The organism is Micromonospora sp. WMMD712, assembly GCF_029581295.1.
Lineage (GTDB): Bacteria > Actinomycetota > Actinomycetes > Mycobacteriales > Micromonosporaceae > Micromonospora > Micromonospora carbonacea.
In genome coordinates this window covers 996015-1053290 of sequence record NZ_CP120743.1, presented here as the reverse complement: position 1 = coordinate 1053290, position 57276 = coordinate 996015, and the positions used below count along the sequence as shown (strand labels likewise).

The window sequence follows — 57276 nt, the reverse complement described above, 5'->3', positions numbered from 1 at the left end:
CACGGCCACGTGCTCGCCAAGGGGGCCGACCCGGCCCGCATGCTCGCCGAGCTGCTGGGCCGCGAGACCGGGCTCAACCGGGGCCGGGGCGGCTCCATGCACGCCGCCGACCTGGCCGTCGGGGTGCTCGGCGCGAACGCCATCGTCGGCGCCGCCGGCGCGATCCTCACCGGAGCGGTGTGGGCGCGTCGGCGGCGCGGCGACGACCTCGTCGGGGCCACGTTCTTCGGCGACGGCGCGGTCAACGAGGGCATGCTGCTGGAGGCGTTCAACCTGGCCGCGCTGTGGCGGGTGCCGGTGCTGTTCGTCTGCGAGAACAACGGCTACGCCACCACCATGCCCGTCGAGGGCGCGGTGGCCGGCACGATCCCCGGCCGGGCCGAGGCGTTCGGCATGCCGGCGGCCGTCGTCGACGGCCAGGACCCCGAGGCGGTACGCGACGCCACCGCCGCCGCCGTCGCCCGGATGCGCGCCGGGGGCGGGCCGGAGCTGATCGAGGCCCGCACCTACCGGTTCGACGCCCACCACACCTTCGAGCACGCGGTACGCCTCGACTACCGCGCGCCGCAGGAGGTGGCCGCCGGCCGGTCCCGCGACCCGGTCGACATCCAGGGCGCCCGGCTGTCCGGGGCGGACCGGGCCGCCGTCGACGCCGAGGTCGAGGCGACCCTCGACGCGGCCCTGGAGTTCGCCCTGGCCAGCCCCGAGCCCGATCCGGCCGGCGCGCTGGAGCACCTGTACGCCAGCGGGCTGGTCGCCCGGACGGGAGGTGGCTGATGCCACGGCTGTCGTACCGCAAGGCCCTCACCCGGGCCCTGGCCGACGAGATGGGCCGCGACGAGTCGGTGTTCCTGCTCGGCGAGGACATCCGGGTGGCCGCCTCCAACGTCACCGCCGGGCTGCTGAAGCGGTTCGGGCCGGACCGGGTGCGGGACACCCCGCTGTCGGAGCAGGCGTTCACCAGCTTCGCCACCGGCGCGGCCCTGGCCGGGCTGCGCCCGGTGGTGGAGTTCCAGATCCCGTCCCTGCTGTTCCTGGTCTTCGAGCAGATCGTCAACCACGCGCACAAGTTCCCGCTGATGACGGGCGGGCAGGCCGAGGTGCCGGTCACCTACCTGGTGCCGGGCTCCGGCTCGCGCACCGGGTGGGCGGGGCAGCACTCCGACCACCCGTACAGCCTCTTCGCCCACGTCGGGGTGACCACCGTGGTCCCGGCCACCCCGGCCGACGCGTACGGGCTGCTGGTCTCGGCGATCCGGCACGTCGACCCGGTGGTGGTGTTCGCGCCGGCCGGGGCGATGGACGTGCGCGCCGACGTGGACTTCGCCGCCCTGGCCCCGGTGCCGATCGGGCGGGGACGGGTGCACCGGGCCGGCGACGACGTGACGGTGGTCGCCGTCGGGCACCTGGTGCACGACGCGCTCGCCGTCGCCGAGGCGCTGGCCGACCAGGTGTCGGTGGAGGTCTTCGACCCGCGCACGCTCCACCCGTTCGACTGGGACGGGCTGACCGCGTCGGTGGCCCGCACCGGGCGGCTGGTCGTGGTCGACGACTCCAACCGGTCCTGCGGGATCGCCGGGGAGATCATCGCGACCGTGGTGGAACGGGTGCGGCTGCTCGCGCCGCCCCGGCGGGTCACCCGCCCCGACGGCGCGGTGCTGCCGTTCGCCCCGGCGCTGGACCGGGCCGTGCAGCCCGGCCGCGAGCAGCTCACCGCCGCCATCCAACTCACCATGAAGGACGAGTGATGATCGACCCGAACTACCCCTGGCCGCCGCTGGACCAGGCGTGGAAGGACCTGCCGGAGTCGACCCGGGCGGAGATGGTGGCCGCCGGGGCGGGCGCGTGGAAGGAGATCTTCTACGGCTGCGCGACGTACAACCAGACGTGGCGGCTGGCCCGGCCCCCGGTGATGCCGGCGGACGCGTTCCGCGAGCTGAACGAGGTCTGCGACCGGATCGCCCAGCTCATCCTGGAGGCGTGCCAGCGGCGGGCCCGCACCGCCGGGGAGCTGACCCGGCTGCTCGGGGTGCCGGCGGAGGAGACGAAGCTGCTCGACACCGACGAGGTGCTGTCGGAGGCGCTGCTGGCCGCGTACCGGCCGGACGTGCTGATCTCCGGCGGGGTGCCGAAGTTCGTCGAGTACAACATCGACAGCAGCCTCGGCGGCGGCTTCGACGCCGACACGGTCGTCTACCGGTACGCGAAGCTCTACGCCGAGCGGGGCATCCTCGACGGGCTGCCGGTGCGGCCCGCCCCGTCCCTGCTCGACCAGCGGTTCGTGGCGATCCGTGACGAGCTGGGCCTGGCCGACGGGGCCCGGGTGGCGCTGCTGCTGGACTTCGACGCCGACTACCCGGGCCTGGAGACGCCGGACTTCTTCCTCAAGATCCTGTCCCCGCTGGCGGACCGGGCCCGTGACTTCGGCATCGACCTGGTCATCGCCCAGCTCAAGCTGGCGACCCTGGACGAGCAGAAGCGGCTCGTCGTCGACGGCGCCCCGGTCGACGCGCTGTTCCGGCTCTTCGTGCCCAACCGGGTGCACGCCAGCGCGGGGCTGGACGCGGTCGCCGGCGCCCTCGCCGCCGGGACCCTGCCGATGTTCGTCAGCACGGCGGCCTGGCTGCTCGGCAACAAGATCAACTTTGCCTGGCTGTGGGAGGACCTCGACACCCTGCCCGAGGCCGACCAGGCGCTCGTGCGCCGGTACGTCCCGCGTACCACCGCCCTCACCGCCGCCGAGCTGCCCCGGGCGCTGGCCGACCAGCACGACCTGGTCGCCAAGCCCGCCGACGGCTCGGCCGGCATCGGCGTGCTGCTGGGCCGCGAGACCGACCCGCAGAAGTGGGAGGAGGGGCTGCGCGCCGCCATCGACGAGGGCGGCTACATCCTCCAGGAGTACATGCCCGCCGACCGGGTGGCGATGGACTTCGTGCGGATGGAGACGGGGGAGACCGTCACCGCCGACGTCCCCTACAGCCTCGCGCCCTACCTGTTCGGCCGCACCGGCTCGGGCGGCCTGGCCCGGGTGGGCTTCCCCGGCTGCGACAGCGTGCTCAACCTCGCGCGCGGGGTCCTGCTCACCGGCATCCTGCTCACCGACTGACCGCGTCCCCGGCGGCGGTCTCCCCGAGGGCCGCCGCCGGGTGAGGTCACCGGCGCGCGGCGAGGTGCGCGCCGAGGCGGCGGACCGTCTCGGCGGCGGCGATGGCGTCGCTGCGGGCGCTGCCGTGCCGGCCGTCGCCGCTGTACAGCGTCGGGTCGGCCACCGCCGGGTGGTCGGTCAGGTGCACGTGCAGGGTGCCGAGCCGCTCGCCCAGCGCCCGGGTGTGCGCCGCCAGCCGGCGCATCCGCCCGCCCAGGCCCTCCCGCAGCCGCGCCGGCACCGCCGGGCTGTGCGACACGTCGAACATGCCCACCGTCACCACGTCCGCCCCCGCCCCCTGCAACCCGGTGACCATGGCGGCCAGCTCCGCGTCGACGGCGTCCGCGTCGTAGGCGGAGCGGAACGCGTCGTTACCGCCGCACACCACCAGCGCCAGGTCCGGGCCGAACGCCACCGCCGGGGCGAGCTGGGCGGCGCGCACCTCGTGCGCGCGCAGCCCCCGCAACCCCAGGTTGAGGTACGCCAGCCCGGGGCGGGCCGCGTCCAGCTCGGCGGCGATCCGGTCGGCCCACTGCACGTCCGGGTAGCCGTCGACGGGCTCGCACAGCCCCTCGGCGACGCTGTCGCCGAGCACCACGAACCGTCGCCACGGGTGCCCGGCGAGCAGCCGCGCGCTCTCGCCCGCGCGCAGGCAGTACGGGTCGGTGGCTTCGGTGCGGCTCGCCGGCATGACCGGCACGCTAGCCGACCCGCCCGCCGCGTCGACACCCCTACCCGTCGAGCGTCACCTCGGCCAGGTACACGCACGTCCGCTCCTCGTGGGAGGAGTAGTAGCTGACCCGCAGCACCCCGTCGTGCCAGTCCAGCCCGGGGTAGCCGCAGTCGCCGCCGGAGGGCAGCGCCAGCAGCTCGGTCAGGGTGCCCCGGTGCGGGTCGACGGCGCAGACGGCGGTGCGCGGGCCGCCGTCGAGCAGGCGTACCCCGGCGACGAGGCGGCCGTCGGGCAGCCCGAGCAGGGCCGGCCCGCCCACCCGCCCCCCGAGGTCGGTCCACGTCCAGTGCCGGTACGGCGGGCGGGCCCGCCCGAGCTGGGCGGTGGCCGCCTCCCGGTCGCGGCGCAACAGGCAGGTGGCGGTGCCGTCGGGGCCGAGGACCAGCCCGGACTCGTTGGGGTAGCCGCCGAGGAAGAGGGTGTCGACGACCGGCTGCAGGTCGAGCCCGTCGCCGCTGCGGTAGAGCCGGACGAACCGGGGCTCCCGGGTGGCGTACCCGACGCCGTACATCGCGCCGCCGTGCCAGGCCGCCTGCCACACCCAGATGTCGCGCTCGCCGACCGGCGTCGGCTCGCCCCAGCGCTGCCCGTCGGCCGACAGCCAGGTCAACGTGCGGAACGCCTTCGGGTCTGCCCCGGGCCCGTCGGCGTGGCCGGTGACCGCCGCGGCGAGCAGTTGCAGCCGGCCGTCAGGCCGGGTCACGAACCGGGGGTCGCGCAGGTCGGTGGCCACCCGCTCCAGCCGGGCGACGGGGGACCAGTCCCGGCCGTCGGCGGAGGCGAGCACCCGGATCGCCCCGTCGGCGGAGAGGTGTCCGGCGCCCTCCCGGTACGCGCACAGCCACCGGCCCCGGTGCCGGACCAGGTCGGTGAAGGCGTTGTGACCGGCGGCGTCGCCGATCCGGCGCACTTCGCCGAGCCGGGCGGTGGCCACCGGGCTGTCGGTCGATGACGGCATGGTTCTCCTCGCGGGTCGCCGGTCCGGTCGCGCCCGGGGAGGGAGTCGGTGCGACCCGACCGGCCACGGTAGGCGCACCAGCCGACGCGACGCGGGCCCGTCGGCGAACGCGGGGCGAACATGCGAGGAAGCCATGTCGGGCGGGTGGGGGTATCCCGGAGGTCGGATACCGCCACCCGCCCGGCACGGCGAGCAGGTTCCTACCCTGCGGCCGGCGGGGCCGGGGCCGGGCGGGACCGGCCCGCGCGCAGCGGCCCGGCGAGCAGCGGCCCCACGGTCAGCACCGCGCACAGCACCGCCATCACCAGCAGCGCCGGCTTGAGGCCCAGCACGGCGACCGACCAGCCGCCCAGCAGCGCGCCGACGGGCAGGCCGACGAACGCCAGGGAGCCGGCGATGCCGAGCACCCGGGTCTGCAACGCGTCGGGCACCCGCTCGTAGAGGGTGGCCCCCAGCAGCGGGTTGACGGCGGCGATGCCGATGCCGGACAGGAACGTCACCACCAGCACCACGACGAGGTGGTCGGTGACCGCCATGGTCAGCAGCCGGGGCGCGCCGCTCATCGCCGCGCCGACGGCGAAGACGAGCGTGCGGGGCAGCCTCGGGCCGACCATCGTGAACACCACGTTGCCCAGCAGCGCCCCCGCGCCGAACACCCCCAGCACCAGGCCGAAGCCGGCCGGGTCGCCGAGCACGTCGCGCACCCAGACGGGGATCCACACGGCGGTGTTGGCGGCGGCCATCATGTTCAGCGCGGAGACCACCAGCAGCATGGCCAGCAGCACCCGGTCGGTGCGCAGGTAGGCGAACCCGGTGCGCAGGGCCCGGAAGTAGCTCTCCCGGGGCGCGGCCGGCGCGTCGGCGGCCGGCGGGCGCACCAGCAGCCCGACCAGCAGCGCGCAGAGCGCGAAGGTGCCCGCGTCGATCCAGATGGCCCGGGTCACCCCGACCCAGTCGATGAGCAGGCCCCCGATCACCGCGCCGAACAGGGTGACGCCCCGGGCCAGGCCGTCGTAGGCGGAGGTGAGCCGGATCAGCTGCACCCCGGCGCGCTGCGCCGCCGGCCGGAACATGACGTGCTTGACCCGGTCGCCGATGCCGCGCAGCCCGCCGGCCACCGCGACGAGGGCGACCAGCGCCCCGAAGCCGAGCCACGGGGTCATCGCCACCACCGCCACGACCGCCGCGCTCGCCGCGTCCACCACGATGGACGTGCGGCGCACCCCGAACCGGTCCGCCCACGGCGTCGCCAGGGAACTGGACAGCATGTACGGCAGGAACTCCGCCGCCGCGACGATGCCCATCTTCGCGGGGCTGCCCGTGGTGGTCAGCACCAGCCACGGGATCGCGATGACGGAGATGCGGCTGCCCAGGTTGGAGATCAGGTCGGCGGCGACGAGGGTGACCAGTTCCCGCCGCGCGGCGGCCCGCTCCCGGTCCACGCCGCCTCCCTTCGCCCCGACCGCCGGGCCGGCCGCGGAACCGGCCCCGGCGCCGGTCTGCGGGCCGGCATCCGTTCCGGCCGGGGCGCCGGCGTCTGCTCCGGCGGGGGCACCGGCGTCTGTCGCCGCCCCGGGGACGGCCTCGGTCGTCACGCGGGGCTGCCGACGTGGTCGGCGGGGCGGCCGGCGGCGTACCGGGCCCGCAGCGCCAGCTTGTCGACCTTGGCCGACCGGTTCAGCGGCAGCGCGTCGACGAACTCCACCGCGCCCGGCGCCCACGTCTCGCTCAGCTCGGCGGTGACCAGGGCGATCAGCTCCGCCCCCGTCACCGTCGCCCCCGGCGTCGCCACCACGTACGCGTACGGCAGCTCGCCGGCCACCTCGTCGGGCACCCCGATCACGGCGGCGGCCCGCACCTGCGGGTGCCCGGCGAGCACGTCCTCGATGGGCCGGGAGTAGATCGGCCAGCTCCGCTGCCGGGTGAGGATCCGGTCGGCGAGCCGGTCGACGAGGTAGAGGTAGCCGTCGGCGTCGAGGTGGCCGACGTCGCGGGTGCGTACCCAGCCGTCGACCAGGGTCTCGGCGGTCAGCTCGGGCTGGCCGTGGTAGCCGGCGAAGCTCAGTTTCGTGCGTACCCACACCTCCCCGTCGACGCCGGCCGGCAGCACCGCCCCGTCGGCGTCGCGGATCTGCACCGCCACGTCCCCGTACGGCTTCCCGCAGGAGCGCAGCCGTTCCGGGTGTTCCGGGTCCTCGGTCAGCCCCGGCTGGGCGGTGATCACGACGGCCTCGCTGAGCCCGTACACGATGCGCAGGACCGGGCCGAAGCGGGCGATCGCCTGGCGCAGGCGGGCGGGCGCGGCGGGCCCGGCGCCCACGTTGAACATGAACATGGCGGAGAAGTCCGCGCCGGGCAGGTCGGGGTGGTCGAGCACCTCGTAGAGCATCGGCGGGGTGACGAACGTCGAGTTGATCTGCTCCCGCCCGACGGTGGCGATGAACGCCGCCGGGTCCCACCGCTCGCGCAGGAACAGCACGCCGCCGCTGAACAGGTTGACCAGGGTGGTGATCTGGCCGCTGGCCAGCCACATCGGCGAGTGGGACAGGTGCCGCAGCAGCGGGATCCCGCCGGAGCGGAAGCCCTCGGCGAGGGCGAGGACCTGGCGGTAGAAGCTCTCCCGGTGGTGCACCAGCTTCGGGGTGCCGGTGGTGCCGCTGGTCTGGAGGAACGACTCCGGCTCCGGCACGCCGCCAGGCAGCCCGGCGGCGGTGGTGCCGGAGTCGCTCAGGTCGGCGGCGGTGAGGTCGGGGCCCGCGCCGCCGGGGCCGAGGCAGAACACGGGCACGCCGGCCAGGTCGGCGGCGATCCGCGGGCCGAGCCCGTCGCCGTCGCGGGCGTCGTAGACGAACGCCTCCGGCCGGGACAGCCGGACGAAGTCGTCGACCTCGCGGCGGGAGGTGACCGGGGCGACCCACATCGTCCGGCAGCCCAGCAGGTGCAGGGCGAGTTGGAGCAGCGGTCCCTCGACCGCGTTGCCGAGCATCACCAGCACGGCGTCGCCCGGGCGGACCCCGCCGCGGGTCAGCGCGGCGGCCATGCCGCGCACCTGCGCGGCCACGTCCAGATAGGTCAGTCGGCGTCCGCCGCCCACCAGGGCCTCCCGGTCGCCGAAGCCCTCGAACAGCTCCAGCGCCTCGTGCACGTAGGTGGTCGGTCGGTCGGCACCGTCGGTCATCGCCAGCCCCCATCAGCTTCCGGCGGCGGTCGGCGGCGGCCCGGCGGGGCGCCCGCGACGACCGGCCGCGAGCGGCGTCCCGGCAGCTCAGGGGCCGGGACGCGGCGACGGCGGCGCGCTTCGGCGACCGCACCGCCGCCTGCTTCGAGCGTAGGCCGCCCGGCCGCGCCGGGCACCGGGCCGATCGGTGCGCCGCCGCAGCTCGACGTCATTTGATCTTGTCGATCAGGTTGATTGACGCCTGTCAGGGGCGCGGCTAGGTTTCTGGACCATCGTCCAGGAGGCTGTCGTCAGTGGACGACCCTGGGCTGCCAACATGGAGGTTCAATGTCGACTCCGAACAAGTGGCGCTTGATAACGGCCCCGAAGAGATGGCAGGTGATCGCCGCTGCGGCCACGGCGCTGGTCGTGGGAGCGCCGGCCGTGGTGGCCACCGCCGGCCCGGACACCGGGAAGCGCCCCGGCGCACCCGTGTGGGCGGGCAGCTGGGCCGCCGCGGTGACCCGGGGCAACACGGTCGGGCTGACCAACACCGGCCTCAACAACCAGAGCATCCGGATGATCGTGCACACCACCGTGGGCGGTCCCCGGCTGCGCGTGCGGCTGAGCAACGTCTACGGCGAGCAGGCCGTGAAGGTCGGCCGGGCCACCATCGCCCGGCCGGACACGTCCACCCCGACGGACCTGTCGGACGTGGCCGCGCCGACCGTCAAGGAGCTGACCTTCAACGGCTCCGCGTCGGTCACCATGAACAAGGGCGGGGAGCTGCTCAGCGACCCGGTCGACCTCCCGGTCGGTGACCAGGAGGACCTGGTCGTCACGCTGTACTTCCCCGAGCTGACCGGGCCGGTGACCTTCCACGGCCAGTCCCGGCAGACCACGTTCATCGGCGCCACCGACCTCACCGGTGCCGCCGGCGGGACGGGCTTCACCATCCGCCCCGACTGCTGCTGGATGTTCCTGTCCGGCGTGGACGTGCAGCGCAAGCTCAGCCCCGGCTCGGTCGTCGTCCTCGGCGACTCCATCGCCGACGGCAACGGCAGCACGGTCAACACCAACCGGCGCTGGCCGGACCTGCTCGCCGACCGGCTGATCGACGCCCGCCCCGACGTGCGTACCCCGGGTGTGCTCAACCTCAGCCTGGCCGGCAACCGGCTCAACCACGAGGGCACCGAGCCCGGCGCGGGCGGCTTCCCCGGCTACTACGAGCTGGGCCCGAACGCGCTGGCCCGGCTCAACGAGGACGTCTTCCCGCAGACCGGCGTGCGGACCGTCGTGACCCACCTGGGCATCAACGACATCTGGATGTCGGACGACTCCGCGGAGAAGATCATCGCCTCGCTGCGGCAGGTCAACCAGCAGGTCAAGGCCCGCGGCCTGACCAGCCTGGTGGCGACGCTGACCCCGTACGAGGGGCACGGCAACCCGGGCGTGTGGACGCCGGAGAAGGAGGCCACCCGCCAGGCGGTCAACGCGTACCTGCGGGGCAGCCACGAGTTCGACGGGCTGCTCGACTTCGACAAGGTGCTGCGCGACCCGGCCCAGCCGAGCCGGCTGCTGCCGGCGTACGACTCGGGTGACCACATCCACCCGAACGACCTGGGCAACCAGGCGATGGCCGACGCGGTGCCGCTGCGCCTGCTCGGTCTGTGACACCGGCGGGGCGGCGGGGGTGAACCCCCGTCGCCCCGTCGCCAACTTCCTGGGGAGGAAGCACCACCGTGGACGTCAGAGAGCTGCTCTCCGGCCTGTACAGCGACCAGGGCCGGCAGAACCCGTACCCCTTCTACGCGGCCCTGCACGAGCTGGGCCCGATCCGCGAGATCCCGAACCGCCCCGAGCACAGCACCGTCAGCGCCGTCGCCGGCGGGTACGACGTCGTCGACCAGGTGCTGCGCGACCCGGAGTGGCTCAAGCAGTCCCCGCCCGGCTGGGAACAGCACGAGATCCTGCGCACCTTCGAGTCGTCGATGATGTTCATCAACCCGCCCGACCACACCCGGATGCGGGCGGTGTTCGCCAAGACGTTCACCCCGCGCCGGCTGGGCGCGCTGGAGCCGGTGATCACCCGGGTCACCGACACGCTGCTGGACCGGATGGCCGAGGCGGGCGCCGGCGGGGCCGAGGTCGACTTCGTGGCCGACTTCGCGTACCCGATCCCGGCGCTGGTGATGGCCGAGTTCATCGGCCTGCCCGAGGCCGACCTGCCCTGGTACCGCGAGCGGGTCGACTGGATCGACGACTTCCTCGACGTGGCCGGGGCGACCCCGGAGCGGCTGGCCAAGGCCAACACCGCCGCCGCCGAGCTGCGCGGCTACTACCGGGAGCGGATCGCCGAGCGCCGCCGCGCCCCCGGCGAGGACCTGATCAGCGGCCTCGTCGAGGCGCTCGACTCCGGTGGCGTCGACCTCACCGAGGACGAGCTGATCAGCAACCTCATCGTCCTGTTCAACGCCAGCTTCGTCACCACCGTCTACATGTTCAGCAACGGCCTGCCGCTGCTGCTGGAGCACCCCGACGTGACCGCCGCCCTGCCCGGCGACGACGAGCTGACCCGGGGCTGCGTCGACGAGGTGCTGCGCATGCAGAGCCCGGTGCACTTCCTGGCCCGGGCCGCGCCCCGCGACACCGTCCTGCACGGCGTGCAGGTCGCCGAGGGCGAGAACGTGATGCTGCTGATCGCCGCCGCCAACCGCGACCCGGCCCGCTTCCCCGACCCCGACCGGTTCGACCCGCGCCGCGCCGGCCCGCCGTCGCTGGCCTTCGGCGTCGGCCTGCACTTCTGCCTCGGCTCGGCGGTGTCCCGGCTGGAGGGCCAGCTCGCCCTGCCCCGGCTGTTCGCCCGCTTCCCCGGGCTGCGCATCACCCAGCAGCCCGTCTACAGCGGCAGCCTGTTCCTGCGCGGCATCGACAAGCTGTTCGTCACCACCGGCGAGTAGAGGAGAGACCCACCCATGCCCCTGGACCCGCAGGTGGTCGCGTACCGGGCCGCGCGCGCGGCGGCCGGCGTCGCGCCGCTCTACACGCAGACCCTCGCCGAGGCGCGCGCGGCCGACCTGGCGGCCATCCGGGCCGGGGGCGGCGACGTCGAACCGGTGCACGCGGTACGCGACACGGTCGTCCCCGGCCCGGCCGGTGACCTGCCGGTACGCGTGCACCGGCCGGCCGGGGACGGCCCGCTGCCGACCCTGGTCTACTTCTTCGGCGGCGGCTGGACCCTCGGCAGCGTCGACACCGCCGACGGGATCTGCCGCCGGCTGGCCAACGCCACGGGCTGCCAGGTCGTCACGGTCGGCTACCGGCTCGCCCCCGAGCACCCGTTCCCGGCGGCGGTGCACGACTGCCACGCCGCCGTGGACTGGCTCGCCGCGCACGCCGACGAGTTCGGGGCCGACCCGGCCCGGCTGGCCGTCGGCGGGGACAGCGCGGGCGGCAACCTCGCCGCCGCCGTGACCCTGCTGGCCCGCGACGGCGGCGGGCCGGCGCTGGCCGCCCAGCTGCTGGTCTACCCCAACACCGACCAGCGCGAGCGCGCCGGGCCGGCGGGGTCCGCCGATCCCGCCGGGCCCGGCGGGGAGCAGGACCCGCTGCTGTTCAACCGGCACTCGGTGGCCTGGTACCGGGGGCACTACCTGCCCGAGCCGGCCGACGCGGCGAACCCGCTCGCGTCGCCGCTGCTCGCCGAGGACCTGACCGGCCTGCCGCCGGCCCTGGTGATCACCGCCGAGTACGACCCGCTGCGCGAGGAGGGGGAGCGCTACGCCGACCGGCTGCGCGCGGCGGGGGTGCCGGTGGAGCTGGCCCGCTACCCCGGGATGATCCACGGATTCTTCGCCATGCCGGGGGCGTTCGACGCCGGCCGGCACGCCCAGGACCGGGCCGCCGCGTTCCTGCGCGACCGGCTCGGCGTCGCCCCGGCGGTGCCGGCCGACGCGGGCGCGGTCGATGGCTGAACCACTCGCCCCGGCCGCGCCCGCCCCGCCCGCCGCCGCGCCTGCGGCCGGTCCCGCCGGTGCGACGCCGTTCGCGGCGAGCCTTGCCGACTTCGCCGCGCTGGCCCGCGCGGCGCTGCCGCCCGAGGTGTACGACTTCGTGGCGGGCGGCAGCGGCGCCGAGACCGCCCTCGCCGCGAACCGGGCCGCCCTGGACCGGGTCGCCGTGCTGCCCCGGATGCTGCGCGGGATCGACCGGCCCCGCACCGACGCCCCGCTGCTCGGCCGGCCGCAGGCCCTGCCGGCGGCGGTCGCGCCGATGGCGTACCAGCGGCTCGTGCACCCCGACGGCGAGCCCGCGCTCGCGGCGGCCGCCGGCGCGGCCGGGGTGCCCTACGTGGCGAGCACCCTGAGCAGCGCCACCATCGAGCAGATCGCGGCGGCCGGCGGGCCGGTGTGGTTCCAGCTCTACTGGCTGCGGGACCGGGGGATGGTCCGCGAGCTGGTGGACCGGGCGCAGCGGGCCGGGTGCACCGCGCTCATGCTCACCGTCGACGTGCCGATCCTGGGCCCCCGGCTGCGCGACGTGCGCAACGGGTTCGCGCTGCCGCCGCACGTGGCCGCCGCGAACCTGCCCGGCAGCCGCGACGACCTGGCGCACGCCGGCACGCCCGGCACCTCGGCCGTGGCCCGGCACACCAGCGCCGCGTTCGCCTCGGCCCTCACCTGGTCCGACGTCGCCTGGCTGCGGGGGCGCACGGACCTGCCGCTGGTGGTCAAGGGCGTCCTGGACCCCCGCGACGCGGTGCTGGCCGCCGACGCGGGCGCGGACGCGGTGGTGGTGTCCAACCACGGCGGGCGGCAGCTCGACGCCGCTCCCGCCGGGCTGACCATGCTGCCGCAGGTGCGCACCGCCGTCGGCGACCGGTGCGAGGTGCTGGTCGACGGCGGCATCAGCGGCGGCGTCGACGTGCTGCGCGCCCTGGCGCTGGGCGCGTCGGGGGTGCTGGTGGGGCGGCCGCTGCTGTGGGCGCTGGCCGTCGGCGGGCGGGCCGGCGCCGACGCCGCGTTCGCGCTGCTCGCGGCGGAGCTGCGCGACGCCCTCACCCTCGCCGGGTGCGCCGACCCGGCGGAGGCCCGCGACCTGCGTACGATCACGGAAGGCTGAACGTGGACGGTGGACGACCGGTGGACCTGAGCGCGCACACCGACCTGGACGTGGCCGACCTGCACCCGGCGGTCGGCGACCCCGCGCTGAACTCGATGAACTTCCTCAACGAGGTCGCCCAGCGCTATCCCGACGCGGTGTCGCTGGCCGCCGGCCGCCCGTACGAGGAGTTCTTCGACGTCGCCGACCTGCACCGGCACCTGGAGACCTTCCGCGCGCACCTGGCCGACGACCTCGGCTACGGCCCGGCGCAGGTGCACCGCGCCCTGTTCCAGTACGGCCGCACCAAGGGCATCATCCACGACCTCGTCGCCCGCAACCTCGCCGTCGACGAGGAGATCACCGTCGACCCGGAGTCGATCGTGGTGACGGTCGGCTGCCAGGAGGCGATGTTGCTGGTGCTGCGGGCGCTGCGCGCCGGCCCCGCCGACGTGCTGCTCGCCGTCGCCCCCACCTACGTCGGGCTGACCGGCGCGGCCCGGCTCGTGGACCTGCCGGTGCGCCCGGTGGCCGGCGGCCCGGCCGGGATCGACCTGGCGGACCTGCGCGCGCAGGTGCGCCGGGCCCGCGCCGAAGGGCTGCGCCCGCGCGCCTGCTACGTGATGCCGGACTTCGCCAACCCGTCCGGGGCGAGCATCGGCCTGGCCGACCGGCGGCGGCTGCTGGACCTCGCCGCCGCCGAGGACCTGCTGCTGATCGAGGACAACCCGTACGGGCTGTTCCACGCCGACGGCGCGGGGCGGGTGCCCACGCTCAAGGCCCTCGACACCGGGCGGCGGGTGGTCTACCTCGGCTCGTTCGCCAAGACCGTGCTGCCTGGGGCGCGGGTCGGCTACCTGGTCGCCGACCAGCGGGTGCGCGACGCCGACGGGACCGTCGGGCCGCTCGCCGACCAGCTCGCCAAGATCAAGAGCATGGTCACGGTGAACACCTCCGCCATCGCCCAGGCCGTCGTCGGCGGGGCGCTGCTCGCCCACGGGTGCAGCCTCGTCGCCGCCAACACCCGCGAGCGCGCCGCGTACGCCCGCAACCTGCGCCACCTCGTCGACGGCCTGGCCCGGCGGTTCCCCGACCCGTCGCCGGTGCGGTGGAACGTTCCGGCGGGCGGCTTCTTCGCCGTGCTGAGCGTCCCGTTCCCCGTCGACGACGTGCTGCTGCGCCGCTCCGCCGAGGACTACGGCGTGCTGTGGACGCCGATGGCCCACTTCTACGACGACACCGCGCCGGTGGCCGCGCTGCGGCTGTCGATCAGCGCCGTGACGCCCGGGCAGATCGACGCCGGCCTCGACCGGCTCGCCGCGCTGATCGCCGACGAGCTGGCCCGGTCGCCCGTCCCGGCGGCCCGGGGCTGACCCCGCACTGTCGTCGTTCCGCCACCCCCCGTGCGCCACCGGGCCGGGTGGACCGGCCATAATGGACGGCATGGTCGCATGGGAGTACGCACTGTTGGTCCGCCGCTACCAGGGGCAGGGGCGCAATTTCCACGTCTCGTTCGTGTGGTACGGCCCGGACGGGTCCCGCACCGACATCACCGCGTACGGCGACACCGCGATCGCGCACCTCAACCGGGCCGGCCGGGAGGGCTGGGAGCTGGTCTCCGCCGCCGAGGACGTGAACAACGTCCAGGGCAGCACCGAGGTCCACCGCTACCACCTCAAGCGCCCCATGGCCTGACCCCCGCCCGCCCGCTCTCCGGGGCCGGCCCGGCGTCCCGCCGGCCCGGCCCCGCGTCGTTGATCAAGAGGTGGGTCGGCGGTCAGGTCAGGGTGACCGAGGGGTAGAGGGGGTGGGTCGACAGGAGGTCGGTGGCCTGGCGGCTGACCTTGTCGGCCAGGGCCGGGTCCAGGACGTACTTGGCCTTCGACGGCGTGCCGTCGGCGTTCGACCCCGCCGTGGTCTGGCTGAGCACGGTGTGGATCAGCTCGGCCGTCGCGTCCATCTCGGCGGCGCCCAGGCCCCGGGTGGTCAGGGCGGGCGTGCCGATCCGGATGCCCGAGGTGTACCACGCGCCGTTCGGGTCCTGCGGGACCGCGTTGCGGTTGGTGACGATGCCCGAGTCCAGCAGCGCCTGCTCCGCCTGCCGGCCGGTCAGCCCGTAGCCGGAGACGTCGATGAGCACCAGGTGGTTGTCCGTGCCGCCGGTGACCAGCTTCGCGCCCCGGCCCAGCAGCCCTTCGGCGAGGGCCTGGGCGTTGTCGACGATGCGCTGCGCGTAGTCGGCGAAGTCGGGGCGGCGCGCCTCCGCCAGGGCGACCGCCTTGGCGGCCATCACGTGCGGCAGCGGGCCACCGAGCACCATCGGGCAGCCCCGGTCGACCTGGTCGGCCAGCTCCGGGCCGCACAGCACCATGCCGCCGCGCGGGCCGCGCAGCGACTTGTGGGTGGTGGTCGTGACGATGTGCGCGTGCGGCACCGGGTCGAAGTCGCCGGTGAACACCTTGCCGGCCACCAGGCCGGCGAAGTGCGCCATGTCGACCATGAACGTCGCGCCCACCGAGTCGGCGATCTCCCGCATGATCCGGAAGTTGACCTTCCTCGGGTACGCCGAGTAGCCGGCGACCAGGATCAGCGGCCGGAACTCGCGGGCCGCCTCGGCGACCCGGTCGTAGTCGATCAGCCCGGTCGCCGGGTCGGTGCCGTAGCTGCGCTGGTCGAACATCTTGCCGGAGATGTTGGGCCGGAAGCCGTGGGTGAGGTGGCCGCCCGCGTCCAGCGACATGCCGAGCATCCGCTGGTCGCCCAGCTCGCGGCGCAGCGCGAACCAGTCCTCCTCGGTCAGGTCGTTGACCTGGCGCACCTGGGCCCGCTTCAGGGCCGGGGACTCCACCCGGTCGGCCAGGATCGCCCAGAACGCCACCAGGTTGGCGTCGATGCCCGAGTGCGGCTGCACGTAGGCGTGCGACGCGCCGAACAGCTCCCGGGCGTGCTCGGCGGCGAGCGCCTCGACGGTGTCGACGTTCTGGCAGCCGGCGTAGAAGCGGCGGCCGACCGTGCCCTCGGCGTACTTGTCGCTGAACCAGTTGCCCATCGCCAGCAGCGTGGCGGGGGAGGCGTAGTTCTCGCTCGCGATCAACTTCAGCGACTCGCGCTGGTCGGCCAGCTCCGCCCCGATCGCGTCGGCGACCCGGGGCTCGACGGCGCGGATCACCTCGAGGGCGCTGCGGAAGGCGGTGGACTCGGCGTTCGGCGACGACATGCGACCTCCTGGTGACGTGCGGAAGGCCCAGGCGCTCGGCAGACGTCCTGATGACGGGACCGCTTCCCGATGGTTGTCCATCCCCACGCGCCAGTCACGGCCCGGGCCGATCCTACCCGGTCGGCCCGGGGGCCGGCCGGGCCGGACCACTTTCGCCGGTCCCCACGCCCGCGGCGGCTCCCGTAGGATCGAGCGGTGGTGGGGGAGGCCGACGGGGCGCTGCTCGCGATCAGCGACCTGCATGTGACATACGCGGAGAACCGGGCGATCGTCGAGGGCCTGCGCCCCCGTTCACCGGGCGACTGGCTGCTGGTCGCGGGTGACGTCGCCGACACCGTGGCCGACATCGAATGGGCGCTGGGCCTGCTCAGCCGGCGCTTCGCCAAGGTGGTGTGGGCCCCGGGCAACCACGACCTGTGGACCCCGTCGAGCGACTCCGTCACCCTGCGCGGGGTGGCCCGCTACCGGCACCTGGTCGACGTCTGCCGCGCCCTGGGGGTGGTCACCCCGGAGGACCCCTACCCGGTGTGGCGGGGCCCCGGCGGGCCGGCGCTGGTCGCGCCGCTGTTCCTGCTCTACGACTACACCTGGCGGCCCGAGGGCATCGACACCCGCGAGGCGGCCCTGGCCGAGGCGTACGCCACCGGCATCGTCTGCACCGACGAGTACCTGCTGCACCCGGACCCGTACCCGACCCGGCAGGACTGGTGCGCGGCCCGGCTCGCCGAGACGGCCGCGCGGCTCGACACCCGCGACCCGGCGCTGCCGACGGTGCTGGTCAGCCACTGGCCGCTGGTGCGCGAGCCGACCCGGATCCTGCGCTACCCGATCTTCGCCCAGTGGTGCGGCACCGACGCCACCGCCGACTGGCACGTGCGCTACGGGGCCGCCGCAGCCGTCTACGGCCACCTGCACATCCCCCGCACGACCTGGCACGACGGGGTGCGCTTCGAGGAGGTGTCGGTGGGCTACCCCCGGGAGTGGCGACGCCGGTCCGTCCCACCCGGCCAGCTCCGCCAGATCCTCCCGCCCCCGGACTGATCTGCCCCCCGACCTGATCGGCCCGGACCTGCTCCCGCCCCGCCGGCCTCGCGGCCGGACCCCCGGACCGTGGACGGTTGCCGTCCGCTGGTGACGCCAACCGTCCACGGTCCGGGTGCGGGACGGGCGGTGTCAGGCGGTGACCGCGTCCAGCGCCTTCTTGATCGCCTTCGGGGCGGTCGGGCTGCGCGGGGCGTCGGGGCGCAACGCGATCATCCGCTCGCCGATCTCCTGCAACTGCTTGCGGCCGAGCGCCTCCCGCACCTTCGGGAACCACTCCTGCTCCTCCTCCTCGACGTGGTGCTCCACGTTCTCGATCAGCACCGTGGTCTTGGCGTTGAAGTGGTCGTCGTCGGCGTCCATGGCGGCCAGCTCCGCGCAGAGCAGATCGGCGACGTGGTGCTCCTCGTACGATTCGAGGATGTCGTCCTCCAGGTCCGGCAGCAGCTTGCGGACCTCCGGGTACATCACCTCGTTCTCCAGGTAGGTGTGCACCGTGAGGGCTTCCAGGATCTGCCCCACCAGCTTCTGCCGCTGGCTCGCCGGGCCGTCCTGGGCATCCTGGAAGGCCCGGAACAGGCGGCGCATCTCCTTGTGGTCCTCTTTGAGCACGACGATGGCATCGGTCGACACCGGTGACCTCCTAGGTTCGGCTGATGATCGTCCGGTACCCCGAGGTCACCAGCGGAAACAGGCGTCACCCGATCGGTGGACGGTCCCGTCGCCCGCCCCCGGCCGGTGCGGCCCGGCCAGCGGCGCGCCGGTGCCCGGAACACGCTGGTGGGGCCCGGCGGCCGGGCCCCACCAGTTTCCCGTCAGGCGGTCACTTGACCGCGTTGTAGGCGTTGACGGTGCCCGCGCCGTAGAACCCGTTGCGGGCCCCGCCGGAGCAGGTCGCGTCGTACGCGTGCGGCCCCGTCGGGATCAGCGGGACCGGGTTGTAGACGCCCGCCGGGCAGGAGCGGGCGACGGCGGTGCGCTCCAGGAACGACGCGAGCTGCCCCGGCGTCATCCCCGGGTGGGCCGACAGGGCCAGGGCGGCGACGCCGGTCGCGTGCGGACCGGACATCGAGGTGCCCTGCTTGTAGCCCCACCCGTTGGTGCGGGTGGCGGTGTTGAAGGTGGTGGACAGGATCGCGTCGGTGCTGGTCGACCGGGCGCCCTGGGTGCGGAACCGGGTGTCCCCGCCCGGGGCCGTCACGTCGACGACGCCCTGCCCGTACGAGGAGTAGTAGCTCTTGTCCCCGGTCGGGCCGACCGCCGACACGGTCACCACGCCCGGCGCCTCGGCCGGCAGGTCGAGGCAGGCGTTGGTGAGGTTCTCGCGGGTCTCGGGCGTCCCGTTGTTCGGGCTGCCCTCGTCGGTGATCTTGTGCGCGAGGTCGTAGTTGGAGTTGCCCGCGGACGCCACGTTGAGCACGCCCTTGCTCTGCGAGTAGCGGATGGCCCGCTGCACGGCCTGCCACACCGGGCGCTGGCGCGCGTCGTTGCGGCAGTTCAGCTCCCACGGGTCGATGTAGTAGCTGTTGTTGGTCAGCTGCATGCCGTGCTCGGCGGCCCACACGAACCCGCAGACCGCGGCCTCCGGGAAGATGTAGCCGTCGTCGTTGACCACCTTGACGGCGGCCACCCGGACGCCCGGGGCGACGCCGGTCACCCCGACGCCGTTGATGGCGGCGGCGATGGTGCCGGCCACGTGGGTGCCGTGGTCGGAGGTGGTCGGGTTCCAGGCGGCCTCGGCGGTGTCGGTGACACCGCCGACGCAGGACGCGCTCTTGTCCCTGGCGATCTGGCCGGCCAGGTCCGGGTGGCTGGAGGAGATGCCGCTGTCCAGCACGCCGACGACCACGTCCGGGCTGCCGGTCGTGATCGCGTGGGCCTGCGGGACGCCGATCATCGGCATGTCCCACTGCTGCCCGTACAGCGGCTCGGTGGTCGGTTCGCCGCTGGCCGCGGCGGCGTCGGCCGCCGGGACCTCCACGGTCTCGCCCTCGTCGAGGGCGCTGCCGAGGCCGGTGGTGGCGGCCACCGACTCGACGCCGGCGCCCTTCACCGCCGAGGCGAAGTCGGGGTTGGCCGACCGGACGACGAGCACACCGATCTGCCGGTAGCTGGCCACCACCGTGCCGTCCGCGGCGGCGACCCGGGCCGCCGCGGCGTCGGTCGTCGCGCCCTGCGGGGCGAGGACCAGGAAGGTGGTGTCGGGGCCGACGGCCGCCGCCGGGGCCGGTCCGCCGGTGAGGGCGAGACCGACGCCGAGCGTCACGGCGGACGCGGCGGCCAGGGTCTTGCGACGCAGGTTCTTCACACAGACTCCCAGGGGCTGTTCCAGCCGGCTGCGCGCCCCTGGTGGGGGACGCGGCCGGCGGAAGGCGGACGGACGCCCGCCTCCGCTGGATGAGCGCCGGGCCGCCGCGCGGCGTTACGCCGCACCGGAGTGGGTGGTCAGATCGTGGCGAGGGTGTGCGGGATCTCGTCGAGCAGCTCGCGGGCGAGGAAGCCGATCCGGCCGAACCGGGGCACCAGACGCTGCCCGCTGACCGCGTGCGCGAACGCCGCCCAGCAGGCCGCCTGCGCCGGCTCCGTGCCCCGCGACAGCAGGCCCGCCAGCAGCCCGGCCCGCACGTCGCCGCTGCCGGAGGTGCCCAGCCCCGCGTCGCCGCTCTCCTCCCGCCAGCACCGCCCGTCGGGCGCGGCGACGTGGCCGTAGAGGGAGACCACCGCGTCGTACCGGCGGGCCAGCTCAGCCGCCTCGGCGTCCAGGTCGTCGCCTGGGTCGCGGCCCAGCAGGTGCGCCGCCTCGGTCAGGTTGGGGGTCAGCACCGCCGGGCGGCCCGAGCCGACCAGCAGGTCCGGTGCGTGGCTGAGCGCGCCGAGGGCGTACGCGTCGAGCACCAGCGCGGTCTGCTTCGGCGCGGCGTCGAGCACCCCGCGCAGCAGCTCCCCGGTCGCGTCGATGTCCGTGAGCCCGGGGCCGACGGCCACCACGTCGGCGTCGGCCACCAGGGCGTCCAGCGGGTCGCCGGGGCGGCCCGCCACGGCCCCGTCGGCGGTCTCGGGCAGCCCCACGACCAGCGCCTCCGGCACCTGGATGCTCAGCGCGGCGGCGGTGGACTCGGCGGCGGCCAGTTGCAGCACCCCCGCGCCGGCCCGCAGGGCGGCCACCCCGGCCAGCAGCACCGCGCCGGGGGTGAACCGGGAGCCGCCGACGACCAGCACGGTGCCCCGGGCCTCCTTGCCGCCGGTCGGCACGGGCAGCGCCCAGTTCCGCAGCAGGGCCGGGGTGATCACCTCAGACCGGTTCGGCATGGACCTCGTCCTCCCTGGTGGGGCGGGCACCCTGCTCGTGCAGGTGGGTGACGTCGTTGAACGCGTCGGGGACGAGCCGGCCGTCGGCGTCGGCGGTCCAGCCGGTGACCGAGCAGTTGGCGATCACGTGCCGGCGGGTCAGCGTCATCAGCTCCGGCTCCGTCAGCCCCTCCACGAGGTAGCGCAGCAGGAACACCAGCGCGTCGTGGCCGAAGAGGAGCACCCGCCGGTCGGCGTGGTCCCGGCGCAGGTCGCCGAGCAGGCCGCGCAGCCGCAGCGCCACGTCCGTCCACGACTCGCCGCCGGGCGGCCGGTAGTAGAACTTGCCCAGCCGGGCCCGGCGCTGCGCCTCGTCGGGGAACCGGCGGGCGACGCCGTGCCCGGTCAGCCCGTCGAGGACGCCCAGCTCCCGGTCCCGCAGCCGCTCGTCGCGGCTCACCGGGATGCCGGTGCCCGCGAGGGCCAGCTCGGCGGTGCGCACCGCCCGCAGGTAGGGCGACACCACCGCCACGTCCGGCCGCCGCCGCTGCGGCAGCCCGGCCAGCCAGCGCCCGGTCGCCCGGGCCTGCTGCTCGCCGGTGGGGGACAGCGGCACGTCCGCGTCACGGTGGGTCAGCCCGATCAGCTCCGCGCCGGCGCTCTCCGCCTCGGTCGCCGCGACGTTCGCCGTGCTCTCGCCGTGCCGCACGATCCACAGGGCTGCCAGTTCCGCCATGCGCCGAACCGTACCCGGCCCTCCCGAGCGGTAACCCTGACCGGGACGGGGGCCTAGTCGAGCAGCGTGACCAGGCGGTCCCGCAGCCGGGGAGCGAGACTCGACACGTACGTGGCGGTGAGGTGGTTGGCGTCCCGGTAGATCAGGACGCCGCCGATGACCGCCGCGCAGGGGTCGACGGGGCAGATCGCGTCGTTGAGGTCGACCAGGTGGACGCCGCGTTGCCCGGCCGCCGCCGCCTCGTGCGCCGGCCCACCGCCCGCGTCCAGGGCGGACTCCCGGTCCGTCGCGCAGCGCGTGAGCTTCCGTGGATTGGCCGCCACGCACTCGGGGGCGTTGCGCTCCAGGTAGGGCGAGTCGCGGAGCACGACCACCGTCGTGTCGACCGCCGTCACCGCCCGCCACGTCGCGCGCAGCCCCTCGGCCATGCCCTTGTCCGCCTCGTCGACGTCGTCGGGGTCCACCCCGTAGGGGCGGTAGAAGGTGTTGCTCACCAGCAGCAGGTCCGGCTTCTCGACCTCGACGAGCTGCTTCTGCACGGCGCGGTTCCAGTCCCGGCAGCCGGGTTCCGGTCGTTCCTGCCAGGCCACCTCGATGGAGATGAACGGACAGGCCGACCGGGTGTAGGACAGCAGCCGCCAGCCCTCCGCCTCGGCGACGAGCTTCAGGGCCGGCAACCACTGGTTGGCGTGCGAGTCCCCGGCGAGCGCGACGGTGGTCGCGCCGAAGGGGTCCCCGTACTTGCAGGGGAACGCCTGGTCACCGCGTTGCCCGGCCCCGCAGGGGTGGGCCCAGTGCTCGGGCCCGTCCTTCTTGGCGACGCTCGGGTCGGGGACGATGGACGCGACCCGGTCGACGGCGGCCCCGGCCCGGTCACCCAGCGGCTCCCTGCCGAGCACCGCCGCGCCGGGCGGTCCGGCGGGGGTGGTGGTCGCGGTCGGGGTGGGCCCGCCGACCGCCGGCAGGGCCACGGGGGTGGGCGGTGCCTGCCGGGGCGGCCACACCGTGAGCTGGAACAGCATGCCGGCGGCGACGGCGACGCCCGTGCAGAGGGCGCCGACCCGCAGGGCGGCGGCCGGCTCCCACCGCAACGCCGCCGACATCCGGATCGGGTTCTCCACGAACCGGTAGGTGAGCGCGGCCGGCACGGCCGACAGCGCCACCACGCCGAGGGCCGCCCGCGTGCCCAGCTCGCCGAACCGTGCCTCGGCGGCCACCAGCAGGGGCCAGTGCCACAGGTAGAGCGAGTAGGACAGCGCCCCGACGGCGCGGATCGGCCGCCACCCGAGCGCGCCGGAGGGGCCGAACCGACCGGCGGCCTGCGCGCCCGCGATCACGGCGGCGGTGCCGACCGTCGGCAGCAGCGCCTGATTGCCGGGGAAGGCCCGGTCGGGGTCGACGAGGAAGGCGGACGCGGCCACCGTGGCCAGTCCGGCCCAGGCGAGCATGGCGGCCAGCGGCCGGGGCAGCCGGTGCAGCCGGGCGCCGGCGATGGCGACGGCCCCGCCGAGGGCGAGCTCCCACAGCCGGGTGGTGGTGACGAAGTAGGCCGGGCCGGGGTCGGCCTGGCTCGCGTGCACCGACCAGGCGAACGAGGGCAGCGCGACGAGGGCGAAGCCGGCCATCAGGGCGCCCCGGCGCAGCCGGCGACGGCCGCCGAGCACGGCGAGACCGAGCAGGAGCAACGGCCAGCCGAGGTAGAACTGCTCCTCGACGCCGAGGGACCAGAAGTGCTGGACGATGCTGGGCGCCGCATCGGCGGCCCAGTAGTCGGTGGCCTGGACGGCGAGCCGCCAGTTCAGCCCGTAGGCGGCGCTGGCCACCACGTCCCAGGCGGTGTCGGCCCAGCGGGTGCGGGGCAGCAGGAGCCAGGTGAGCAGGAGGCTGGCCACCAGCACGACGGCCGCGGCGGGCAGCAGGCGCTTGGCCCGGCGGGCGTAGAAGCCGGCCAGGGAGATCCGGCCGGTGCGTTCGAGCTCGGCGACGAGCAGGCCGGTGATGAGGAATCCGGAGATGACGAAGAAGACGTCGACGCCGGCGAAGCCGCCCGGCACGAGGTCGCGCCCGGCGTGGCCGACGAGGACCATGACGACGGCGAGCGCGCGCAGCCCCTCGATGTCTTCCCGGAAGGCCGACCGTGCGGAACCTTCCGGCGTCACTGGCAAGCGCGTCACTGGCAAGCGCATCGAATGCCCGTTCCCCTCGTGTCGACCGGTAGGCGACGTGTTCAACGGGGCGGGACGACGGAGGTTATCCCCGCCGGCCGTCCGGGGGCGGCGCGGACGACCGGGCCGGCGGCCGGCGCGCGCCCGCCGCGCGGGGCAGCGCCGTGGCCGTACGCCCGGCAGAATGTCACCCGCGCCGCCGGGGTCACCGCCGGTGCGGGTGTCGACGGGTGCCGGCCGCCGGCCGGCCGAGAGGGGTGCGCGGCGATGACTGTGGTCCGAGGTCTGCGCGAGGCGCTCGTGCTGTTCGTCGTGGCGCTGGTGGCGGTCGCCGCCGCCGCGGGCGTGTGGACGGCGGTCAGCGGGGGAGACTTCGTCTTCCGGATCGGCGTCGCGCTCATCGTCGTCGGCACCCTGCTCGGGCTCACCGGCGACCTGACCCTGAGCCGGATCGGCATGCTGCCCGCACGGTCGGCCTTCGGGCTGGCCCCCGAGCGGGAGGACGCGGGCGGCGGGCGGGTGCTCACCGGCGTCGGCATCTTCCTGTTCGTCTCGCTGCCGCTGATGGCCGTCGGGGTGGCGCTGCTGTCCTGACCCGGCCCGGCCGTCCGCCCGCCGCGGGGCTAGGCTGACCGGACATCCGCGACAGCCGAGGAGTTTTCGTGTCAGAGTCCGGCGACGTCGGGGTTCGCGGCGGCGAACGGGTCGAGCCCATCGACACCTCGGTGGCGCACAACGCCCGGGTGTGGAACTACTGGCTGGGCGGCAAGGACAACTTCGAGCCGGACCGCCGGGTCGGCGACCACGTCCGGCAGATGTTCCCGGTCATCGGGGAGGTCGCCCGGGCCGACCGGCGGTTCCTCGCCCGCGCGGTGCGGCACCTGGCCGGCGAGGCCGGCGTGCGGCAGTTCCTCGACATCGGCACCGGCCTGCCGACGGCCGACAACACCCACCAGGTCGCGCAGGCCGTCGCCCCCGACGCGCGGATCGTCTACGTCGACAACGACCCGATGGTCCTCGTGCACGCCCGCGCCCTGCTGACCAGCTCCGCCGAGGGGGCCACGGACTACGTCGAGGCGGACGTCCACGACCCGGCGTCGATCCTGGCCGCCGCCGCCCGGACGCTGGACTTCGACCGGCCGGTGGCCGTGATGATGCTGGGCATCCTCAACTTCGTCCTCGACACCGACGAGGCGGTGGCGATAGTGCGCCGGCTGCTGGACGCGATGCCCCCGGGCAGCTACCTCGCGCTCACCCACCCCACCGTCGAGCTGGGCGGCGAGGCGAACGTGCCCGCCATGGAGTTCTGGAACGCCAACGCCGCGCCGCCGATCCGCGCGCGCACCGGGGCGGAGATCGCCCGGTTCGTCGACGGCCTGGAGCTGGTGGCGCCGGGCCTGGTGTCGTGCGCGCGGTGGCGTCCGGCCGACGGCGAGGAGCCGGCCGTCGTCCCGCAGTACGGCTGCGTGGCCCGCAGGCCCTGACCGCGCCGGGCCGCGCCGAAGGCCCGCCGCACCGCCCCCGACCTGCTCGCGCCCGTCGGCGCGGCGTCGTACGGTGGCAGTCGTGGCCACGGCGGCGCAGGAGATCACGGTCGGGGAGCGGGTGGTCCGCGTCTCCAGCCCCGACAAGCCCTACTTTCCCCAGCGCGGCTTGACCAAGCTCGACGTGGTGCGCTACTTCCTCGCCGTCGGCGACGGGATCCTGCGCGCCCTGCGGGACCGCCCGACCATGCTGGAGCGGTGGCCCCGGGGCGTGTTCGAGGGCGCGCGGATCGCCACCCGGCAGAGCAGCCGGGGCGACGCGTTCTACCAGAAGCGGCTGCCCGCCGGCGCGCCCGACTGGGTGCGCACCGCCCACCTGACGTTCCCCAGCGGACGCACGGCCGACGAGGTCGCGCCCGGCGAGCTGGCGGTGGTGATCTGGGCGGTCAACCTCGGCACGCTGCGCTTCCACCCGTGGCCGGTCACCGCCGCCGACACCGAACGCCCCGACCAGCTCCGCATCGACCTCGACCCCCTGCCGGGGGTCGACTTCGCGCAGGTGGTCCCGGTCGCGCTGGAGCTGCGCGCGGTGCTGGCCGAGCTGGGGCTGGTCGGCTACCCGAAGACCACCGGCGGGCGGGGGCTGCACGTCTACGTGTCGATCGAGCCGAGGTGGGGCTTCGGCGACTGCCGCCGGGCGGTGCTGGCCCTGGGCCGCGAGCTGGCGCGCCGCCTGCCGCACCTGGTCACCACGACCTGGTGGCGCGAGCAGCGGGACCGGCCGGTCTTCGTCGACTACAACCAGATGTCGCGGGACCACACGATGGCCTCCGCGTACTCGATCCGGCCCACCCCGGCGGCGCTGGTCTCCGCGCCGCTGGACTGGTCGGAGCTGGACGCCGCCCGGCCGGAGGACTTCGACGTGCTCACCCTGCCGGCGCGGTTCGCCGGGCGCGGCGACCCGCACGCCGGCCTGGACGGCCCGCGCTTCTCGCTGGAGCCGCTGCTGGAGCTGGCCGACCGCGCCGGCCTCGCGGCCCCACCGGAGCGCTGAGCCGCCACCTGTGCCGCCGGCACCACCAGCAGCGGCGGCGGCGCGCTCACGCCCACGGGCTGCGGGTGCCCTCGAACTCGTCGAAGACGAGCCAGCTGCGGGTGGACAGCACCCCGGCGATGCCCTGCACCCGGTCCAGCACCACGTCCCGCAGGGTGGCGTTGTCGGGCGCCCGGACCAGGGCGAGGACGTCGTGCTCGCCGCTGAGCAGCGCGACGTGCTCGACGTAGCGCACCCGGGCCAGCTCGGCCGACACCTCCCGCCAGGTGTTCTGCTGGATGGTCAGCGCGATGTACGCCGACGTGCCCAGCCCGGCCGGCTCGGGCGCGATCCGGGCCCGGAAGCCGGTGACGACGCCGTCGCGCAGCAGCCGCTCCACCCGCGCGTACGCGTTGGTGCGGGAGACGTGCACCCGTTCGGCGAGGGTACGGATCGAGATCCGCCCGTCGCGGGCCAGCTCGTCGAGGATGCGCCGGTCCACCTCGTCGAGCGGCCCGGCCGAACGTCCCGTACCGCCCTCCGCGCCCGGCTCCCCGGTGGCCTGCTGGCTCACATCCGGCCCCTTCCCCTGCCATTCGTCCCGCGTTCATCGCGTGTGTTGAGTCAATCATCCAACGGCAGGAGCATAGGTCCACCACAAGTCCAGGAGGTCCCCGCCGTGACGACCACACCCCAGGCGGTCCGCAGGGCATCCCCGCGCACCCGCCCGCCGGCCAAGAAGCCCACCAAGGCCCCCGCCCGCGACCAGTCGGCGACCGACCCGGCCGCCGCCCTGCTGCCGCAGACCGACCCGGTGCGGCTGCTCGACCCCGACGGCACGCCCCGGCCGGCCCGCGCCGACTACCCCGAGCCGCCCGTCGAGGACCTGCGCGAGATGTACCGCCGCATGGTCGTCGGCCGGCGCTTCGACACCCAGGCCACCGCCCTGACCAAGCAGGGCCGGCTCGCCGTCTACCCGTCCTCGCGCGGCCAGGAGGCCTGCCAGGTCGGCGCGGTGCTCGCCGTCCGCGACACCGACTGGGTCTTCCCGACCTACCGGGAGTCGATGGCGCTGGTCTCCCGGGGCATCGACCCCGTCGAGGTGCTCACCCTGCTGCGCGGCGACTGGCACTGCGGGTACGACCCCACCCGGGTGCACACCGCCCCGCAGTGCACCCCCCTGGCCACCCAGTGCGTGCACGCCGCCGGCCTCGCCTACGGGGAGGCCCACCAGGGCCGCGACACCGTGGCCCTCGCCTTCATCGGCGACGGCGCCACCAGCGAGGGCGACTTCCACGAGGGCGTCAACTTCGCCGCCGTGTTCAGGGCCCCCGTCGTGTTCTTCGTGCAGAACAACAAGTACGCCATCAGCGTCCCGCTGTCGCGGCAGACCGCCGCCCCGTCGCTGGCGTACAAGGGCGTCGGCTACGGCGTGCCCAGCGAGCAGGTCGACGGCAACGACCCCGTCGCCGTGCTCGCCGTGCTCACCCGCGCGGTCGCGCACGCCCGCGCCGGCAACGGCCCCTACCTGGTCGAGGCGCACACCTACCGGATGGAGCCGCACACCAACGCCGACGACGCCACCCGCTACCGCGACGGCGCCGAGGTCGACACCTGGCGCGACCGCGACCCGGTCGCCCGGCTGGAGACGTACCTGCGCACGCGCGGCGCGCTCGACGACGCGGCCGTCGCCGCGATCGCCGAACAGGCCGAGGCGTACGCCGCCGACCTGCGCGAGCGGATGCACGTCCAGCCCGAGGTCGACCCGCTGAGCCTCTTCGACCACGTCTACGCCACGCCGACCCCGCAGCTTCTCGAACAGCGGGAGCTGGTCCGCGCCGAGCTGGCCGCCGACCGCGAGGACGGGCGCTGATGGCGACCACCACCATGGCGAAGGCGCTCAACGCCGCGCTCGCCGACGCGCTGGCCGACGACGAGCGGGTGCTCGTCTTCGGCGAGGACGTCGGCAAGCTCGGCGGCGTCTTCCGGATCACCGACGGCCTCCAGGCCCGGTTCGGCGACAGGCGCTGCTTCGACACCCCGCTCGCCGAGGCCGGCATCGTCGGCTTCGCCGTCGGCCTGGCGATGTCCGGGCTGCGGCCGGTGGTGGAGATGCAGTTCGACGCGTTCGCGTACCCGGCGTTCGAGCAGATCGCCTCGCACGTGGCGAAGCTGCGCAACCGCACCCGGGGCGCGCTCGGCGTGCCCATGGTCATCCGGGTGCCCTACGCGGGCGGCATCGGCGGGGTCGAGCACCACTGCGACTCGTCCGAGGCGTACTACGCGCACACCCCGGGCCTGAAGGTCGTCACCCCGGCGACGGTCGCCGACGCGTACTCGCTGCTGCGCGAGGCCATCGCGGACCCGGACCCGGTGGTGTTCCTGGAGCCGAAGAAGCTCTACTTCTCCAGCGCCGAGGCCGACCTGCCGGCGGCCACCGAGCCGTTCGGCCGGGCCGTCGTGCGCCGGGCCGGCACCGACGCCACCCTGGTCGCGTACGGGCCGGCGGTGCCGGTCGCCCTGGAGGCCGCCGAGGCCGCCCGCGAGGAGGGCTGGGACCTGGAGGTGGTGGACGTGCGCACGATCGTCCCCCTCGACGACGCGACCATCGCCGCGTCGGTGCGCCGCACCGGCCGCTGCGTGGTGGTCTCCGAGGCGCAGGGCTTCGCCGGGGTCGGCGCGGAGATCGCGGCCCGGGTGCAGGAGCGCTGCTTCCACGCCCTGCACGCCCCGGTGCTGCGGGTGTCCGGGCTGGACATCCCGTATCCCGCGCCGATGCTGGAGCACACCCATCTGCCCGGCGTGGACCGGGTGCTCGACACGGTGGCCCGGCTCCAGTGGGACGACCGGCCCGACGCGCGCTGGCTGCCGCAGGGGAGCGCGGCATGAGCGACCAGGTGTTCCTCCTGCCCGACCTCGGCGAAGGGCTGAGCGAGGCGGAGATCGTGCAGTGGCGGGTCGCCGTCGGCGACACCGTGACCGTGGACCAGAGCGTGGTCGAGGTGGAGACCGCGAAGGCCGTCGTCGACGTGCCCTGCCCGTACGCCGGGCGGGTCGTGGCGCTGCACGGCGCGGCGGGCGAGACGCGCCCGGTCGGCCAGCCGCTGATCACCATCGCGCCCGCCGACGGCGCCGCCGGCGGCGGCGAGCCCGCCGGCCACGCCGCCTACCGGGAGGAGGAGCGCGCCGGCAGCGGCAACGTCCTCATCGGGTACGGCACCGGGCACGGCGCGGCGGGCCGGCGACGCCGCCGGCCCCGGCTCTCCGTCGCCCCCGAGCCCGCGCCGTCCGCCGAGCCCGAGTCCGCGCCGTCCGCTGTGCCCGCGCCCGCGCCGGTCCTCGTGTCGACGCCCGCGCCCGATCCCGCCGCGGCGGTCCCCGGGGGCGCGGTCGCCCTGGTGATCTCCCCGATCGTCCGGCGGCTGGCCCGGGAGCACGGCATCGACCCGGCCACCCTGCGCGGCACCGGCCCGGGCGGGGTGGTGCGCCGGGCCGACGTCGAGGCCGCCCTCGCCGGCACGGCCCCGCCGCCCGCTCCCGCCCCGGTCCCCGACCACCCGGGCGCGACCCCGTCCGGCGCGGCCGCCGGTCCGGCCCCGGCGGGCCGGACCGCCGTGCCGGTGGGCGAGGAGGACCTGGTCGTCCCGCTCACCGGCGTGCGGAAGGTGATCGCCGACAAGCTCTCCCGCAGCCGGCGGGAGATCCCCGAGGTGACCATCTGGGTCGACGCGGACGCCACCGCCCTGGTGGAGACCCGCCGGGCGATCAACGCCGCGACCCCGGACGCGCCGGTGAGCCTGCTGGCCCTGCTGGCCCGCGTCTGCCTCAGCGGGCTGCGCCGCTTCCCGCAGCTCAACGCGCGGGTCGACACCGAGGGGCAGCGGATCGTCCAGTCCCGGGGGGTGCACCTGGGCATCGCCGCGCAGACCGACCGGGGCCTGGTCGTCCCGGTGCTGCGCGACGCGCACCTGCTCACCACCCGGGAGTTGGCCGTGGCGCTGGCCGAGACCACCGCCGCCGCGCGGGCCGGCGCCCTGCCGCCGGCCCGCCTCACCGGCGGCACGTTCACCCTCAACAACTACGGCGTGTTCGGCGTCGACGGCTCCACCCCGATCATCAACCACCCGGAGGCGGCGCTGCTCGGCGTGGGGCGGATCGTGGACAAGCCGTGGGTCGTCGACGGTCAGCTCGCCGTACGCAAGGTGACGCAGCTCAGCCTCACCTTCGACCACCGGGTCTGCGACGGCGGGGTGGCCGGCGGCTTCCTGCGGCACGTCGCGGACTGCGTGGAGCAGCCGGCCCTGCTGATCGCCAACGGGTGAGCCCGGTCCCGGCGGCACTGCGCCGCCGGGACCCCGAACGTCCCTTTCCGTGCGCCCCCGCGACCCCGTCGTCCCCTTTCGTTCGGGCCCGGTCGAATGGGTCGGAAATGCGTTCCCGATCCGGATCGCCGTTCATTCGGCGGCGCCGCCGGCGCGCTGATTCCGATCCGTTTCCTCTCCCGTTTCTTCCCGTCGTCGCCGGGAATTCCGCGCCGGCGACGACCGCCGGTCGTCCGCCCGCGACCACCCGGTCGTCCGCCCGCGCGAGGGGAGAGCGCAGTGCCGTACCAGGGCCTGCCCGCCGCTGTCCGAGACCGCCGCCCGGCCGTCGCCGGGGCGCCGCTGCACTGCGACGCCACCGAGTACGGGCTGCGCGGCGACGGGGTGACCAACGACCAGCCCGCGCTCGCCGCCCTCGTGGACCGCCTGGGCGACGGCTACGCCGCCGACGGGCGGGCCCGGGTCATCTACTGCCCGCCCGGCATCTACTCCATCCGCGATGCGGGCACGGTGTGGCGCAGCGGGGTGTCCCTGATCGGCGCCGGCCCCGGCGCGACCCGGTTCCTGCTCAGCAACGAGGGCAACCGGGCCGATCCGACCCCGCTGGCCTTCTGGACCACCCTCCAGCACGGCGCGGACCGCGACCGGCACATCGCCGACTGCACCTTCGCCGACTTCGAGATCGACGGCTCCGGCGTGGCCATGGCCGAGTACAACTACCTCGCCAAGGGCCTCGGCCTGCAGTACGTGGTGCGCGGGGTGTTCCGCAACCTCTACATCCACCACACGGCGGCAACCGGCCTGGGCTGCGACTTCCTCCAGGACAGCCTGATCGAGGGGGTGGTGGTGGTCGGCTGCGGCCGGCTCGACAACGGTCAGGAGATGGGCGGCGCCGGGATCGGCGTCGGCATCGGCGGCTGGGGCGCGATGGAGCGGCTCACCATCGCCAACTGCACCGCGCTGGGCAACGGCACCAACGGCATCTTCCTGGAACTCCAGAAGGCCACCTGGTCGCCGCCGCGCGGCTACCGGATCGTCGGCTGCCACAGCCAGGGCAACCGGTTCGGCATCTCCGACTGGGGCGCGGACGGGCTGATCGTCTCCGCCTGCACGATGACGGGCAACCTGGAGGCCGGCTTCGACGTCTCCGCCGAGGGGACCTCCGGGGTGGCCGGTCGGGGCGGCCTGCTGGCCGACTGCGTCATCGACGGCAACGTCCGCGACGGCATCAGCATGGGCAACACCCCGGGCCCGTACACGGTGCGCGGCAACCGGATCAGCGGCAACGGGGCGTACGGCTACCACGAGCACGACCTCGGGCACGGCTACCACGGCGCGGCGACGGACGTGGTCATCGACGGCAACGACTTCTGGGGCAACGGCCTCGACGCCATCCGCATCGACCGGCCGATGGTCGACGCCGTGCTGCTCAACAACCGCATCCGCAACAACGGCCGGCAGTGCGCCGGCGCGTACGGCGGGGGCGGCGAGTCGGTCCGCTACAACGAACGGTCGCTCGTCGACCGGACCGCCGGCTGGCAGCACGACGGGCACCGGGGCAAGGTGCTGCGGGTCGGCAAGCGGGTCGCCCTGGTCGCCGCCAACGACGACACCGGGCTCACCCTCGCCCCGGTGCGCCCCGACGCCTACAGCGCCTGGAGCGGGGACACCCCGCTGCCGGGCACGGCGTACGAGCTGCCGGGCGCGCCGCGGTGCCGGGCCGGGATCACGGTCAACGCGCACGTCGACTCGGCCACCATCCGGGGCAACCGGATCTGGGACAACCACGACGAACGCACCCAGACGCACGGAATCTGGATCACCGACCGGGGCAGTTGCGTGTCCTGCCGGGTCGAGGACAACGACCTGGCCGGCAACGCGGTGGCCGCCACCCGCCTGGACACCCCGCCGGTCGGCGGCCGGTGGGACCGCAACCACGGCGACCAGGACTGGGACTGACGGCGGGGCGAACCGGTCGTCCGTCCGCGGACGGGCCGATCGGTGACACGGGGTCCTCGGGGCGCGGTCCACCATTTTCGACCCGCCTCCGCCGAAACTGTCGACAATGACGCCACGCCTTTTCCGGAAACCGCACCGGGCCTCCCGGAAAGCCATACAGAATGTGGCCAAAGGGGAGCGGAAAAGGGGTGCGGAACATGGACGTGAGGCGGCGATTGACGCTATTGGCGGTAACCATCGCAGCCACACCACTGGTTCTCGGTGGATGCACCGCCGAGGGGAGGAAGGCCGCCGAGCGGGCCGCGCGGGTCGCGCCGCCGCCGGCGGTCGAGCTGTCGCCCGCCGACCGGGCGCGGGACGTCCCGGTCAGCGCCGAGATCGGCACCAGCGTGGCCCACGGCAGGGTCACCGGCGTCCGGCTCACCGACGACAAGGGCCGGCAGGTACCGGGGGAGCCCCGGGAGGACGGGACGAGCTGGGTGCCCGGCGCGCCGCTGGCCGGCGGGCGGACGTACACCGCCGAGGTGACGGTGACGGGTGACGGGGGGCGGACCGCCACCCGCACCACGACGTTCAGCACCGCGCCGAAGCCGACCAAGCCGGCGATCACCAGCACCCTCTACTTCACGGGCAACCAGACGTACGGCACCGCGATGCCCGTGACGGTGGCGTTCGACCCGGGGGTGCCGAAGGAGGCCCGCGCGGCGGTGCAGAAGCGGCTGTTCGTCAAGACCGACCCGCCGCAGCCGGGCACCTGGTCCTGGCTGGAGGACGGCAGCCAGGCGTACTACCGGGCCCCCGACTTCTGGCGGCCGGGCACGAGGATCAGCGTCCGCGCGGCCCTGGAGGGGCTGCCGATCGGCAAGGACCTGGTGGGCGACGCCGAGCACCGGGCCACCTCCAAGATCGGCCGGCAGGTCTCCGTCGACATCGACAACGCCACCAAGCAGATGTCGGTGTTCCGCGACGGCAAGCTGGTCCGCCGGATCCCGGTCAGCCTCGGCAAGCCGAGCACGCCCAGCTCCAGCGGCAAGATGGTGATCATGGAGAAGCACGAGCGGACGACGTTCGACACCCGGGGCGAGCCCGACGGCGGCTACGTCGTCGACGTCGACGACGCCCAGCGGCTCACCTGGGGCGGGGAGTTCATCCACTCCGCGCCGTGGTCGGAGGGCGACCAGGGCTACAGCAACGTCTCGCACGGCTGCGCCAACGTCTCCGCCGCCGCCGCGGACTGGTTGATGGGCGTCACGCAGGTCGGCGACCTGGTCACCGTCACGGGCACCGAGGTGCCGCTGCGGGCCGGCAACGGCTGGACGGCCTGGAACGTGAGCTGGGACGAGTTCGCCAAGGGCAGCGCCCTGCCCGTCCCGGCCGGGCTGCGGCCCAGCCCGCACACCGCGTCGCCGCACCCGGGGGCGGTGGCCGGCGGGGGCTCGCCCGCGCCGACCCCGTCGGCCAGCGGCGGCTGACCACCGGGAGGAACGGCCGTCGGGCCGGCCCGCCACCGCACGGTGGCGGGCCTCCTGCCAGGGGAGGATCCGGGGCGACTCAGGGTCAGACCCTGGGTGTACCCGGAGTCACTCCCGGGCAGGGCGGAAATGTCGGTGGGTGGGGCTAGATTCGTGGGCATGGAGCAGCGCAGCGATCGGTTCCACGTGCAGGTCGACGTGGGTGACGACGTCGTGGAGATGAGGGCGACCGGCGAGGTCGACATCGCCACGGTCGGCGCGCTGCGCTCCGCGCTCTGGGCCGCCCCCGCCCGCCCCCTGCTGCGGCTCGACCTCTCCGGCGTCCGGCTGCTCTCCGCCGCCGGGGTGCGGGCGCTGGTCGCCGCGCACCGCCGGGCCCGCGCGCGGGGCGGCGAGCTGGTGCTCGTCGACCCGGCCCCGATGGTGGCCCGGGTGCTGCACGTGACCGGCCTTGACCGGGTCATCCCGGTCCGGGCGGGCACCGCCGCCACCGCGACCGGGCCCATCGCCCCCGCGCCGCTGGCGTTGCCGCCGGGGCTGCTGGTGCCGCTCGTCGCCGAGCGGGGCAGCGCGTCCGCGCCGCTGGCACCGGCCGCCTGACCGGCCCGCCCTGCCGTCTCGTTCCCGCCCTGCCGTCTCGTTCCCGCCCTGCCGCCTCGCTGCCGCCCTGCCGCTCCCCGGCCGGGCCGCCGGCGGTGCCGACGCCCGGCCGGGGAGTTGACGGGTCAGCGCACACCGAGCAGGTCCACGACGAAGACGAGCGTCTCACCCGGCGCGATCACGCCGCCGGCGCCCTGGTTGCCGTACCCGAGGTGCGGCGGGATGGTCAGCTTGCGCCGGCCGCCGACCCGCATGCCGACGACGCCCTGGTCCCATCCGGCGATGACCCGCCCGCCGCCGAGGGGGAACTCGAACGCGTCGCCCCGGTTCCACGACGCGTCGAACTCGCGACCCGTCGAGTGGGCCACGCCCACGTAGTGCACGGTGGCCCGCTGGCCCCGCTGGGCCTCCGGGCCGTCGCCGACGATGATGTCCTCGATGACGAGATCGGCGGGCGGCGCGCCCTCGATCGGGCCGATTTCGGGCTTGTCCATGCCGTACGCCTCCTGCTCGGTGGTGCGTCCACTGCGGTCGCCGTCGATCCTGCCGGATCGTGATCCGCCGATCTCCATCGGTCCCGTCGCCGACGCCCGCGCGGCGGGCCCGCCCGCCGCGACGCAGCGGGCGGGCGGGTGGCCCGGCCGGGCACACGCGACGGCGGGCGTCACCTTCGGAAGGTGACGCCCGCCGGGTCGTGGTGCCTGTCAGTCATCGCAGCCAGGGGAACCGCTGGACGATGGCCAGCCGCTTCCAGGTCCGCCCGAGGCCGAGGGTGTCGCCCGCGCCGGCCATGGCCAGGACCGCCAGCACCGCGGCGTAGATGAGGTGGTCGTCCATGAACGGGTTGTTCTCGGGGGGCAGGACGGCCGTCCACATCATCACCAGGAGCAGGCCACCGGCGGTGGCGGCGATCCGCGTTCCGACGCCCAGCAGCAGGGCCACGCCGATCGCGGCCAGGCCGGCCATGAACAGCCAGTCCGCCCAGGCGGCGCCGGCGATCCCGTTGTAGAACCCCTTGAACGGGCCGGCCGCGCCGAAGCTCAGGAAGCCCTTGGTGGGGCTGCCGCCGTTGATCCAGGCGTTCTTCGCGGCGGTCTCGTGGCCGAGGCCGAACATCTTGTCGAGGAAGGCCCAGAGGAAGGTCCAACCCAGCGCGAGGCGGATGCCGGCGAGGACGTACCGGGTGGCCCGCTCCCGGGTGGTCTCGGTCGTCCCGGTGGTCTCGACCGCCGGTGCGGTGGTCCTGGCGGTGGTCCGCTCGATCGTCGCGGTCATGGTGTCCACGTCCCTTCCTGTCCTCGCACCGCGCTTCCCGGTGGCAGTTCCATTGGACAGCCGCGACCGGTGGGCCCGGCAGGGCCGATGGGTCCGCTTCGGCCCGGGACCTTCGACCCCGGTCCACCCGGTCCGTCGGCCGTCCCGGCACCGGCCCACGGCCTCTGCCGGCCCGCCGGAGCGCGTCCTAGCGTCGGGCGTGACGACGGCAGGGAGGTCGTGATGAGGACCTGGCAGGTGGGCGACGTGATGACCAAGGACGTCGCGACGGTGGGGGAGGAGACCCCGTACCGGCAGATCGTGGACGTGCTCGTCCGCCGGGGCGTCAGCGGCGTGCCGGTGGTCGACGGGTTCAGCCGGGTGCTGGGCGTCGTCTCCGAGACGGATCTGCTGCACCGGATCGAACGGGTCGGGCACCCGGACGGGCGGCGGGTCTTCGAGGGCCGGCGTCGCCGGGTGGCCCGGGAGAAGGCCGGCGCACTGGTCGCCGGGGACCTGATGACCGCGCCGGCGGTGACGACGTACCCGCAGGCGTCCCTGCCGGCCGCGGCGCGGCAGCTCGACCGGGACGCGGTCCGGCGGCTGCCCGTCCTCGACGACCTCGGCCGGCTGGTCGGCATCGTCACCCGTGGCGACCTGCTGCGGGTGCACCTGCGCACCGACGCCGAGATCCGCGAGGAGGTCGTGCGGGAGGTCCTGCGGCGGGTCCTGGCCGTGCGGGACGGGCTGGTGACCGTGCAGGTGCGCGACGGCGAGGTCACCCTCGACGGGCGGCTGGACCGGCGCAGCGGGGTCGACCTCGCCGGCCGGCTCGCCGCGCAGGTCGGCGGCGTGGTCCGCGTCGTCAACACCATCGCGTACGACGTCGACGACGAGGCCCTCGTCGCGCTCGCCGACGGCCAGGTCACACCGGTGGCCTGAGCGTCACCCGGTGGCCTGAGCGTCGGCCCGCCCCGCCGCGGCTACGGCTGCCCGACGGGCACCTCGGCCGACTCGGGGGCCAGCCGGGCGACGGGCACCCCCTCCCGGGCGGCCCACCCGACGGCGTGCCGGACGTCGCCCACGGGCAGCGGCCGGCGGCCGGTCACGGTGACCGCGGCGTGCACCGCGAAGGCCACGAAGGGATACGACCGGGCCAGGCCGGCGACCGCCTCGTGCACCTGGCCGGCGACGGTCATCGCCTGGTCCTCGGTCAGCGCCGGCAGGATCAGCAGGTACTCCTGCTCGGACAGGCGCACCGCCCGGTCCACGGGGCGCAGCGGCGCGGTGACCGCCCCGATCACCGCCTGCGCCTCCCGGGCGGCGCTGCGGCGGCCGAAGCGCTCCGGCGCGCCCGCCGGCTCGTCCACCCGGACGCCGACCAGCGCCACCGGCAGCGTGCCCGAGGCGGTGACCCCGTCCGCGCCGGTCCACCGGCGCATCCCCGGCTCGTCCAGCAGCGGGGCCGGCTCTGCCGGGGGTATGCCGGCGCTGCGGTCCCGCCCGCCGGGCCGGCGGGCCCGGGCCGCGCGTTCGGCGCGGGAGAACATCAGCCGCAACGCCGCCTCGCCCCGGGCCTCGCCCGGCGTGGCGGGCAGGTCCCGCACCCGGGCCAGCGTCTCCTCCACGGCGAGCCGGACCGCGCCGGGGAGCCGGTCGGCGAGCAGGTCGCGCAGCCGGACGACCTCGTGCAGCGCCTCGTCGCGGCGGAACCCCCACCGCCCGTCGAAGAGCCGACCCGACTCCAGCGTGGCCGCCGGCTCGACCTCCACCCGGTCGTAGGCGACCAGCGCCGCGCCGAACCGGGGGGTCAGCGCCACCACGCTCCACTCCCGGGCGAGGTCCTCGGTCTCGTCCAGGGCCACGCCGCACACGCCGGCCGGCAGCGCCTCGGGGCGTTGCCCGACCACGCCCACCACGGTCGCCGCCGCCGTGGCCGCGATCCGCTCGTAGACCGCCCGCTCGCGGTCGAAGTAGGGCATCCGCTGGAAGAGGGCGATCACCAGGAGCGGACCGTCCTCGGCGGTGGCCAGGGCGGCGCTCTCGATGGCGTGGGAGACAGCGACGAGGCTGCGCTTGGTCAGAAGTTCCGGAGCCCGTCCACTGTGCAGCACGCGCTGAGCCTAGAGAATCGGATCTCCGGCCGCATCCGTCGGCCCCGCCCGGGACCGGGGGCCGGGAGCGTTCCCGCCGGGCCCGCGGTGGCCCGGACCGGTGAGGCCGCGCGGACCGCACCGGCGAGGTGGGCGTCCCGGTCGGCGGCCTAGACTCGGCCGTCGACGGCCCGACGGATGGAACAGGCGATGGCACGCACCGGTAGTGACCACGGCTCCCTGCTGCGCCCGGTCGCGGCGTCGACCGGGCGGGCGCCGGTCCTCACCCGTGCCGGTCAGGTCGTCTACGGGCCACGGCGGGTGGGGGAGCTGGTGCACGGCCGCCCGCCGGGCGTCACGGGCCACCAGTGGACCTCGGCCGGCCGGGAGGGATTCGACCACGTGGTGTGCGCCGGCGACAGCGGCCGCCCGCTGTTCGCCGTCGAGATCGGGCCGCCCGTCCCGGCCGGCTCCGCCGCGCAGCGCGCCGAGCGGATGAAGAACGCCGTCTGCGCGGCCGTCGGCCTGCCGGTGCTGCGGATCGTCTCGCCCACGTTGCGCGCCGCCGACCACGGCCGCCGGATCGTGGCGTACGTCATCGACGCCCGTGCCTACGCCGACGCCGTCGCGCCTGCCCCGGGCCAGGACGACCCGGCGGAGGCCCTGCCCGTGGAGTTCCGGGAGATCGTCGGCCGGCTGCCGGACGGGCGCACCGGTCACGTCAACGACCTCGGCGCCCTCGCCCGGGCGGCGGCCGTGGAGGCGTACGTGTCCCGCCGGCTGGTCGACCCGATCGTGCGGGGTCTGCACGTGCGCTGGGCCGACGGCCCGGTGGAGGGCTGGAGCTGGGTGGAGGTGCGTCCCGGCCGCTGCCTGGTGGAGCGGGTGCAGGTCGTCCAGCAGCGCTTCTCCTGCGGCGTGGACGCCGGCCGCCTCGCCGAGGACCTGGCCGCCGTGGCGGTCGGCGAGCGGCTGCGCGACGTCGAGGCGGCCGGCCCGGATCTGGTGTCGCGTGACGAACTCGACCGGGACATCCGCCGGCTGCGGGAGCGCCGCGACGAGATGCGCGACGGCTTCGCCTTCGAGCACCTCTGCGCCGGCTGACCGACCCCGTCCACCGGGTGACCAGCCCTTCCCGGCTCTCCATAAATTTCCCGTATCCGGGTTGAACCGCCGCCGCCGCGGGTCCGTACTCCAGCCCGAATGGAGACGGATCTCCCCGCCGCGCCGGCCGGCGCGACGACGATGAGGAAAGGGCATCGTCGGTCATCGACACGCGACCGGAACGTCGCAGTGATCCTCGCCGAGGCGTCCCACCCGAATTCATCGGTCCGACGGGGTCACGAGTCAACTACCGGATCGAGAAGGAGAGCAATTCGATGCGCAGGTCCCCACGGGCGCGCCGGTCATCCGGTAACGCGCGGAGCAAGCGGCTGCTGGCCGTTGTCGGCACGCTTGCGGTCTTCGGTGGAATCGTCGCCGTGACCCAGATCTCGTCCGCCGGGGACCGGCGGACGACCACCCGCGCCGCGGCGGCGTCGTGCGTGGCGCCCAGCCCCGGCGCGACCTCGAACATCGGCAGCAGCACGACCCAGACGTGGCAGAACGGCCGGTGGGTGCGCAACCACTGGGGCGACGGGCAGATGTCGGTCGCGGAGTGCCAGTCGCTCAAGGCCGGCGGCACCGCCACGAACGCCAACACCAACGCCGCCCCGGCGGGCTCGACGATCGCCTGCCCCGACGTCGCCGGCAAGCTGCCCCCGGTCCCGGCCGCCGCCAAGGCCGAGGTGGACCGCAACCTCGCGCTGCTCAAGACCCAGATCGACGAGGCGAACAAGCGGCTGGCCGCCGAGGGCCGCAACGGGGGGCAGTTCATCCAGAACGCGATCCTCGGGCCGCTGGCGGACAAGCGCCGGGCGACCCTGGACCGCATCGCGACCGCCATCGGCCGGGTGGCGCAGCGGCCGCAGGGCCTCGGACAGCTCGCCCCGTGCCAACTTGCGGTCGGTGCCAATCCCAACGCCGGGAACAACAACGGGGGCAACAACAACGGCGGGAACAACAACGGGGGCCAGAACGGCGGCAACAACAACGGCAACGGGCTCGGCGTCCTCGCCAAGGACTGCACCAACAGCCGGTTGCAGCCGCACGACGGCTTCCAGAACGGCAACCGGTGCGTCAGCACCGCGTTCGGCGAGGTCGGCGCGGCGGCGAACAACCCGTCGCTGCTGATCACCCAGTTCCCCAACCAGGTCCAGCGCAACCAGGCGTTCCAGCTCCGGGTCACCACCCGCAACCTGATCCGGGACCGGTTCCTCGCCGCCGGCCAGGGCGGCTATTACCTGGAGAGCTCCCTGCTCAACGGGCAGGGCCTGGTGCGGGGGCACTTCCACACCGCCTGCCGGATGCTCAACAGCACCCGGCAGCCCCCGAACCCGCAGGACGTCCCGGCGTTCTTCGTGGCCACCGAGGACGGCCGGGGCGGCTCGCAGCCGGACGACGTCATCATCCAGGTGCCGGGCCTGCCGCAGGCCGGCACGGCGCAGTGCTCCGTCTGGGCCGGTGACGGTTCGCACCGGATCCCGATGATGGAGCGGGCCAACCAGACCCCGGCGATCGACGTGGTGCGGATCCAGGTCAACTGACCGGACGGCCGCGCCGTACGCACATCCGAGCCGCCCGGGGCAGCTACCGCCCCGGGCGGCTCCGCGTCGCGCGCCGGTCGTGGGCGGCGTGACCAGGCGCGCCACGGCGCCGGGCGGGTCCGTGGAAAATGCCGCCGGAATAGGCCCGGGGCCATCGCTGAATCCCAGCGTGGCCCCGGTGTTCCGCATGGTGGGCGCGGTGGCGGCTCAGCGGTTCTTGAAGGCCTCGACGACGGAGACGGGGATCCGGCCCCGGTCGGAAATCTCGTAGCCGTTCTTGGTGGCCCATTCCCGGATCGCCCGGTTCTGCTCGCGATCCATTCCCGAGACCGGCGCCCGGCCGGGGCGGCGGACCGGCCGGCCGGCGTCGACCGGCCCTCGGCCGATTCGCCGGCCAGCGTTGATGTAGGGGTCGAGTGCCTTCCGGAGGGTGCCGGCGTTCTCGTCGGACACATCGATGGTGTACGCCACGCCGTCCAGGCTGAACTCGACGGTCCGATCCGCCTTCCCGCCATCGAGGTCGTCAGTCAAGACGGTGATTACTTTCCGGGCCATCGCCAATTACTCCTTGTGTGGGGCGGGGTGTGTTACGAGTTTGACGTATCGCCGGGCAAATCCGCAAGAATATGCCCCGTTTGCATTCGGCGCGTCGACTTGTCGGTGATGCAATCCCGCTGGCGACTGTGGAATTTGCCAGTACGGGTTCGCCCGGCGGCCCGCCCGACGGGGTGTCGGCGTGTCCCGGGTCACATCCCGGAACAACGGGAGCCGGCCGGGACTTGAGCCTGACACGCTCAAGTCAACCGATGGCAGGTGTTCGATGGCAACTCTTCCGGTACTACCCCTCACCGACGCCGTCCTGCTGCCCGGCATGGTCGTCCCGGTGACCCTCGACCCCACCACCCAGGCCGCGGTCGACGCCGCGCGGGCCACCGGCGACAAGAAGGTCCTCGCCGTGCCCCGCATCGACGGCGAGTACGGCCCCGTCGGCGTGATCGCCACCATCGAGAAGGTCGGCCGGCTGCCCGACGGCGAGCCGGCCGCCGTGGTCCGCGGCCTGTCCCGGGCCCGGATCGGCTCCGGCGTACCCGGGCCCGGCGCCGCCCTCTGGGTCGAGGCGACCCAGCTCGACGAGCCCGCCCCGGCCGGCCGGGCCCGGGACCTGGCCCGCGAGTACCGCGCCCTGATGACCTCGGTCCTCCAGCAGCGCGGCGCCTGGCAGGTCATCGACGCCATGGAGCGCATGACCGACCTCTCCGAGCTGGCCGACGCGGCCGGCTACGCGCCCTGGCTCACCCTGGCGCAGAAGACCGAGCTGCTCGCCGCCGCGGACGTCACCGCCCGGCTGGAACTGCTGGTCGGCTGGGTGCGTGACCACCTGGCCGAGCAGGAGGTCACCGAGCAGATCAACAGCGACGTGCGCGAGGGCCTGGAGAAGACCCAGCGCGAGTTCCTGCTCCGCCAGCAGCTCGCCGCGATCCGCAAGGAGCTCGGCGAGGACTCCCCGGACGGCTCCGCCGACTACCGGGCCCGGGTGGAGGCCGCCGTGCTGCCGGAGAAGGTCCGCGAGGCGGCGCTGCGCGAGGTCGGCAAGCTGGAGCGGGCCAGCGACGCCTCCCCGGAGGCGGGGTGGATCCGCACCTGGCTCGACACGGTCCTGGAGATGCCGTGGACCACGCGTACCGAGGACAACACCGACCTGGCCGCGGCCCGCGCGGTGCTCGACGCCGACCACGCCGGCCTGGCCGACGTCAAGGACCGCATCCTGGAGTACCTCGCGGTGCGCAACCGCCGCGCCGAGCGCAACCTCGGCGTGGTCGGCGGGCGCGGTTCCGGCGCGGTGCTCGCCCTCGCCGGCCCGCCCGGCGTCGGCAAGACCAGCCTCGGCGAGTCCGTGGCCCGGGCGCTCGGGCGCAACTTCGTCCGGGTCTCCCTCGGCGGCGTCCGCGACGAGGCCGAGGTCCGGGGCCACCGGCGCACGTACGTCGGCGCGCTGCCCGGCCGGATCGTCCGCGCCCTGCGCGAGGCCGGCTCGATGAACCCGGTCGTGCTCCTCGACGAGGTCGACAAGCTGGCCGTCGGGTACTCCGGCGACCCCGCCGCCGCCCTGCTGGAGGTGCTCGACCCGGCGCAGAACCACACCTTCCGCGACCACTACCTCGAGGTCGACCTCGACCTGTCCGACGTGCTGTTCCTGGCCACCGCCAACGTGGTGGAGACCATCCCCGGCCCGCTGCTGGACCGGATGGAGCTGGTCACCCTCGACGGCTACACGGAGGACGAGAAGGTCGCCATCGCCCGCGACCACCTGCTGCCCCGGCAGCTCCAGCGGGCCGGGCTGACCGCCGAGGAGGTCACCGTCGCCGACGAGGCCCTGACCCTGATCGCGGGGGAGCACACCCGGGAGGCCGGCGTCCGGCAGCTCGAACGGGCCCTGGCGAAGATCCTGCGCAAGGTCGCCGTCGCCCTGGCCGACGACCCCGCCCCGGTGCGGGTGGACGCGGACAACCTGGCCCGCTACCTGGGGCGGCCCCGGTTCACCCTGGAGTCGGCGGAGCGGACCGCGGTGCCCGGCGTGGCCACCGGCCTCGCCGTGACCGGCGCGGGCGGCGACGTGCTCTTCATCGAGGCCACCAGCATGGAGGGCGAGCCGGGGCTGACGCTCACCGGCCAGCTCGGCGACGTGATGAAGGAGTCCGCCCACATCGCGCTGTCGTACCTGCGCTCCAACGGCCGCCGGTTCGGCATCGACCCGAACGCCCTCGCCGGGCGGCGCATCCACCTGCACGTCCCGGCGGGCGCGGTGCCGAAGGACGGGCCGAGCGCCGGCATCACGATGGTCACCGCGCTGGCGTCGCTGGTGACCGGCCGGCCGGTGCGCCCGGAGTTCGGGATGACCGGCGAGGTGACCCTCTCCGGGCGGGTGCTGCCCATCGGCGGGGTGAAGCAGAAGCTGCTCGCCGCGCACCGGGCCGGCCTGACCGAGGTGATCATCCCGGCGCGCAACGAGCCGGACCTGGACGACCTGCCGGCCGAGGTGCGCGGGGCGCTGACCGTGCACACCCTCGCGGACGTGGCCGACGTGCTCGCCCTGGCGCTGCGCCCGGCCGACGCCGACACCCGCACCGACCCGGCCCTCACGGCCGCCTGACAGGTGAGCAGGGGCCCCTTGTCATCGCTTCTCCGATGACAAGGGGCCCCTGCCTACTGCGGGGGTGGGGCGGCCGGGCGGTCGCCCGGCGGGGCGGGGCGGGCCAGTACGGTGGTCCTTGAATCGTCAAGTATCTCACCCGCCCGCGCGGCGGCACGCCATGGAGGCACCCCCATGAACATTGCCCTCTGGGCCCTGCAGATCCTGCTCGCCCTGGTCTTCGCCGGGGCCGGGCTCACCAAGGTCACCCAGTCCAAAGAGAAGCTGCGCGAGAAGATGAGCTGGGTCGAGGGCGTGCCGGAAGGCGCGGTGAAGGCCCTCGGCGCGCTGGAGGTGCTCGCCGCGGTCGGCCTGGTCCTGCCCGCCCTCACCGGCATCGCCACCGTGCTGACGCCGCTGGCCGCCGTGGGCGCGGCGATCGTGATGGCCGGCGCCGTCGTCGTGCACGCCCGGGCCAAGGAGTACCCGCCGGCCGCGTTCACCGCCCTGCTGCTGGTCGCGGCGCTCGTCGTCGCCTGGGGCCGGTTCGGCCCGTACGCGTTCTGACCGGCCCCGGCCGGCCCGCGCCCACCGGCGCGGGCCGGCCGCCCGCATTCGTCAGGGGCGGTCGCGGTCGCGGCGTACCGTCGTCTTGCGGCCCTTGATCGTGCTGTTGCGCAGCCCGGCGATCACCTCGTCCACCACGGCGATCGGCACCTCGACCAGCGAGAACCGGTCGGCGATCTCGATCGAGCCGATGTCCCGCCCGCTGACCCGGGTCTCACCGGTGATCGCGCCGACCAGGTCCTGCGGGCGCACCCCGGCGCGCCGGCCGAGCCCGATGAACACCTGCGTGGTGCCCCCGGAGCGGGGCCGGCCGGGCCGCCGCTCGCCGCCGCGCCCCTCCTGCCCGGGACGCCCCTCGCGCGGCGGCCGGACCGCGACCTGCGGGATCTCCTCCTCGTCGTCGTCCGAGCCCGGCGAGGCGGCCTCGTGGGCCAGCTTCACCGCCGCGAGCGCCACCTCCATCATGTCGAACTCGTCCGACAGCGACTCCACGATGACCCGGAACGGCTCCAGGTCGTCCTCCAGCAGGCTCTCCCGCAGCGCCGCCTGGGTCAGCTCCAGCCGCCGGGTGCGCAGGTCGGCCACCGTGGGGATCTTGTCGATGGCGATGCGCTGGCCGGTCACCCGCTCGATGGTCTTGAGCATCCGGTGCTCGCGCGGCTCGGCGAGGGTGATGGCCACCCCCTCCCGGCCCGCCCGCCCCACCCGGCCGATGCGGTGCACGTACGACTCAGGGGCCGACGGCACGTCGTAGTTGACCACGTGGGTGAGCTGCTCGACGTCCAGCCCCCGGGCCGCCACGTCGGTGGCCACCAGCAGGTCGGCCGTGCCGGCGCGCAGCCGGCCCATCACCCGGTCCCGCTGCTCCTGGCTCATCCCGCCGTGCAGCGCCTCGGCGCGGTAGCCCCGGCCGTTCATCGTCTCGGTGAGCCGGTCGACCTCCTCCCGGCTGCGGCAGAAGACGATCGCCGCGGTCGGCGACTCCACGTCCAGCACCCGGCCCAGCGCCGCCGGCTTGTGCGCCCGCGCCACGATGTACGCGCTCTGCCGCACCCGGGGCGTCTCGCCGGCCACCGGCTGCTCCCGGCCGATCTGGATGCGCACCGGGTCGCTCAGGTGCTGCCGGGCCATCCCGTCGATGCGCGACGGCATGGTCGCCGAGAACAGCACCGTCTGCCGCTGCTGCGGGGCGTGCTCCAGGATCGCCTCGATGTCCTCGGCGAAGCCCATGTCGAGCATCTCGTCGGCCTCGTCGAGCACCACCGTGGCCAGGCCGCCCAGCCGCAGGGTGCCCCGGGCGATGTGGTCCAGCGCCCGGCCCGGGGTCGCCACCACCACGTCCACCCCCAGGTCCAGGGCGCGCAGCTGTCGGCCGATCGGCTGGCCGCCGTAGATCGGCAGCACCCGCGCGCCCAGGTCCTTGCCGTAGCGGTGGAACGCCTCCGACACCTGCACCGCCAGCTCCCGGGTGGGCACCAGCACCAGGGCCACCGGCTCCCCGCCGGTCCGCCCGTCCGGCATCCGTTGCAGCAGCGGCAGCGCGAACGCGGCCGTCTTGCCGGTGCCGGTGGCCGCCTGACCGAGCAGGTCCCTGCCGGCCAGCAGGGGCGGGATCGCCTCCCGCTGGATCGGGGTCGGCTCCTCGTAGCCGAGCGCGGACAGCGCGCCGAGCAGCTCGGCACGCAGCCCGAGATCCGCGAAGGCGGTGGCCTCGTCGGCGGGGATGGTGTGTTCGGTCGATGCGGGTGCGGAACTCATGCACAAAGCTTTTCATCACCCCGCCCGGCCCGCTGCGGCGACCTGCACAACGTCGTCCCCGCCACGCCGGCGACGCGGGCCGCGTCGATGGCCTATGGTAGGGCCAGCGCTCCCGTCGACGGTCTGCCCGACCGCCCGGCGGCTTCGCGCTGGGCAGGTCCGGCAGGTGGTCAACCCGACGCACCCCGGAAGAGGAACGATGCCCCTCCGCAAGCGCCCGGCCGCCATGGCGGCCGCCACCCTGCTCACGCTGAGCGCCCTGGCCGTCGTGCCGTCCATCGCGGCCGCCGCGCCCGACCCGGGCGGCCCGGTGAAGGTGAACCAGGTCGCCTACGTGCCCGGTGCCCCCAAGCAGGCCACGGTGGTCAGCACGTCGACCAGCCCGCTGGCCTGGACCCTGCGTAACGCCGCCGGCGCGACCGTCGCTTCCGGCCAGACCACCGTACGCGGCGCGGACGCCCTCTCCGGCGACAGCGTCCACGTCGCCGACTTCTCCGCCTACGACACCGTGGGCAGCGGCTACGTGCTGTCGGTCGGCGGGAACAACAGCCACCCCTTCGACATCTCCGCCGACGCGGTGCGCCGGCTGCGCACCGACTCGCTGGCCTTCTTCTACCACCAGCGCAGCGGCACCCCGATCGAGTCGCGCTACGTCGGCTCCCGCTACTCCCGGCCCGCCGGGCACGTCAACGTCGCCCCGAACCAGGGCGACAACGCGGTGCCCTGCCGCAGCTCCTGCGGCTACACCCTCGACGTGCGGGGCGGCTGGTACGACGCCGGCGACCACGGCAAGTACGTGGTCAACGGCGGCCTGGCCACCTGGCAGCTCCAGAACATCCACGAGCGTTCCCTGCACGTGGCCGGCGCCGACCGCGCCGGGCTCGCCGACGGCACGCTGGCGATCCCCGAGCAGGCCAACGGGGTGCCCGACGTGCTGGACGAGGCGCGCTGGGAGCTGGAGTTCATGCTGAAGATGCAGGTGCCCGACGGCCGCCCCTACGCCGGCATGGCGCACCACAAGATCCACGACCAGAACTGGACCGCGCTGCCGACCCGGCCGGAGCAGGACAGCCAGCCCCGGCTCCTCGCGCCGGTCAGCACCGCCGCGACCCTGAACCTGGCGGCGACCGCCGCGCAGGCGTCCCGGCTGTGGAAGCCCTACGACGCGACCTTCGCCGCGCGGGCGCTCGCCGCCGCCGAGAAGGCGTACGCCGCGGCGAAGGCCAACCCGAACCGGCTGGCGCCGGCCACGGACAACACCGGCGGCGGCGCGTACGAGGACAACAGCGTGGGCGACGAGTTCTACTGGGCGGCCGCCGAGCTGTACGCCACCACCGGGGCGGCCGGCTACCGCGCCGACGTGACCGGCTCGTCCTTCTATCGGGGCACCAGCTTCGCCAACCGCGGCTACGACTGGAGCTGGACCGCCGGGCTGGGCGACACCACCCTGGCCCTGGTGCCCAACGGGCTGCCGGCCGCCGACCTGGCCGCCACCCGGTCCGCGATCGTGGCCTTCGCCGACCGGCTGCTGACCCAGACCGCCCGGCAGGGCTACCCGGCCCCGGGCAGCGGCGACGGGACCTACTACTGGGGCTCCAACGGCGCCGTCGCCAACAACGGCAACGTCCTGGCCCTCGCGTTCGACTTCACCGGCCAGCAGAAGTACCGCGGCGGGGCCTACGCCGCCTACGACTACCTGCTCGGCCGCAACCCGCTGAACCAGTCCTATGTGGCCGGGTACGGCGAGAAGCCGGTGCGCAACGTGCACCACCGGTTCTGGGCCAACCAGAACGACTCCTCGCTGCCCACCGCGCCGCCCGGCTCGCTCGCCGGCGGCCCGAACAGCCAGCTCCAGGACCCGGTGGCCGTGGCCCAGCTCTCCGGCTGCAAGCCGCAGAAGTGCTACGTCGACGACATCGAGGCGTACTCGGTCAACGAGGTGGCGATCAACTGGAACTCGGCGCTGGCCTGGCTGGCGAACTGGGCGGCGGAGCGGGCGGGCACCGGCGGCACGCCGGAACCCACCCCGACGCCGACCGTCTCGCCCACCCCCACCCCCACCCCCACGGTCTCGCCCTCGCCGACCGTCTCGCCCACGACCACGCCGCCGCCGGCGGGGGGCTGCGCGGTGACGTACACGTCGAACGACTGGAGCAACGGGTTCAGCGGCAACCTGACCGTCGCCAACACGTCGGCGGCGACGTGGTCGTCGTGGCGGCTGACCTTCCGGTTCACCGCCGGCCAGCAGATCAGCCAGGGCTGGTCCGGGAAGTTCAGCCAGAGCGGCGCCGAGGTGACGGTGACCAACGAGAGCTGGAACGCCGTGGTCGCCCCGGGCGGCTCGGTGAGCCTGGGCTTCAACGCCTCGCACACCGGCGCCAACCCGGCCCCGGTGGGCTTCGCCGTCAACGGCACCGCCTGCGCGGTGCGGTGACCGGGTGACCCGGTGACGACGATGCCGGCCTGATCCGGGTCCGTCGCGGATCCCGCCCTTGCCGTGTCCAGTCGGTGAAGGGGGCTGCGGGATCGACGACGTTCGGCGAAACTGGTCAGGGGCCTCTTCCCGATCGGAATCGAGGCCCGGGCGGACGGCCGGGGTGCCGCACCCACCCCGGCCGTCCCGCTCCACCCGCCGCCGCGGTCGAAGCGGCGTGCGGCACCGGCGACCCGGCGGCGGCAGCGCGGGCAGGCGACGCTGCCCGGCCGGGCCCGGCCCGACGCCCGTTCCTCCCCGCTGCGGTTTCGCCCGCCCCCGGACGCGCGTTCGGGGGAGATGGGAGGAATGTTCGGTCTCTTCCGCATCCTCATGATTACGGTGGTTTCAGCCCAGCCGATCCGTGCCGTACGGGGGAGGACCCGACCATGCGAGTGCCCAGCCGAAGCTCCGGCCAGCAGCCCGGCACCTCCGTGGCGTCCACCGCCCCGGCGCGGCGCGTGCCGCGGGGCGTCGCCCCCCGCCCGGCCCCGCCGACGCCCGACCTCGACGCCTACCGGGCGGCCGTGACGGACCTGCTCGTCGAGGTCGGCGCGCTGGCCGACCCGGACTCGGCGGGAGCCCGCCAGGTGCTGCTCGACGAGCGGCTGCGCGAGCCGGCGATCGCCGCGGTGCTCGACGCCACCGGCCAGGGCCTCGTCGGCGCCCGGGAGACGCTGCTGCTGGAGATGGCCCGCTACCGGCCCAACCCGCGCAGCTCCGCCGGTGACCTGGCCGCCCTCGTGCGGATCTACCTGCTCTCCCGCATCGACGTGATGTGGTGGCGCGACGCCACCACCTTCATGACCGACGCGCAGGTCCACGCCAGCAACGAGCTGGTCGACCTGGAGTGGCTGCGCCGCCGCGACCTGCTCCGCTTCCGCTACCAGGAGCAGCCCGCCACCGTCGTCGGCCGCAGCGTGCGGGCGGTGCGCCGCCGGCTGCTGCCGGCCGCCCGGCCGCACACCGCCGGCCTGCGGTTCCGCCGGGCCCGGCGTGAGGTGATCGGCCTGCTCAACGACCTCGGCCGCGAGTTCGCCCGCAGCGCCCCGCCCGGCACCCCGCCGCTGTGGGTGACCAGCCTGGTGCGCAGCGCCGAGCACCAGCACCGGCTGCGCCGCCTCGGCTACGCCGCGATGGTGCCCAGCGCCCACTGCCTCGGCTACGCCGTCGACGTCGAGATGTCCTGGTTCCAGCGGTTCGGCGCCCGGGACGTGCTGGCCGGGCTGCTGCTGGCCCGGCAGCAGGCCGGGGAGGTCAACGTGGTCGACGAGGGGCAGGCCTGGCACGTGTGCCTCGCGCCCGCCGCCCGGGCGCGGTTCCGCCGCGCGTACGAGGCCGAGATGGGGGTCTGAGCCGTGTGCGGCATCGCCCTGAGCCTCGGCCCCGAGGCCGACCCGGCCACCTTCCGACGGATGCTGGCCGTCCTCGCACCGCGCGGCGAGGTGACCGAGACCCGCCGGGAGGCCGGCCTGCTCGCCGGCACCCGCCGGCTGCGGATCGTCGACCGGGAACGGGCGGTGCAGCCCTGGGTCTCCGCCGACGAGCGCCTCCTGCTCTGCTACAACGGCGAGGTCTTCAACCACCGGGAGCTGCGCGCCGAGCTGACCCGCCTGGGGCACGTGTTCCGCAGCGAGAGCGACACCGAGGTGGTGCTCGCCGCCTTCGAACGCTGGGGCGAGGAGGCGGTGCGGCGGCTGCGCGGCGAGTACGCCTTCGTCGTGGTCGAGCGGGCCACCGGCCGGGCCTACCTGGCCCGTGACCCGCTCGGGGTCAAGCCCCTCTACTGGTCCCGGATGCCGGGGTGCCTGCACCTGGCCAGCGAGGTCAAGGCCCTGGCGGGGCACGGCGCCCCGGTCGCCGAGGTGCCCCCGGGGCACCACGGCTGGGCCGAGCCGGGCGGCCACGTCCGGCTGCGCCCGTACGTCGACCTGCTCACCCTCGGCGACGGGCTGCCCGTGGTGGACGACCCGGACGAGGCCGCCCTGCTCGTCCGGGCCGCCCTCACCGACAGCATCCGGATGCGGCTGGACACCGACCTCACCGTCGGCGTGGTGCTCTCGGGCGGGCTGGACAGCTCCCTCGCCCTGCTGCACACCCACCTGCTGCACCCCGACTGCGTGGCGGTGACCGTCGGGGCGCCGGGCAGCCCCGACGTGGCGTACGCCCGGCGGCTCGCCGCCGACCTGGGGGTGCCGCACGAGGTGATCGAGCTGCGTCCGCGCGACATCCGGCTCGCCGACGTGCGGGAGGCCATCCGGATCTCCGAACTCACCGAGTACGGCGACATCATCAACGCCGTGGTCTCGGTGCCGATCTTCCGGCGGCTGCGCGAGCTGGGCGTCAAGGTCGTGCTCACCGGCGACGGCTCCGACGAGCTGTTCGGCGGCTACCCCATGTACCACCAGGTCGGCCCCGAGCGGGCCCCCCGGCTGTTCCTGCACCGGATCCGCAACCTGTGCCGTACGGAGTTGCAGCGGGTGGACCGCGCCAGCATGGCGCACGGGGTGGAGGCGCGGGTGCCGTTCCTCGACCTGAGCGTGGTGGAGCTGGCGATGCGGCTGCCGCTGGGGCTGAAGCTGCGCGAGGGCCAGGAGAAGTGGATCGTCCGTCGCGCGTTCGCCGACGTGCTGCCCGACTACGTGCGGCGGCGGCCGAAGAACCCGATGTCGTACTCCTCGGGGCTGCACGAGCGGGCCCGGCTCTACAAGCCGCTCTTCGCCCGGCTGCACCGCTCCTTCGGCTACCACCTGCTCGACCCGGTGCGCCGGGACTTCGACAGCGTGCTCACCCGCTGCGGCAACGACCTGGACCGGGCCATCGCCGACGGGCTGGCCCGGCCGGACTACACGGTGCTGGAGCACGCCCGGGACCTGGTCGGCGCGGCGAGGTGGAACGCCGCGCCGGTGGTCCGCCGGCTGGTCGGCCCGCGCGTCACCCGCCGGACCCCGGTCGGCTGAGGGCCCACCCCTACCGTCGTTGCCCCGCCCACCGTGGAGCATTACGTTGATCGATACACAGGCGGCCGGTGGGACGACGAGTCACCCCGGGCGTGACGCCCCACCCGTCGCCGGAAGGGGACTACCGTGATCCGCCGCGTGCTGCTGACCGCCGCCCTGGTGGGCGCCTCCGTGCTCGTCGTGCCGGGCTCGCCCGCGCAGGCCCGCGCCTGCCGGATCGACCACGAGTGCGTGACCACCTACTATGCCGACTCCAGCCACACCACGGTGCTGGGGGAGAAGTACGAGAGCTGTTCCGGCACGGTCTACACCTGGGGCGTCCGCTCCGGCTACCCGACCTTCGTCGAGAGCCCCTGCTGAGCCCGACGTCGGCGTGGTGGGGCGGCCGGACGGCCGCCCCACCACGCCCGGCACCGCACGTGGGGCCCCGTCGACGCGGTCGTCCCCGGTCAGCCGGTGAGCAGCAGCGCGCCCACGCCGGCGGCCGTCGCGCCGACGGCGAGCAGGGCCCCGGCGGCCAGGAACCGGCCCAGCGGCACGGCCACCCCGGCGGCCCGGCAGCGCTCGTACCACAGCAGGGTCGCCAGCGACGCCCACGGCGTGACCAGCGGGCCGGCGTTCGTGCCGATCAACAGGGCCAGCAGCCGGGTCCCGTCGCCGGGCGGGAGCACCGCCTCGCCCGCCACGTACGCCGGCAGGTTGTTCACGACGTTGGACAGCAGCGCGCCCGTGCCGCCGGCCCGCAGCGCGCCGAGCGCCCCGCCGTCCGGGCCGAGCAGCACGCCGACGACGTCGTCCAGGCCGTGCCGGCCGAGGGTCTGCACCACCAGGAACAGCCCGGTGACGAAGACCAGCAGCCGCCACGGCACCAGCGCCGGACGCAGCGCGGCCCGGTGGCGCGCGGCGAAGCCGGCCAGCACGAGCCCGGCGGCCGCCGCGGAGGCGATCCCCACCTCCACCCCGGCGAGGATCCCCGCCACGAGCAGCAGGCAGCCGACGAGCGCGATCCGGTACAGCACCCGATCGGCGGGGACGTGCGGCGTGGGCGCGACGAACCGCTCGACCCCGCGCCGCCCCCGACGCCAGTAGCCGAACCAGAGCAGCGCCATGGTGGCCGCGATCGTGGCGGCCTGCGGCAGCGCCATCCGCGCCGCGTACGACAGCGGGTCGAGGTCGATCCGGTCGGCGGCCAGCAGGTTGGTCAGGTTCGACACCGGCAGCAGCAGGCTGGCCGTGTTCGCCAGCCACACGGTCGTCAGCGCCAGCGGCAGCGGCGGCATGCCCAGCCGCCGCGCCAGCGCCAGCAGCACCGGTGTGAGCAGCACCGCCGTGGTGTCGAGATTCAGCGCGATCGTGGTGACGGAGGCGAAGCCGACGCAGAGCACGAACAGCGCCGGAAAGCTGCCCCGGGCGGCGCGGGCCAGCCGCCCGGCCAGCACGTCGAACACGCCGGCCACCGCCGTCAGCTCGGCCAGCACCACCACCGTGCCGAGGAACAGCAGCAGCGGCAGGATGCGCCCCAGGGTGGCCACGGTCTCGGCGCGCGGCAGCAGGCCCGTCAGCGCGCAGGCCGCCCCGAGCACGGCCAGGGCCAGCGCCACCCGGTCGAGCGGGTGCAGCCGGCGCAGCCGCCCCAGCGGCCGGCGTGGGGCGCGGCCGGTCGGTGCGGTCGGCTCGCCCCCGGTGCGTGCGGTCGGCTCGCCGTCAGGGTCCACGGCGGCTGATCCTCGCACGGCCGGCCGGTCATCCCGGCGGTCCGCCACGCCGCTGTGACCGGGCCCTCCCGCCGCCGCCCGGCGGGCCGGCCCGCCGGCCGCCGGGGCGTGGTGGACAACGGTCGATGGCTGACCTAGCGTTCAGCCATCATGCGTAGGACCTTCCTGGGTGCCGGCCTGGCCCTGCTGCTCGCCGCCACCGCCTGCTCCGCCCCCGAGACCGCCGCCGCCCCGCCCCCGACGCCGGCCGGCACGCCCACCGCGTCCCGGCAGGACCCGGCGCAGGCCGACCGGACCCTGGCCAGCCTGCGCCGGGTCGACGACCTGCCGATGTGGGAGATGACGTACGTCGGCGACTACGACCCGACCGTCGGCACCGACGCCGCGCCGCCCAGCCCGTTCGGCTGCTCGCTCTTCGCCGCCTCCGGCGACCCGGGCCGCCCCCTGTTCGCCCGCAACTTCGACTGGGACGCCAACCCGGCCCTGGTGCTGCGCACCGACCCGCCGGACGGGTACGCCACGGTCTCCCTGGTGGACATGTCCTACCTCGGCGTCGGCGCCGACCCCACCGGCGACCGCCGGCTGCTCAACGCGCCGCTGTTGCCGTTCGACGGGATGAACGAGCGCGGCCTGGCCGTCGGGCTGGCCGCCGACGACGGGGCCACCGTCCGCGCCGAGCCGGGCAAACCCATGGTCGGTTCAGTACGCATCCTGCGGCTGGTGCTCGACCAGGCCGCCACGATCGACGAGGCCGTCGCCGTCTTCGGCCGGCACAACCTCGACTTCGACGGCGGGCCCCCGCTGCACTACCTGCTCGCCGACGCCACCGGGGCCTCGGCCGTGGTCGAGTTCGTCGACGGCGCGATGCGGGTCGAGAAGGGGCAGGGCGGCTGGCAGGCGCTGACCAACGTGCCGGTGGTCGGCGTGCCCGAAGAACGCCGGCGCGCCGACCACCGCTACGGCGTGCTCGCCGCCGCCCTCACGAAGGCCGGCGGGGTGGTCGACGACCGGGCGGCGCTGGAACTGCTCAACGACGTGCGGCAGGGCCACACCCGCTGGTCGGTGACCTACGGCCTGCGCACCGGCGAGATCCACCTGCGCACGGCCGCGGGCACCGAGCGGGCGTACCGCCTCCCGGTGGCCCTGCCCTAGCGCGGCGTGGGGAGGCGCCGCAGATCGTTGAGGAGGTCCCGCACGGCTGGGGAGCGGGGGCCGGCGGAGGCGAGTTCGTCGTGGAGGCGGCGTAGGAGCGCGACGCTGCGTGCGGAGCTGACGGCGGGCAGGTGGCGCAGGGCGAGTCGGGCGGCGTCGACAGCGAGGTCGAGGTCGCCGGTGGCGTGGTGGGCGAGGCTGAGCCAGGCTCCGTGGCGTAGGGGCCCCCGCCCCGGCCGGGATTCCGGCCACACGGGCGGTCGCGTGACGGGATGTCGGGCAGGTGGGGGTATCCAACGGGACGGGATACCGCTACCTGCCCGACATGAGGCTGAGTCACCCGGTCAGCCGCGTCGTACCGGTGTGGCCGGCGGGCCGGAGGGGATCCCGGCCCCCCGGCCCTCCGGTCCGCCGACCCGCCCGGTCAGCCCTTGCGGGGCTCGAAGGTGTAGTCCACCCCGCCGACGTCGAAGCTCTCGCCGAGCTTGCTCGCCGGGCCGACCTGGACGACCTGGAGGGTGTACGCCTTCTGGAGCGCCTGGCTGGTGGTGAAGCTGAGCTTGACCACCGGCCGCTCCTCCGGCTTGATCAGCAGGCCCTTGATCTGCGCCTTGTACGGGTCGACGACCTGCACGGCGCTGCGGCCGACGACCTGGATGCCCTCACCCTGACCGCCGGCGGCCCGCCAGCGCTCGAACAGCTCCGGCCCGAGGTCGGCGATGATCTTGACGCCGGGGGCCGGCTCGCCGAGCGGCCGGAACGCGAGGTCGAACGGGGCCGGCTCGGCCAGGGCGTTCGCCATGGCGAACGGGCGGTCGCTGATCACGCCACTGCCGCCCGCCGGGACGGTGCTGGCGTTCTTCCAGGCGATGTTGTTGTTGTACTGCGTGTTGATGGAGGTCGCGGTGCCCTCGAACAGCATCGGGTCGGTCGCCGACTCCCAGCGCAGCAGCAGGCAGAAGTGCCCGATGGAGGGCACGTTCGGCCAGGCGATCGACGTCGTGGTGACGCCGGGCGCGACGGGCAGCGTCTTGGAGCCGATCGGCGTCCAGTGCATCGGCCAGTTCGCCGCGCCACCGGCGGTGGTGTAGTACGCCTTCAGCGTCCCGTTCCCGATTCCGGAACCGTACGGGCCATTGTTCCGCAGGTTCACGAAAATGTAGCTCGTCGATCCGACGATCGGGTTCGTGTGCGACGCGCACTCGACCGCGGTGGGGCAGATCTTGATGTCCGGGCTGTTGAAGAACGAGCTGTAGATGGCCCCGTGCGGCTCGAACCCGGTGTCCGACGCGATGTCCTTCATGTAGACGTCGGTGCGGGCGTTCGCGGTGAAGTCGCCCTTGTCGAGCGCCGCCGTGGCGGTGCCGCTCACGGAGAACGCGAGCGCGGCGGTCAGCAGGGCCCCGAACAGCAGGCGGGCCGTGCGCCGCGGGCGTGGACGTGCCAGCGCGATTCTCATGTGCTGATTCCCCTTCGATGGTGGTGATGGGCCGAACGGCGAGGAATTGCTCCGGTGGCCCGGCGAGACAACTGTATGACAGTGGTCACCATAAATGGAACGACCGAGATTGACGATTGCTCAAAGGGCGTCCGCATTTGCCGGGGAGGTGGCAATTCCCGGATACGGCGGAACGTGAATCTGAGAAATGCGGCCCGCGAGGTATCAACGGCGGCGCAGGCGACTCCTGTACACCCTGGCCCTCTCTCGGACCCGCGCCCCGTACGCTCGGTGACCGTGAGGCGGATCCTGTTCGGCCTGCCGTTGCGGAGCGTGGCCTTCGACGTGGCGGTCTCCGGCTTCGTCGGGCTGATGGGCCTGGCCGGAGCGGCCAACCAGCCCGGCGGCTGGTGGGCCACCGGCGTCGGGGCGGCGATGGCCCTCGTCCTGCTGTTCCGGCGCGCCCACCCCTCGGCGGTGGGGGCGGCGGTCGCCCTGCTCGCCGGCGTCCAGGTGGTCGCCGGGTGGGGCCCGCTGGTCTTCGACGTGGCGGTGCTGATCGCCCTCTACAGCGTGGTGAAGTACGCCGAGAGGCTGGCCGCCGGCGTCGTCGCCGGCGTCGTCGCCGCCGTCGGCGTGGTGCTCGCCGCGCTCCAGACCGAGGCGGCCGTCGCCTGGTGGGCCACGGCGATCTGGTTCGCGCTGATGACCGGCGCGGTCTGGCTGATGGGGCTGAACGTGCGCACCCGCCGGCTCTACGTGCTCAGCCTGGAGGAGCGCGCCGCGACCCTGGAGCGGGAGCGGGAGGCCGAGTCCCGCGCGGCGGTGGCCGAGGAACGCACCCGCATCGCCCGCGAGCTGCACGACGTGGTGGCGCACAGCATGGCCGTGATGATCGTGCAGGCGGACGGGGCCCGCTACCTGTTCGACCGGGACCCGCAGACCGCCCGGGAGGCGGTGCGGGTGGTGGCCGACACCGGCCGGCAGGCGCTGGAGGAGATGCGCCGCCTGGTGGGGGTGCTGCGGGAGACGAGCAGCCCCGAGCCGGGGGCCGGGCCGGACGGCGCGCCGGCCCCGGCGCTGGCGGCGGAGCCGACGCACCGCCGGCCGGCCCTGGTGGAGCTGCCCGAGCTGCTCGACCGGTTCCGCGCCGCCGGGCTGCGCGTCGACGCGACGGTCACCGGCGAGCCGCCGGCCCTGCCGCCCGGCCTGGAGCTGACCGTCTACCGGGTGGTGCAGGAGGCGCTCACCAACGCCCTCAAGCACGCCGGCGTCGGCGCGACCGTCACGCTGGGCCTCACCCACACCCCCGACGCCGTCGTGGTCCGGGCCGTCGACGACGGGCGGGGCCGGCCCGTGGTCCGGCCCGCGCCGTCCGGCGGTCACGGCCTGGTCGGCATGCGCGAGCGGGTGACCGTGTACGACGGCAGCCTCACCGCCGGCCCGACGCTGGCCGGGGGGTGGCAGGTCGAGGTGCGGCTGCCGCTACCGTCGAGCACCGGGACGGAGGTGGCGGCATGACGGTCCGCGTGGTGATCGTGGACGACCAGGCGCTGGTGCGCGCGGGGTTCCGGATGGTGCTGGGTTCCCAGCCCGACCTGACCGTCGTCGGGGAGGCCATCGACGGGGCGGACGCGCTGCGGGTGCTCGACCGCGTCGAGGCCGACGTGGTGGTCATGGA

50 protein-coding genes and 1 riboswitch (2 of these 51 running past the window's edge) are annotated in these 57276 nt (G+C 74.9%); of the genes, 31 read left to right on the top strand and 19 right to left on the bottom strand.

Features of this window, described 5'->3' with window-relative positions; translation table 11 throughout:
* The 3 genes in view from O7633_RS04190 to O7633_RS04180 are tightly spaced (each overlapping or abutting the next) and all read left to right on the top strand, a layout consistent with a single transcriptional unit that may run on beyond the window.
* Positions 1-777, top strand: the 3' portion of a protein-coding gene (locus tag O7633_RS04190; RefSeq protein WP_178065235.1) for a thiamine pyrophosphate-dependent dehydrogenase E1 component subunit alpha. The gene continues 195 nt to the left of window position 1, outside the view; the window shows 777 of its 972 coding nt (coding positions 196-972); its start codon lies beyond the left edge, outside the window; its stop codon occupies positions 775-777.
* Positions 777-1748, top strand: a complete 972-nt coding sequence (locus tag O7633_RS04185) for a transketolase C-terminal domain-containing protein (RefSeq protein ID WP_178065236.1) — start codon at positions 777-779, stop codon at positions 1746-1748. Before O7633_RS04190 ends, O7633_RS04185 begins: the two co-directional genes overlap by 1 nt.
* Positions 1748-3106 (top strand): hypothetical protein, encoded by a 1359-nt coding sequence (locus tag O7633_RS04180; protein WP_282326138.1) that lies wholly within the window; start codon positions 1748-1750, stop codon positions 3104-3106. The genes O7633_RS04185 and O7633_RS04180 overlap by 1 nt, the downstream gene beginning before the upstream one ends.
* A 46-nt stretch (positions 3107-3152) precedes the next feature.
* Here the strand turns inward: O7633_RS04180 and O7633_RS04175 are convergent, their stop codons facing one another.
* From O7633_RS04175 to O7633_RS04160, 4 genes are all read right to left on the bottom strand, one after another.
* Positions 3153-3836 (bottom strand): SGNH/GDSL hydrolase family protein, encoded by a 684-nt coding sequence (locus O7633_RS04175; RefSeq protein WP_282326136.1) that lies wholly within the window; start codon positions 3834-3836, stop codon positions 3153-3155.
* 40 nt (positions 3837-3876) lie between these two features.
* Positions 3877-4836, bottom strand: coding sequence for an exo-alpha-sialidase (locus tag O7633_RS04170; protein ID WP_282326133.1), 960 nt, complete (start codon positions 4834-4836; stop codon positions 3877-3879).
* Positions 4837-5036: 200 nt separating this feature from the next.
* The gene (locus tag O7633_RS04165) at positions 5037-6278 is read right to left on the bottom strand and encodes an MFS transporter (RefSeq protein ID WP_282326131.1); all 1242 of its coding nucleotides are present in this window, start codon (positions 6276-6278) and stop codon (positions 5037-5039) included.
* Between the two features lie 149 nt (positions 6279-6427).
* Positions 6428-8014, bottom strand: coding sequence for an AMP-binding protein (locus O7633_RS04160; RefSeq protein ID WP_282326130.1), 1587 nt, complete (start codon positions 8012-8014; stop codon positions 6428-6430).
* Positions 8015-8395: 381 nt separating this feature from the next.
* Here O7633_RS04160 and O7633_RS04155 point away from each other — a divergent pair, with 381 nt between their 5' ends.
* The 6 genes from O7633_RS04155 (at position 8396) to O7633_RS04130 (ending at position 14788) form a co-directional block, all read left to right on the top strand.
* Positions 8396-9667 (top strand): SGNH/GDSL hydrolase family protein, encoded by a 1272-nt coding sequence (locus tag O7633_RS04155; RefSeq protein WP_282328463.1) that lies wholly within the window; start codon positions 8396-8398, stop codon positions 9665-9667.
* 68 nt (positions 9668-9735) lie between these two features.
* Positions 9736-10953 (top strand): cytochrome P450, encoded by a 1218-nt coding sequence (locus O7633_RS04150; protein WP_282326129.1) that lies wholly within the window; start codon positions 9736-9738, stop codon positions 10951-10953.
* 15 nt (positions 10954-10968) lie between these two features.
* Positions 10969-11967, top strand: coding sequence for an alpha/beta hydrolase (locus tag O7633_RS04145; protein WP_282326128.1), 999 nt, complete (start codon positions 10969-10971; stop codon positions 11965-11967).
* On the top strand, positions 11960-13114 hold the full coding sequence (locus O7633_RS04140; RefSeq protein ID WP_282326127.1) for an alpha-hydroxy acid oxidase: 1155 nt from the start codon (positions 11960-11962) through the stop codon (positions 13112-13114). The genes O7633_RS04145 and O7633_RS04140 overlap by 8 nt, the downstream gene beginning before the upstream one ends.
* The gene (locus tag O7633_RS04135; RefSeq protein WP_282328462.1) at positions 13111-14466 is read left to right on the top strand and encodes a PLP-dependent aminotransferase family protein; all 1356 of its coding nucleotides are present in this window, start codon (positions 13111-13113) and stop codon (positions 14464-14466) included. The genes O7633_RS04140 and O7633_RS04135 overlap by 4 nt, the downstream gene beginning before the upstream one ends.
* A gap of 61 nt (positions 14467-14527) precedes the next feature.
* On the top strand, positions 14528-14788 hold the full coding sequence (locus O7633_RS04130) for a hypothetical protein (RefSeq protein WP_074477232.1): 261 nt from the start codon (positions 14528-14530) through the stop codon (positions 14786-14788).
* 82 nt (positions 14789-14870) lie between these two features.
* Here O7633_RS04130 and O7633_RS04125 read toward each other — a convergent pair whose 3' ends face one another.
* The gene (locus O7633_RS04125) at positions 14871-16310 is read right to left on the bottom strand and encodes a glycine hydroxymethyltransferase (RefSeq protein ID WP_282326126.1); all 1440 of its coding nucleotides are present in this window, start codon (positions 16308-16310) and stop codon (positions 14871-14873) included.
* 18 nt (positions 16311-16328) lie between these two features.
* Positions 16329-16418, bottom strand: a riboswitch (ZMP/ZTP riboswitch).
* An 87-nt stretch (positions 16419-16505) separates the two neighbouring features.
* On the opposite strand from O7633_RS04125, the gene O7633_RS04120 reads away from it, so the two are divergent.
* Positions 16506-17351, top strand: coding sequence for a metallophosphoesterase (locus O7633_RS04120; protein WP_282326125.1), 846 nt, complete (start codon positions 16506-16508; stop codon positions 17349-17351).
* A 132-nt stretch (positions 17352-17483) separates the two neighbouring features.
* On the opposite strand, the gene O7633_RS04115 is transcribed toward O7633_RS04120, so the two are convergent.
* The 5 genes from O7633_RS04115 to O7633_RS04095 all read right to left on the bottom strand — a co-directional run bounded on the left by O7633_RS04115 (position 17484) and on the right by O7633_RS04095 (position 23534).
* The gene (locus O7633_RS04115; RefSeq protein ID WP_278135646.1) at positions 17484-17984 is read right to left on the bottom strand and encodes a hemerythrin domain-containing protein; all 501 of its coding nucleotides are present in this window, start codon (positions 17982-17984) and stop codon (positions 17484-17486) included.
* 190 nt (positions 17985-18174) lie between these two features.
* Positions 18175-19659 carry a S8 family serine peptidase gene (locus O7633_RS04110; protein ID WP_282326124.1) on the bottom strand — a complete coding sequence of 495 codons (1485 nt, stop codon included), beginning with the start codon at positions 19657-19659 and terminating at the stop codon, positions 18175-18177.
* 137 nt (positions 19660-19796) lie between these two features.
* Positions 19797-20660, bottom strand: coding sequence for an NAD(P)H-hydrate dehydratase (locus O7633_RS04105; protein ID WP_282326122.1), 864 nt, complete (start codon positions 20658-20660; stop codon positions 19797-19799).
* Positions 20644-21375, bottom strand: coding sequence for a histidine phosphatase family protein (locus O7633_RS04100; protein ID WP_282326121.1), 732 nt, complete (start codon positions 21373-21375; stop codon positions 20644-20646). The genes O7633_RS04105 and O7633_RS04100 overlap by 17 nt, the downstream gene beginning before the upstream one ends.
* Before the next feature lie 53 nt (positions 21376-21428).
* Positions 21429-23534, bottom strand: coding sequence for an acyltransferase family protein (locus tag O7633_RS04095; RefSeq protein ID WP_282326119.1), 2106 nt, complete (start codon positions 23532-23534; stop codon positions 21429-21431).
* A gap of 273 nt (positions 23535-23807) precedes the next feature.
* Here O7633_RS04095 and O7633_RS04090 point away from each other — a divergent pair, with 273 nt between their 5' ends.
* From O7633_RS04090 to O7633_RS04080, 3 genes are all read left to right on the top strand, one after another.
* On the top strand, positions 23808-24134 hold the full coding sequence (locus O7633_RS04090; protein WP_282326117.1) for a hypothetical protein: 327 nt from the start codon (positions 23808-23810) through the stop codon (positions 24132-24134).
* Positions 24135-24202: 68 nt separating this feature from the next.
* Positions 24203-25024 (top strand): SAM-dependent methyltransferase, encoded by an 822-nt coding sequence (locus O7633_RS04085; RefSeq protein WP_282326115.1) that lies wholly within the window; start codon positions 24203-24205, stop codon positions 25022-25024.
* Between the two features lie 73 nt (positions 25025-25097).
* Positions 25098-26078 (top strand): DNA primase small subunit domain-containing protein, encoded by a 981-nt coding sequence (locus O7633_RS04080; protein ID WP_282326114.1) that lies wholly within the window; start codon positions 25098-25100, stop codon positions 26076-26078.
* A 46-nt stretch (positions 26079-26124) separates the two neighbouring features.
* On the opposite strand, the gene O7633_RS04075 is transcribed toward O7633_RS04080, so the two are convergent.
* Complete coding sequence (locus O7633_RS04075) at positions 26125-26631, bottom strand: Lrp/AsnC family transcriptional regulator (protein ID WP_074477242.1); 507 nt, start codon at positions 26629-26631, stop codon at positions 26125-26127.
* 72 nt (positions 26632-26703) lie between these two features.
* On the opposite strand from O7633_RS04075, the gene pdhA reads away from it, so the two are divergent.
* The 6 genes from pdhA (at position 26704) to O7633_RS04045 (ending at position 34410) form a co-directional block, all read left to right on the top strand.
* Positions 26704-27930: a pyruvate dehydrogenase (acetyl-transferring) E1 component subunit alpha gene (gene pdhA, locus O7633_RS04070; RefSeq protein WP_282328461.1), complete on the top strand. Its 1227-nt coding sequence runs from the start codon at positions 26704-26706 to the stop codon at positions 27928-27930.
* Entirely contained in the window at positions 27930-28946 is a 1017-nt protein-coding gene (locus O7633_RS04065) for an alpha-ketoacid dehydrogenase subunit beta (RefSeq protein WP_282326112.1), read from the top strand. Before pdhA ends, O7633_RS04065 begins: the two co-directional genes overlap by 1 nt.
* Complete coding sequence (locus tag O7633_RS04060; protein WP_278135630.1) at positions 28943-30379, top strand: dihydrolipoamide acetyltransferase family protein; 1437 nt, start codon at positions 28943-28945, stop codon at positions 30377-30379. The genes O7633_RS04065 and O7633_RS04060 overlap by 4 nt, the downstream gene beginning before the upstream one ends.
* Positions 30380-30658: 279 nt before the next feature.
* Positions 30659-32338 (top strand): right-handed parallel beta-helix repeat-containing protein, encoded by a 1680-nt coding sequence (locus O7633_RS04055; RefSeq protein ID WP_278135628.1) that lies wholly within the window; start codon positions 30659-30661, stop codon positions 32336-32338.
* Between the two features lie 197 nt (positions 32339-32535).
* Positions 32536-33810 (top strand): Ig-like domain-containing protein, encoded by a 1275-nt coding sequence (locus tag O7633_RS04050; RefSeq protein ID WP_282326108.1) that lies wholly within the window; start codon positions 32536-32538, stop codon positions 33808-33810.
* A 159-nt stretch (positions 33811-33969) separates the two neighbouring features.
* On the top strand, positions 33970-34410 hold the full coding sequence (locus tag O7633_RS04045; protein ID WP_282326106.1) for an STAS domain-containing protein: 441 nt from the start codon (positions 33970-33972) through the stop codon (positions 34408-34410).
* A gap of 125 nt (positions 34411-34535) precedes the next feature.
* Here the strand turns inward: O7633_RS04045 and O7633_RS04040 are convergent, their stop codons facing one another.
* Complete coding sequence (locus O7633_RS04040; RefSeq protein WP_074477367.1) at positions 34536-34904, bottom strand: FKBP-type peptidyl-prolyl cis-trans isomerase; 369 nt, start codon at positions 34902-34904, stop codon at positions 34536-34538.
* A gap of 214 nt (positions 34905-35118) precedes the next feature.
* Entirely contained in the window at positions 35119-35694 is a 576-nt protein-coding gene (locus tag O7633_RS04035) for a DoxX family membrane protein (RefSeq protein WP_282326104.1), read from the bottom strand.
* Between the two features lie 213 nt (positions 35695-35907).
* On the opposite strand from O7633_RS04035, the gene O7633_RS04030 reads away from it, so the two are divergent.
* The gene (locus tag O7633_RS04030; RefSeq protein WP_282326103.1) at positions 35908-36606 is read left to right on the top strand and encodes a CBS domain-containing protein; all 699 of its coding nucleotides are present in this window, start codon (positions 35908-35910) and stop codon (positions 36604-36606) included.
* 41 nt (positions 36607-36647) lie between these two features.
* Here the strand turns inward: O7633_RS04030 and O7633_RS04025 are convergent, their stop codons facing one another.
* The gene (locus O7633_RS04025; RefSeq protein ID WP_282326101.1) at positions 36648-37778 is read right to left on the bottom strand and encodes a DICT sensory domain-containing protein; all 1131 of its coding nucleotides are present in this window, start codon (positions 37776-37778) and stop codon (positions 36648-36650) included.
* Between the two features lie 189 nt (positions 37779-37967).
* Here O7633_RS04025 and O7633_RS04020 point away from each other — a divergent pair, with 189 nt between their 5' ends.
* Both O7633_RS04020 and O7633_RS04015 read left to right on the top strand, forming a co-directional pair.
* Complete coding sequence (locus O7633_RS04020) at positions 37968-38861, top strand: DUF2726 domain-containing protein (RefSeq protein ID WP_282326099.1); 894 nt, start codon at positions 37968-37970, stop codon at positions 38859-38861.
* Positions 38862-39136: 275 nt separating this feature from the next.
* Entirely contained in the window at positions 39137-40402 is a 1266-nt protein-coding gene (locus O7633_RS04015) for a hypothetical protein (protein ID WP_282326097.1), read from the top strand.
* Positions 40403-40609: 207 nt separating this feature from the next.
* Here the strand turns inward: O7633_RS04015 and O7633_RS04010 are convergent, their stop codons facing one another.
* Positions 40610-40957, bottom strand: a complete 348-nt coding sequence (locus O7633_RS04010) for an Lsr2 family protein (RefSeq protein WP_074477251.1) — start codon at positions 40955-40957, stop codon at positions 40610-40612.
* Positions 40958-41222: 265 nt separating this feature from the next.
* On the opposite strand from O7633_RS04010, the gene lon reads away from it, so the two are divergent.
* Both lon and O7633_RS04000 read left to right on the top strand, forming a co-directional pair.
* Positions 41223-43553, top strand: coding sequence for an endopeptidase La (lon, locus tag O7633_RS04005; protein ID WP_282326096.1), 2331 nt, complete (start codon positions 41223-41225; stop codon positions 43551-43553).
* Between the two features lie 174 nt (positions 43554-43727).
* A complete protein-coding gene (locus O7633_RS04000; protein ID WP_282326095.1) occupies positions 43728-44099 on the top strand; it encodes a DoxX family protein in 372 nt (123 codons plus the stop codon).
* 51 nt (positions 44100-44150) lie between these two features.
* On the opposite strand, the gene O7633_RS03995 is transcribed toward O7633_RS04000, so the two are convergent.
* The gene (locus O7633_RS03995) at positions 44151-45857 is read right to left on the bottom strand and encodes a DEAD/DEAH box helicase (protein ID WP_178065265.1); all 1707 of its coding nucleotides are present in this window, start codon (positions 45855-45857) and stop codon (positions 44151-44153) included.
* A gap of 199 nt (positions 45858-46056) precedes the next feature.
* On the opposite strand from O7633_RS03995, the gene O7633_RS03990 reads away from it, so the two are divergent.
* The 4 genes from O7633_RS03990 (at position 46057) to O7633_RS03975 (ending at position 51650) form a co-directional block, all read left to right on the top strand.
* Entirely contained in the window at positions 46057-48291 is a 2235-nt protein-coding gene (locus O7633_RS03990) for a glycoside hydrolase family 9 protein (protein ID WP_282326092.1), read from the top strand.
* Positions 48292-48719: 428 nt separating this feature from the next.
* Positions 48720-49685: a DUF5715 family protein gene (locus O7633_RS03985; RefSeq protein ID WP_282326091.1), complete on the top strand. Its 966-nt coding sequence runs from the start codon at positions 48720-48722 to the stop codon at positions 49683-49685.
* Between the two features lie 3 nt (positions 49686-49688).
* Complete coding sequence (locus O7633_RS03980) at positions 49689-51290, top strand: asparagine synthase-related protein (RefSeq protein WP_282326090.1); 1602 nt, start codon at positions 49689-49691, stop codon at positions 51288-51290.
* A gap of 126 nt (positions 51291-51416) precedes the next feature.
* The gene (locus O7633_RS03975) at positions 51417-51650 is read left to right on the top strand and encodes a DUF6289 family protein (protein WP_043968931.1); all 234 of its coding nucleotides are present in this window, start codon (positions 51417-51419) and stop codon (positions 51648-51650) included.
* Positions 51651-51739: 89 nt separating this feature from the next.
* Here O7633_RS03975 and O7633_RS03970 read toward each other — a convergent pair whose 3' ends face one another.
* Positions 51740-53005, bottom strand: a complete 1266-nt coding sequence (locus O7633_RS03970) for an SLC13 family permease (RefSeq protein ID WP_278135593.1) — start codon at positions 53003-53005, stop codon at positions 51740-51742.
* Between the two features lie 150 nt (positions 53006-53155).
* On the opposite strand from O7633_RS03970, the gene O7633_RS03965 reads away from it, so the two are divergent.
* The gene (locus tag O7633_RS03965; protein WP_282326087.1) at positions 53156-54157 is read left to right on the top strand and encodes a linear amide C-N hydrolase; all 1002 of its coding nucleotides are present in this window, start codon (positions 53156-53158) and stop codon (positions 54155-54157) included.
* On the opposite strand, the gene O7633_RS03960 is transcribed toward O7633_RS03965, so the two are convergent.
* A complete protein-coding gene (locus tag O7633_RS03960) occupies positions 54154-54411 on the bottom strand; it encodes a hypothetical protein (RefSeq protein ID WP_282326086.1) in 258 nt (85 codons plus the stop codon). The genes O7633_RS03965 and O7633_RS03960 overlap by 4 nt on opposite strands.
* Before the next feature lie 170 nt (positions 54412-54581).
* A complete protein-coding gene (locus tag O7633_RS03955; RefSeq protein ID WP_282326084.1) occupies positions 54582-55616 on the bottom strand; it encodes a hypothetical protein in 1035 nt (344 codons plus the stop codon).
* Between the two features lie 270 nt (positions 55617-55886).
* Between O7633_RS03955 and O7633_RS03950 the strand changes: the two genes are divergently transcribed.
* Both O7633_RS03950 and O7633_RS03945 read left to right on the top strand, forming a co-directional pair.
* Positions 55887-57116 carry a sensor histidine kinase gene (locus O7633_RS03950; protein WP_282326083.1) on the top strand — a complete coding sequence of 410 codons (1230 nt, stop codon included), beginning with the start codon at positions 55887-55889 and terminating at the stop codon, positions 57114-57116.
* A protein-coding gene (locus O7633_RS03945; RefSeq protein ID WP_282326082.1) for a response regulator transcription factor crosses the window boundary here: on the top strand, positions 57113-57276 show its 5' end (the start). The gene runs 502 nt beyond the window's last position; 164 of the gene's 666 nt are visible here — the first part of the coding sequence; its start codon is at positions 57113-57115; its stop codon lies beyond the right edge, outside the window. Before O7633_RS03950 ends, O7633_RS03945 begins: the two co-directional genes overlap by 4 nt.

Coding starts and splice junctions, on each gene's coding strand:
- O7633_RS04185 (WP_178065236.1), top strand. CDS start 777: ATGCCACGGCTGTCGTACCGCAAGGCCCTCACCCGGGCCCTGGCCGAC.
- O7633_RS04180 (WP_282326138.1), top strand. CDS start 1,748: ATGATCGACCCGAACTACCCCTGGCCGCCGCTGGACCAGGCGTGGAAG.
- O7633_RS04175 (WP_282326136.1), bottom strand. CDS start 3,836: ATGCCGGCGAGCCGCACCGAAGCCACCGACCCGTACTGCCTGCGCGCG.
- O7633_RS04170 (WP_282326133.1), bottom strand. CDS start 4,836: ATGCCGTCATCGACCGACAGCCCGGTGGCCACCGCCCGGCTCGGCGAA.
- O7633_RS04160 (WP_282326130.1), bottom strand. CDS start 8,014: ATGACCGACGGTGCCGACCGACCGACCACCTACGTGCACGAGGCGCTG.
- O7633_RS04145 (WP_282326128.1), top strand. CDS start 10,969: ATGCCCCTGGACCCGCAGGTGGTCGCGTACCGGGCCGCGCGCGCGGCG.
- O7633_RS04140 (WP_282326127.1), top strand. CDS start 11,960: ATGGCTGAACCACTCGCCCCGGCCGCGCCCGCCCCGCCCGCCGCCGCG.
- O7633_RS04130 (WP_074477232.1), top strand. CDS start 14,528: ATGGACGGCATGGTCGCATGGGAGTACGCACTGTTGGTCCGCCGCTAC.
- O7633_RS04125 (WP_282326126.1), bottom strand. CDS start 16,310: ATGTCGTCGCCGAACGCCGAGTCCACCGCCTTCCGCAGCGCCCTCGAG.
- O7633_RS04105 (WP_282326122.1), bottom strand. CDS start 20,660: ATGCCGAACCGGTCTGAGGTGATCACCCCGGCCCTGCTGCGGAACTGG.
- O7633_RS04100 (WP_282326121.1), bottom strand. CDS start 21,375: ATGGCGGAACTGGCAGCCCTGTGGATCGTGCGGCACGGCGAGAGCACG.
- O7633_RS04090 (WP_282326117.1), top strand. CDS start 23,808: ATGACTGTGGTCCGAGGTCTGCGCGAGGCGCTCGTGCTGTTCGTCGTG.
- O7633_RS04065 (WP_282326112.1), top strand. CDS start 27,930: ATGGCGACCACCACCATGGCGAAGGCGCTCAACGCCGCGCTCGCCGAC.
- O7633_RS04060 (WP_278135630.1), top strand. CDS start 28,943: ATGAGCGACCAGGTGTTCCTCCTGCCCGACCTCGGCGAAGGGCTGAGC.
- O7633_RS04050 (WP_282326108.1), top strand. CDS start 32,536: ATGGACGTGAGGCGGCGATTGACGCTATTGGCGGTAACCATCGCAGCC.
- O7633_RS04045 (WP_282326106.1), top strand. CDS start 33,970: ATGGAGCAGCGCAGCGATCGGTTCCACGTGCAGGTCGACGTGGGTGAC.
- O7633_RS04040 (WP_074477367.1), bottom strand. CDS start 34,904: ATGGACAAGCCCGAAATCGGCCCGATCGAGGGCGCGCCGCCCGCCGAT.
- O7633_RS04030 (WP_282326103.1), top strand. CDS start 35,908: ATGAGGACCTGGCAGGTGGGCGACGTGATGACCAAGGACGTCGCGACG.
- O7633_RS04020 (WP_282326099.1), top strand. CDS start 37,968: ATGGCACGCACCGGTAGTGACCACGGCTCCCTGCTGCGCCCGGTCGCG.
- O7633_RS04015 (WP_282326097.1), top strand. CDS start 39,137: ATGCGCAGGTCCCCACGGGCGCGCCGGTCATCCGGTAACGCGCGGAGC.
- O7633_RS04010 (WP_074477251.1), bottom strand. CDS start 40,957: ATGGCCCGGAAAGTAATCACCGTCTTGACTGACGACCTCGATGGCGGG.
- lon (WP_282326096.1), top strand. CDS start 41,223: ATGGCAACTCTTCCGGTACTACCCCTCACCGACGCCGTCCTGCTGCCC.
- O7633_RS04000 (WP_282326095.1), top strand. CDS start 43,728: ATGAACATTGCCCTCTGGGCCCTGCAGATCCTGCTCGCCCTGGTCTTC.
- O7633_RS03995 (WP_178065265.1), bottom strand. CDS start 45,857: ATGAGTTCCGCACCCGCATCGACCGAACACACCATCCCCGCCGACGAG.
- O7633_RS03990 (WP_282326092.1), top strand. CDS start 46,057: ATGCCCCTCCGCAAGCGCCCGGCCGCCATGGCGGCCGCCACCCTGCTC.
- O7633_RS03985 (WP_282326091.1), top strand. CDS start 48,720: ATGCGAGTGCCCAGCCGAAGCTCCGGCCAGCAGCCCGGCACCTCCGTG.
- O7633_RS03965 (WP_282326087.1), top strand. CDS start 53,156: ATGCGTAGGACCTTCCTGGGTGCCGGCCTGGCCCTGCTGCTCGCCGCC.
- O7633_RS03955 (WP_282326084.1), bottom strand. CDS start 55,616: ATGAGAATCGCGCTGGCACGTCCACGCCCGCGGCGCACGGCCCGCCTG.